This is a genomic window from Nonomuraea sp. NPDC050540, from assembly GCF_044457485.1.
Taxonomy (GTDB): Bacteria; Actinomycetota; Actinomycetes; order Streptosporangiales; family Streptosporangiaceae; genus Nonomuraea.
The window spans coordinates 1-56,056 of the sequence record NZ_JBITHA010000034.1 but is presented as its reverse complement, the minus strand read 5'-3'; the positions used below and the strand labels follow the sequence as shown (position 1 = coordinate 56,056).

Here is a 56,056-nt window from a genome sequence, read left to right as displayed (position 1 = left end):
GATCGCCGCGTTCTGTGAACTGCACGAACTTCAGCTCGCGGGCATGTTCCCCGAGCGTGATGCCGCAGAGCATTCCCCCGCCTTCGTCGGACTGCTCGATGTGCTCGCCCTCCCCGCCACCTATGGCTTGGTGGTGCCGACGCTGAGCCATCTAGGACCTCGCGCGGCATTGGTGGCCGCGCGCGCGAGGGAGGTCCAGGCGATCGGCGTGCGACTCCTCACCATCCGGGCCACGCCGGTACGGCGTTGCCCGCCGTGCACCACGGCGACGGCCTACTCGACATGACCGAGGTATCCAGGGGCGCCCCTGATGGCCATGAGGTGCCAGAGTCACCATCATCGGTGATCTGCCATCCGGTGCGCGCTCATGATTGCCTTTTGACCCAGGAGACTCGCTCAGCGCGTAGCACCATCTGGCCAGAAGATGCGGACCGGGAGTCCTCGGCGGTGGGCGGCGGCGACGACGTCGGCGGTGCCGCCGAAGCCGCGGGCGGGCAGTCCGTCCCAGACGGCCCACAGTTCTTCGGCGAGTTCAAGCATGCGCTCGGAAGCGGCCTGGTGGGCCTCGCTGGTGGACTCGACGAAGTCCACCGCGTGGACCAGGGTGGCAGCGTTGAACAGCGTGTCGTAGCCGGGCCAGTGCTCGACGGGCAGCCCTGCCCGGTACTCCTGGGCGGGGACCACAACTTCCAGGTTTCCGCCCGTGTCGAGGACGGCTCGGGCGAACAGGGTGTCGGCGCCGTCGGCGATGCACGACAGGCCGGTGACGTCCTGGTCGTCGAGGTCGGCAAGCGCGTCCCGGATGAGGCGATCAACCTGCTGCTCGACAGCGGTCGGGAGGCCGCGGTGTCCGCTGACGGCGATGCGCATGTTCAGAGCGCCCGTTCAGACTGCGCCCAGCGGGATGGATGCGAACGGCTCCCATTCGTACATCTGCCGGTCCCGGCCGAGCACGATGAGTTCCGCGTTGTCGATGCGGGCCACGGCAGGGGCTGCGTCGACCGCCTGGAGGGCTTCGTTAATGGGGGTGGCCTCGCCGGTGGAGTTGCTGTAGGCGATGGACACGTGGGCGGCGAACCTCTCCTCCTGCTCGGGGACGGTCGTCCATACCTCAGCGATGGCCTGGCGGATGGCCAGCCGTACCGCCGCCGCTGGCCCTGGGGGTTCGGCTTCCCAGCGGATGGCCTCCGGCGTGATGCCGGGCCGGTCGAGCTTGAGCTCGAAGGCGGGGATCTCCGCAAGACGGCGGGTGGCCGCATCGACGATCGCCCGCACGTCCTGCTCGCTCACTTCGTCGATGAAGCCGAGCCCTTGCATGGTCAGGTGCAGCCACTGGTCGGGTATCAGGTCCAGGCCGTCGATGCCAGCGAGTCCTTGCCGGTAGGCCGCGGCAAGGCGGTGGACATCGGTGGCGTTCTGGAAGGTCAGGTGCCAGGTGTAGAAGCGGCGTCCGACCCGCCAGCCGGGCCGCCACCACCAGTGATCTGCCATCCGCTGCTCGCTCATGGTCACCTTTCGTCAGGCTGTGTCTGGACCGGGTCCGAGGGCCAAAGTACGTGGCAGGGCATGGGCATGCCACGCCTCGATGTCGGTTTGGAGGGCGCGGCCGGGACCGCTGCCACCCAGTGGGGAACGGGCCACAGAGCGCCCGAGTTCGCTCAGACGGCGGTTCACCGTGTCCAGGCGCCGCTCGGGCAGCAGGGCCAGGACGGGCCGCAAGGCGTCCAGAGTGCCGTCAGGCTGGCCGAGGGCGAGGTGGGCGAAGCCTTGCGAGATGTGGACTTGGGCGATGGTGCCGTACGGCTGGCCATGGCAGTCGGCGAGGGCTGTCTCGGATTCTCGCAGCGCAGCGGCAGCGTCACCAATGCGGGCCAGCACCGCGGCGTTGTAGTTGGCGCGGCGGAAGTCGAGGCAGCTGAACAGGCCACCGATCTCGTCGCCCCCCGTGTGCTGGCCGCGGGCGTCGGCGGCGCGTTCGAGGGCGGCGCGGGCTTCGGTCCCGGCGCCGAGGGTGGACCAGGCGTCGGCTTCCTGGCAGGCCAGCAGGATCGTGGCAGTGCCTTGGGGATGGTAATCGGCGCCGCGGCGGGCGTAGCCGATGGCGTCGCGCAATCGTCCGTCCCAGAAGGCGATCTTGCTGCGGGTGGACAGCACCCAGGCCCGCAGGTCGTTGTGTCCGGACAGCTCCGCGCACAGCCAGGCGGTGCGGGCTTGGGTGTCGGCTTCGCGGATCTGGCCCAGGTCAGAGCTGATCCAGGCCAGCAGCGCGCACAGGTAGCCGGCGGCGGCGTACAGGTCGGCGCTCTGACGCGGGTATTGGCGGCCTTCCAGCAGGGCGAAGACCCGGTCGCGCAGCGAGCGCGTCTTGGTGAACACGGTGAAGGGGTTGTCGGCCAGATAGCTGAGGGCCAGTTTGCGGATGTCGGCCAGGAGCTGTTCCAGCGCGAGGTCGCCGATGTTGGAGGTCTCGGCCCACAAAGCCCAGGTGGCCGACTCGGCTGCGGCATGTTCGACCAGTTCGGCCACGTTCAGGCTGGGCGGGGGAGTCTCGACCGGCGGCGCAGGGACGGTCTTGGGCTCAGCGGGCTGAGGCCCGCTGAGCAGCAGCAATTCGTCCTCGCGCAGCTCTTGCCGGTCGTCGAAGTCGAGCAGCTCGTCGATCTGGCAGCCGAACACCTCGGCGAGCAGGGCCAGGACCCGGATGGTGGGACGCCTGCCGCCGTGGGGCCACTTCTCGTACTTGCCCATCAGCGATGCGTCGGTGGCCAGCGCCACGCCCGGATGGGCGGCCGCCGCGGCGTCGACTCGGGCCGCGAGCTGTTGCAGGGTCCAGCCATGCGCGTGCCGCCACGCCTCGCGCGGCCGGTATCTCCAGCGGGACCGCATTTCGGCGACGAGGTCGGCCGGGCGGCCACCGACCGCGCGCAGCTGTTCGCGAAGCGCTTCGCGCTCGGCCCGTGAGCCCGTCTTGGGCGTTACGGCCATGTGTGCTCCCGGCGGGGATGGGACTTCCCTCCTCACAGTAGCTTCGCGGCTCCCGGATTGGCCTTGCCCGGCTCCGCTCTCCTGTCCATAAACCCGCGACGTTCCAGCCGTTTCCGCAGCTCAGCGCATCGGCTCACGGTCCGGAAAACATGGTCACCACGGACCGTGACCCGCCTGCTCCGGATTGGGATGGTGGACCTACACCCTTCCAACCGCCCGAACCTTCTCGGCGAAGGACCCCGATGACGAGTGAACGCGAAGCCAGCACGCCAGCGCCCGCAGTCGGCGCGCAACCCACCATCGCGCGCGTCTACGACTTCGTTTTGGGCGGCAAGGACAACTTCGGCACCGACCGGGCTGTATTGGCTGACCTCCTCGGCATTCTCCCCGAGCTTCAGGGGGCTGCCTTGGCCAACGCTGCCTTCGTCCCCCGCGCGGTCCAGGCTGTCGCCGAGCAGGGCGTCCGTCAGTTCCTCGACCTCGGGTGCGGCCTGCCTAAGGCGACCTCGGCCACGGTCCTGGCGGCAGCGCAGCAGTTCCAGCCACAGTCGCGCGTGGTCTATGTCGACTCCGACCCGCAGGTCGCCGTTCACGGGCGAGCGCTGCTGGGGATCGAGGGCCAAGCGATCATGGTGGAGGCGGACGCGCGCGAGGCGGAAGTCGTCATGCGCGAGGCGGTCGGCCTTCTGGACTTTCGCCAGCCGGTGGCGGTCATCGCCGCCGCCGTCGCGCACTTCTGGCCAGACGACGACGAACCCGCCGCTGTGCTACGCCGCTACACCGAGGCCCTGCCCGCCGGCGGGTTCATCATCTTCACCCACGCCCGCGGGGATCTGCTGCCCCCCAACGTCCTGGAGAAGGCAGTAGCCGCCTACGGGGAGGCCGCGCCCATCTTCCCCCGCACGGCCAGCCAGATCGCCGACTTCCTCAACGGCTTCGACCTGCTTGAGCCCGGCTTGGTCGAAGCGTCCCAGTGGCGTCCACCGCTTGGGCCTCAAGACGACGTCCTCAAGGCACAGTTTCTCGCCGCGGTGGCCGCCTTCGGCCAGCCGCCAGGAAGAGCGGATGCCTCATGACGGCGCCGTGGGAAGTCGGCGACGAACCTTCGGCAGAGGGCACGTGGGGAGCCCTTGTGCCATCCGCGCGACCGGGGAGCATCCGCCCCCCGCCCGATCGCTGGGCGGCGGGCAGCGCGCCGACGAGGCGGCGCGCGGCCCGTCGCCCCAAGCCCCTGCTCCTGACCACTCGCCATCGGAGGACCAGCACCCATGACACAGCCTGCGCTCGTACCAGCCGTACCCACTCCGGGTCTGTGGCTGGAGATGGAGCTGGTATGGAGCAGGAAGCTCTGTGCCTTCTACCTCGGCCCGCACGCCGTCGCGCCGTTGATGGCCGGCGATCTCGGCACGCTGCGCGCGGCGGAGGTTCTGGTGGAGTGGGTGGTACACGAAGACGTCCGGCCGGAGCCGGTGCACCTCAACGACCGCTCGGCGCCCGAAGCCAGCCGCCCCGCCCAGGGTGAAACGGTCCGCTTCAGCGGCCACGACCACGATGATCAGCTTCTCCGTCTCTGCCAGGTCTGGTACGCGCAATCTGGCGAGGGGGGCGGTGAGGGTTCTGTGGGGACCGCAGGTGCGATAGGCCGTGGTCGTGGCGGCTTCGTCCCGCGCCAGCGGACGGAGGCGGCATAGTGACCGGCCCCGCTCGGCCTTCGTGGCGCGTCTATGACCACATCGTGCGTGTGGAGTTCTCCGTCGCGGCTGGCCAGGACGCCCGGATAGTCGCATCGGAAAGGCTTGGCCAGGTTAGTCGTCAGCTCGCCGATCACGTCCGAGCGGACGAGCTAGAGCTGTGTGACCAGGACTTCGAGATCGCCTATGTCGGCCAATCGGGCAAGCCCAGTTCGCGGGAGGAGGCTTGTGGAGGCACCGCCTGGCTCAAGTCGCAGACCAGGCGCCAGAGGGTCAAGCGCAGTGGTGTGGTGCCCGCCCCGGTCCCTTCCGATCCGGGCGGCCTGCTGGAGGAGTTGGCCGCCGCGCGGACCGATGCGGCGTTCGGGGACACCGTGTCGGCCGTCGACGTGGCGAAGGAGTAGCGCATGCTTCCTGAGCTCTCCCAGCTCTCCAGCTATCTGCCCGTTGCCCCGGTGTCGCGGCACGAGTTGCTTGTCCAGCTCATTTTCGAGGTCGTTCCGGATCGAGGACCAGCGGAGTCGGCGAGGGTGGCGCTCACCGAGCTGGGCGAGCGCGTGGCTCGCGAGCTGGAGTCGCGGGGGCGGGAGATGGCGGAGCCCAGACGCATGGAGATCCGCTACTTCGGCGGGCAGGCCGACCAGTGGATGGCCTGTCTACCTGGTGAGGCCGCTTGGGGTGCCGTCTTGATCCGGGTGAGGACCAGGCCAGTCGCTGAGCCGGTTCAGCCCGCCTTGGATGCGGCTGACCTTCCCCTGAGGTATCAGCTCCGGCAGCTCGTCCTTCCTGCTCTGGAGGCCCCATGATCCGTTGGCGCTCACACCACACCCAAGACCTTGTCCCGGCCGCTGGTCGCACATCGTTCTTCCCGCCTGTCTGGCGGGAGATGTGGGTCGTGGCCGGTCGAGGAGGAAGACGGAGGCGGGCAGCAGGTGCCCACACTTCGCGAACCCCCATCGCAGGACAGGAGCAGACGTCATGAGCACTCTGACCATCGAACCGACTACGGAAGAGGCGGACGGGGTTGCCCGCGTGGACGAGAGCGTCAGCGCGGAAGCGGCGTTCGACCCGTTCAACCTCGACATCAGGCTCGTGGAGCACACGCCGGCGGCCAATACCTCGCTGCGGTGCGGCACTGGTGACACGTGCGGCAGCTCCTGCCCGAGCGCCTGCACGACGTCGTAACCCCCACCGGCCCAGGTCCCCTCTCGATGGGACCTGGGCTTGCAGCCCAGCCCGGATGGTGACCAGGACGGAGTGATGGAGATGACGCGGACGCGAATTAGACGGTATCGGTGCACCGGCGCCGGGATGCTGCGTGCCTCGGCGCATCTGGCTCCTCCTGTCCTTCCGGGCTGGCCGAAGCCAGGCTCGTCGATCGAGCACTGGCGGTCATGGCTGACCACGGCATGGGCGGATGAGCCCTTCCGACAGGCGGTCAGCAACGCCAGCCCTGACCTAACCCGCCAGGTCCAGGCAATCCTCGGCGGGCAGGTGGGCAACACCCGCCGGGCACGCCGCGCAGCGCTGTCCATCGCCCGATACGCCCTTCGCTACGCGCACCGTTCCACGCCGTTCGGCCTGTTCGCCGGTGTCGCCCTGGTCGCGTTCGGTGATACGGCGCTTGTGCGTGTCGGGGATGCGCACGAGGCCGTGGATCGGCCCGAGCCCACCGAGTTGGATGCGGCGATCACCACGTGGGAGAGCGGCGACGATGCGATGGCCGACGTCGAGGTGTGTGTGAACACCCTTGCCCGCGTGCGCGACGGCCGTGTCCACGTTCCGGCCGAGGGCGCGGATGAGTTCTCTGTGGCCGCGACGGCTGCGGTGGAGCTGGTGCTGCAGGCGGCCAGTTCCCCGATCTCGCACGCGGTCTTGCTGGGAAAGCTCGCCGCCGAGTTCCCACAGGTCGCCCCCAAGCGCCGCGCGGAGCTGATCGCTGAGCTACTGCGGACGCGGTTGCTGCGCTCGCGACTGCGTGCGCCAGCGACCGTCACCGACCCCGCCGCCGTCGTGCCGTCCAGGCTCTTGGCCGGCTGTGGGCGCACAGCGGTGGATCTGCGGCTGGATGCCGAGGTGCGGCTACCGGCGACGGTCGCGGTCGAGTTGGAGACCGCCGCGACCGTTTTGGCCCGGGTCGCGACCCATCCCGCTGGTACTCCGGCCTGGCGACGTTACGCCGAGCGGTTCGTCGGCCAGTTCGGCGAGGGGACCGAGGTTCCCGTAGAACAACTCACTGACCCCGACCGTGGTTTGGGCCTGCCAGATGGGTTCGGCCTGGTGTCAGAGCCGCCCAGGCCGATGTCGCGCCGCGACCGGCTCCTGCTCGGTCTCGCTGGGACAGCCGCCCTCGAGGGCCACCGGGCGGTGACCTTGTCCGATGCGATGGTGGAGGAGTTGGAGGTCGCCGCGGCCGAGCCCTTTGCCGGCTTCGCGCCCGCGCCGCACTTCGAGGTGTGCGCGCAGGTTCAGGCCCGCTCCGTCGCAGCGTTGGACGCGGGTGATTTCCGGCTGCGCGTCCACACCGTTTCCCGGGCGGCCGGTTCCATGACCGGACGGTTCTGGCATCTGCTGCCCGGCCTGGCCGCCAGATACGCCGCTCTGCCCACCGTCGCGCCCGGCGCGATCTCGGCGCAGTTGTCGTTCCACCCCACACGAGCCGAGGCCGACCTGCTCACCCGAGCGCCGCACGTCCTACCGACGTTGGTCAGCATCGGCGAACACCGAGGCGGCGGCGAAGGTGTCCTGTTCCCGCGCGATCTGGTCGTCGGCTCCCGCGACGGCCACCTGTATCTGGCCGCGGCCGCGACCGGCCAGCGCCTGGAGTTGCTCGCCCCCACGGCGATCAACTTCCTGTGGAACAACTTCACGCCGCCGTTGGTGCGGTTCCTGGCTGAGATCAGCCGCGCTGCCACCGCGCAGGTGACGTGGTTCGACTGGGGTGCGGCGTGGACGCTGCCGTTCACCCCGGCCCTGCACTATCGGCGTACCGTGCTGGTCGCCGCCCGCTGGCAGCTTCAGGCCCGGAAGTTGCCCGGCCGTACGGCGCACCTACAGGAGTGGGCCGAGCATCTGCACGCCTGGCGCGCCCGTACCAGGATGCCCGAGCGGGTACTACTGGCCCTCGACGATCAGCATCTACCGCTGGACCTCACGCGGGAGATGGACACCGATCTGCTGCGCGCGCACCTTGGCGCGCATCCGGTTGCGGTGCTGTTCGAGGCGCCGCCACCGGATGCCGATGGGTGGCTCGGCGGCCGGGCACACAGCATCGTCGTTTCCGTGGAGTCGCAGCCATGAGTGCCCAGGCGACGCAAGCGCTTGCCGAGGGCGCGCTTGGGCAGGCGCTGCTGCACATCGAACGCGCCGACTTGGCCGGCGCGCGCGCCCTGCTGGAGGAGGCGGTCTGCGGCGGAGTCAGTACCGGCTCCAACGCGAGCTTGTATCACGGCGCCCCGGCACTGGAGTTCGTCTTCAGCCGTGCCGGGCGCATCGACCGCGAGGTGCAGGCGGGCGTCGACCGGGTCGTGGCCGCCCGCCTGACCGCCGCCCGCCAACGGCGGCTCGCGCGGCGCCTGCCGCCTCTGGCAGAGTTCGATCTGATCAGTGGCCTGACCGGGCTGGGAGCGCTGCTCTTGGCCCGGCCCGGCTCCTCACGCCTGCTGGATGAGGTCCTGACTCACCTGGTGTCGTTGGCGTGCCCCGTCGAGGTCGGCGGTGGGATGGTGCCGGGGTGGTGGTCGCCGGACAGCCCCACGCCCGACGCCGTAGTGCTCGGCGGCCACGGCAACAACGGCATGGCCCACGGCATCGCCGGGCCGCTGGCGCTGCTGGCGCTGGCCGCCCGCCGCGGCATCCACGTCGACGGCCAGCGCGAGGCCATCACCACCTTCGTGACCTGGCTGGAGCAGTTCGGCAGCTTCTACTGGATCACCTTCGACCAGCTCACCGCCGACGAGCCTGCGCTGGCATCGCCGCTTCGGCCGTCGTGGTGCTACGGCGACCTGGGGATCGCCCGCGCCCTGCAACTGGCCGCGCTCGCGTACTGCTCCCATGCCCGCAGGGAGAAAGCCGAAGAGATCGCCTTGGCAGCCCTCGCCGACGCGAAGCGTCTCGACCGAGTGACCGACGCCTCGCTGTGCCACGGCTGGGCCGGACTCTTGGCCGCTACCACCGCCATCGCCGCCGACAGCGCCGCCCCCGACCGGTTCACCGCGAGTATCCAGCACCTCCGCCAACGTCTGGCCGAAGGCATCGGCGAGTTGCCCAAGCTGGGGTTTCTGGAAGGGCGTGCCGGGGCGCAACTGGCGTTGGAGGGCTCCAACGCCAGCGGCTGGACCTGCGCCCTGCTCCTTGACTGACCCCCATGGCCGTACCAGCCGACCCGGACCTCGACCGAGCAGGAGCACCGACGACATGGACAGCTACGAGGACAATCTGGCCCCACCGGCCGAGCTGGAATGGTGGCATGCCACGGTCAGTTTCTCCGGCGGCGCCGGTGTGAGTGCGGAGGCAGCGTTTGCGTTGTCGGTCGCGCTGACTGGTCGGCGCTTTCACTTCCTGCGTAAGGAGGGCGGGCTGCGGCTGCGCACCGACCAGCGCGTGGGCGTTCTGCTCGACCTGCTCGTGGCCGATGAGGTGGTGGCCGGATGGGTGGGCGGCATCTACGAGCCCGAAACGGACGCGTTCGGCGGCCCGCAGGGCATGGCCGTCGCCCACACGCTGTTCTGCGCCGACAGTCCGGCCGCGCTGGCCCAGACCGGCAACCCCGACAGCCGCGGACGGTGCATCCTGCTGCTGTCGGCGATGTTCCGGGCGGCCGGGCTTGATGCGTTTGAGGTCGGCGACGTGTGGGCGAAGTTCGGCGCTCTTCGCCCATCGATTGACCCTGCTGCCGAAGCGCGCCGGGCGGCGGCGATCACCGCGATGCGCCGCCTGATGAACGCCGACGCGGCCCAGCGCCCCCACCCCGAACCGGGGTGGGCCGAGCGCGTGGCCGCGTTCGAGGACGCCGGTCGCGCCCTGGCCCGGCTCGCCAAGTGCGGGCATCTGGAGCGGGGGCTGCGCGCCGTTCTCGCCCACCACGCCATCTTCGCGTTCAACCGCGCAGGCACGTCCGTGGCCGAGCAAGCCGCGGCGGCCTGGCTCGGCTGGCAGGTCGCCTTTGGACAAGACGACTTCGCAGCCGTGTCCGCCAGCCCCTCCTCGCCAGTAACACCTACCTTCACCAGGATGGAGACCACCATCACTACCACCGACGACCCCAGCAAGCTGCGCGAGGCCATGGTGGCCAAGTACGCCGACTCCGGCCACCTGCGCACCCCAGAGATCATCAAGGCGTTCAGCGAGGTCGAGCGCCACGCCTTCATCCCCGACGCCACCGTCGAGGCCGCCTACGTGGATGACGCTGTGCCGATCAAGCACGACGCGAGCGGCGAGATGATCTCCTGCATCTCCGCGCCGTCCATCGTTGCCACCCAACTGGAGCAGGTCGGCGCCCTCCCCGGTCACAAGGTCCTGGAGGCGGGGGCGGCCACCGGCTACAACGCCGCCCTGCTCGGCCACCTGGTCGGCCCCACCGGGCACGTGTGGACCATCGACGTCGACCAAGACCTCGTCGACAACGCCCACCGGCATGTGGACGCAGCCGGGATCGGCAACGTGACCGTCGTGCTCGGCGACGGCGCGGCCGGACTGCCCGAGCACGCCCCCTACGACCGCATCCAGTTCACCGTGGGCGCCGGCGACATCCCCACCACGGTGCTCGACCAGCTCGCCCCCGGCGGGCGTCTGGTCATCCCGATGCGCATCCGCGGCAGCATCAGCCGATCCTTCGCCTTCGAGCGCGACGGCGACGACGGCCTCTGGAAGGTCGTCTCGTGCGAGATGGCGACGTTCGTGCCGCTACGCAAGGGCATCGGTGACGACATCTACACCCGCGTGCAGCTTGACGGCGAAGGCGATGTTCACCTGGAGACCTTCAGCGAACAGCTCGTCGACCGCGAGGCGATGCGCACCATCCTGGACACCCCCACCCACCGGCTCCACACCAGCGTGAAGTTCCGCCAAGGCGACCCCTGGCAGTGGGTGTATCTGTGGCTGGCCTGCGTCCTGCCCAACGGGCTATCGCGGATGCCCGGCAACAGGCCGGGATTCACCCCGCACTTCGCGTGGGGGTCCATGGCCGCCCTCGACGGCGACACCCTGGCCTACCTCACCATCCGCGAGGACGAGGACGCCGCAGGACGCTTCTGGCAGATCGGCGTCATCGGCCACGGCCCGCACGCCGCCGCCCTGGCTGAGCAGGTCGCCACCGCGATCGAGGAATGGGAGCGCGACTACGGCAACCACGCCCCCGCCCCCGGCTTCCGCATGGCCACCGGCGACAGCCGCGACCTGCTCAAGGCCGCCGACTCGCGCTTCATCATCGACAAACCCGCCAGCCGCCTCGTCATCGACTGGCCGTAGAGAGGGATCAGCGTCGTGATGAACCCGGCGATCGCCGCCCGTATCCCGCTGGTCTGCCGCACCAAACCGCCCGGCAAACCCCTGGCGGAGCGCATCGCCGATCTCACCGCGCTGAGCATCGACCCCGCGGGCGCCGACCACCATGAACGGGTGGCCCGCGCCTGCGGGGTCCTTAACATCTCCGCGCTCGTCGCCTCCGACGCCGCCCTGCCCGGCATGGCCGCCGACCTGTGCTGGCGGCAGCACCAGGTCTTCGCCGAGGCCGGGAGCCTTGACCGGGAGATCGCCGTCATGTCGCTGATGCCTTTGATCAACCTCGCCCGGCTCCTGATCCGCGAAGGCGACGGCCAAGCCGCCTACGAGCTGCTCGACCAGCTCTACCGCGCCGCCCAGCAGCGCGGCGCCACCGTGATCCACGGCCACGACATCGACCTGGCGCCTCTGACCCACACCCGGGACGACCACAGCGCGGTCTGCACGGAGCTGTGGGTCGCGCTGCTCATCGACGGAGCCCGCGCCCTGGCCCAGCAGGGCCGCTGGAGCGATGCCGCCGACGCTATGGCCACCCACCGCGGTATCGGTGACCGGCTGCTCGACGGCCGCCAGCTCAAGGTCATGGCGCTGCTGGAGCAGGACCGCCCCGTCGAAGCGACCGCGGTGATCGACTCCACGATGCCCGCCGAACCCTGGGAAACCGCCGTGGCCGCGCTCCTGCGCATCGCCATCCGCCCCGCCACCACACTCACCCCGCAGGACGAGGTCGAGCACGTGCTCGTGCAAACGTACGGCCTGGTCACCGCCCAGGAGCCGACCACAGCCGCGTTCCGGACCCACCTCGCCTTGACCGCCCTCGACGTGACCGCCAGCCACGACCAGCCGAGTGGCACCCACCTGGCCGCCGCCGTCATCGACGTCGCCGCCACCGACGCCTACGCCGCCCGCGACGTCCTCGCCCACCCGGCGATGCGCTCCGGCATGACCGGCCAGCAGCACCAGGACCTGGCCGCCGTGATCGCCGCCGCGGCGCTCGGCACCGGAAGCATCCCGGACATCCATCTCAAAGTCCTCAACGAGGCGGTGGAGCACGCCGAGGAGCGCCTGCGGAGCCTGCTCGCCACCACCGAGTATCCCCGCCCAACCTTCTTGGAGAAGACGTGACGCGTCAGCCTTGGACCACCGCGCCGCTGGTAGCGCTCGACCTGGAAGGCACCGGCGGCCAAGATCGCGACCACGAGCAGATCCTGGAGATCGCGATCGTCCCCCTGACCGGCGGCTCCCCGGACGTGACCGCCGCCTGGGACAGCACGGTCAACCCCGGCCGCATGGTCGCGCCCCGCCCGTGGATCGCCCGGGAACTCACCGGCGACATCCTGTTCACCGCGCCCACCTTGGACGACATCCGTGCCCACATCGTTGACCGCCTGGAGCGGCGGATCATCGTCGGGCACAACATCGGCGTGGACTGGCGACTGCTGCACCGTCTCGTGCCCGAAGCCCAACCCGCGGCCTTGATCGACACCACCCGGCTCTACCGCCACTTTCACCCCACGAGCCAGCGCTGGAACCTGGTCCGGCTGCTGGAGAAGTACGCGCTCAACGCGCAGGTCGCCGAGCTCGTCCCCACGGGCAGCCCGCATCGCGCCCTGTGGGACGCGGTCGGGGCAGCCCTGTTGCTGCCCTCACTGATCGATGACCTGCCCGGCACGACTTCCCTCACGCTGGAGGAGCTGACCGCCGTCGCCGGCGTCCCCCTGCAGCGCAAGGTATCTCGTGGAGCGGACAGCGAGCAGGTCGCGCTCGATGTCTGACGGACAGTCCACATCAGTCAGGGGAGGCCCGCATGAACACTTCGCTCCGCGACGAGTTGCTGCAGCGCATGGAACGCGATCAAGCCGTCCGTACGGCCATCCCGTATGGCCAGCCGATGACCGAGCAGGCCCAGCAGGAATGGGAGCAGGTCGACCTCGACAACACCCGCTTCCTGAAGGAGGTCATCGCGGAGCACGGCTGACCCGGTCGTGACCTGGTCGGCGATGACGGCGGCTCGGCCGCCTGGCTCTTTGCGCAGCACGCCGACCACGACGTCGCCTTCCAACGCCGCTGCCTGGACCTGCTGCGAAAGGCCGTCGCCGCAGGTCAGGCTGAGCTGTCGCAGGTCGCGTATCTGACCGACCGGGTCCGCGTCGCCGATGGGCGCCCGCAGCTGTATGGCACGCAGTACCACGAACCTGACGGGCGCCTGCAGCCGCGCCCCATTGAGGACCTCGACCGTCTGGACGAGCGCCGCGCCGAGATGGGTCTCGGTCCGCACGCCGCCTACGACCTCCACATGCACGAGCAGTACGACCCGCCTCAAGAACAGCCCCGCGAACTGCCATGACCGCCTGCCGTACTCGCCGGTCGCCTGACGCCGTCGACGAGCGAAAGTAGCGTTGCCCGATGACCACCGACGCCGTCTCCCTGCAATCTCCGGATCATCTGCGAGCTGCCATGGTCGCCGCCCTGGTGGAGCGAGGCTCGATCCAATCGCCGCAGGTGGAAGCAGCCTTCACGAAGGTCCCGCGCCACCGGTTCGCGCCCGAGGCGCCCCTGGCCGACGCCTACTCGGCGAGGGACACCGTGATCACCAAGCGCGACTCCTCAGGCGTGTCGACCAGCTCGATCAGCGCGCCCTGGCTCCAGGCCGAGATGCTGCAGGCTGCCCAGCTCTTCCGCGGGGCGAAAGTCGCCGAGATCGGAAGCGGCGGCTACAACGCGGCGTTGATCGCCGAGATCGTCGGGCCCGAAGGGCTGGTGGTCACGTTCGACATCGACCCCTGGGTCACCGAGCGGGCGACCCGCTTTCTGACCGACACCGGCTATCCGCAGGTGAAGGTCGTCCTCGGGGATGCCGAGCACACCGTCGAACAACACACACCGAAGGGCGGCTTCGACGCCGTCATCGTCACGGTCGGCGTCTACGACATCCCCTGGGGGCACCTGCTCGCCCCGACCGGCCGCATGGTGGTGCCCCTGCGGTTCTCCACGGTAAGCCGGTCGCTCACCTTCATCCGCGACGGTGACCACTTCGTCGGGCTGGACCCGGCCGTATGCGGGTTCGTCGCCTGCCAAGGACAAGGCGCGCTACCAGACCAGGTCGTAGCGCTGGCGGGCGGGGCGGTCAAGCTCACGCTGGAAAGTGGACCCCCGCTCGACGTCACGGCGCTTGAGAACGCGCTGCGCGGCGAGCCCAGCGAGCTGTGGACCGGCGTCACCTTCGACTGGGCCGAGCCGTTCGACTCGCTGAACCTGTGGGGCGCCACCGCCGACGACGCCTTCGGCATGATCTGGCGAGACGAGGCCCGCGAGGAAGGCCACCTCATCAAGCCCGTCATGCGCTGGTACTGCCCCGTCCTCATCACTCCCGGCAGCTTCGCCTACCTCTCCTACCGGGAGCTCTCGCCGGACAACAGCGCACGGCGCCGCTGGGAGTTCGGCGTCTACGGCCACGGCCGTGACGGCGCCCACCTCGCCCAAAGGCTGCGCGACCACGTGGTCACCTGGGACCAGCGCTGGCGCGACCACCCCGGACCGGCCTTCACCCTCCACCCCACCGCTGCCGAAGTTCCCCCGCCAGCGGTCGGGCGGATCTTCCGCAAGCGCCATACCCAGCTCATCCTCAACTGGGAGTGATCATCGCAGTGTGTACACGCCCGCCACCGGCCCACCATTCCTTCGATCCATAGGCGACCACCACGGCGCCGACATCCTGGTGCTGCCCGCGCCCAGCAGCCCTGCAGCGCTCCAATCTGGGCATATTCACGCAAGCTGAGGCAGGGCACGTCCCGGACTAAGCGACTCCTTCAGGCCGTGGCTGTGAACCCCAGACACGCAGCCACGGCCAAGACCTTGGAGCCAGGCAGGACAGGACATCACGTCATGGACCTTCCCCCAAGCCCTGACGGCGGCTTCTACGGCTTCGCTCCGGCCAGCGGGACACCGCGCTGGCCCTGGGTCGCGCGGCTCCTTGCCTGCTTCGGCGAGCCGCCTCCACCACCTGGGCACCCCGAGCTTGACCTGGACGATCCCGGCCCTTCTTCACTCTGGTGAGGCGCTACCGAACCGATGGTGCTGTCTACCACCTGGCCCTCGCGCGTAACCCCTATCGTCACGAGGATGGAGACCACCGTCAGCTACACCGCGGACCCGACACTGCTGCACGAGGCCCGGTTGGCCGAACTCATCGAGCAGTAGCGATGCCTGCGACGCAGACCACCCTCGTTGTCATCCGCGGCAACTCTGGCTCCGGGAAGACCACTCTGGCCAAAGCCGTCCGCGAGGCGTACGGTCAGCGCGGGCTCGCCATCGTCAGCCAAGACGTCGTCCGCCGTGAGATGCTCCGCGAGCTGGACGTGACCGGCGGCGTCAACATCGGGCTGATCAAGACGATTTGCCTCCATGCTCTCACCCACGGTCACCATGTGGTTCTGGAAGGGATCTTGACCGGCAGCCGCTACGGCGAGATGCTCGACGGCCTCAGGCGAGACCACCAGGGGCCGGCCACCTTCTTCTACATGGATGTGCCCTGGGAGGAGACCCTCCTCCGGCACGAGACGCGCCCCCAGCGATCCCAGTTCACTCCCCAGCAGATGGCCGAGTGGTTCACCGAACGCGATCTCCTGCCCGGCGGATACGAGCACCTCCTGGACCACGCCCTGTCGGTCGAGAGCGCCACCCAGCACATTCTCCAGACGGCGGGCCTGGTTTCGACGCCAAGCGGGTCTGCCCAACCGGGGCCGCATGAGCGCGCCGAGAAGGGGGATGCCCGCACGAGGCAGGCTGGAACATCCGAGCGAGGCTCGCCCTAGTGCGATATGCCGCCGGTGCGGCGCTCCCACCCGCTGCCGCGCCGCGCTGCGCCCGCTCGGCGGAAGTCGTCCCGGGTGCGCGGTGCCCAGCCGCCCGTGTCGCCCGGGCGTCCACGGCCTGGTCCGGCTTGGTGGTGCTCAGCCCGCAGTCTCCTCATGTGATCTTGGTTCTGCTGAACATGCCGAAAATGGCCAAGGCAGGCCAGACTTCGTGACGGCACAGAAGCGAAATCAGCGACGATCTCTGCGCTCGTGAGGTCAAGTTGCTCTGCGTTGCTCGCGTATCTCGACACGGTTCATGAGGGTGGCGACGCGGGATGTGCTGGGTTGGTCTTTCTGGTGGCTGACCGCTGTGATCGGCGTGAGGTTGATGGGTAATAGACGTGGGGATATTGGCGCGTGAGTCCCGGTGGGCGCGGCTTTGTAGTTTGTGTTCTCTTTTCGGAGTCTAACTAGGACGCGATAGTGGTAGTTCGGAGGTGTATTTGTCGACCCCTCCGGAGGTTTCCTGATGATTCAGGAGGAATATTCACAAGCCGGAATACTGAGCGGAATCGGGCGATCGGTTCCGTTCGCGCGTCCAGCAGTCGCTGTCGCGTTCTTCCTCACGGCCTGCCCTGCGACCGAGGCCGTGGCTGAGGTGGAACCGTACTGCCCGCCGATCTCCCGGCAAGCGCACGAGATATACGACATCGGCCAGTGGTGCGCGTCGGTGAACGGCGATCTGGGCGATGGGCGAGTGCCGAATTTGGGCGAACGGCTAGAGCAGTCTCGCCGCAAACCCGTGGAAGCGTCGCCCGTACCTCAGCCGCGCAAGACATCGGAGTCAGGCGATGCCGTCTCAGAGGCCAGGCAGCCTGAGGCCGAGCCCGGAACGCGGACGCCGAGGACCGGCGAATCGGGCGAGCCGGGTGCTGGCACGAAGATGGGCCGGGCACCGGATCTGACGACGGGTCCACAACACCGTGAAGCGGATGATCCGCGGGGGCAGCGGGAGGGGGATGTGGTCCCGGTGGTGACGGGGGCGCCGTCGCCCGGTCCGTCAGCGTCGTCCTCGTCCGCCACTCCTTCGGTGTCGCCGTCTGCTTCGGCCTCTTCCCCTGCGGGTTCACCCGGCGCTGGGGCCGGGCGGCCTGGCGGCGGGCCTGGCTCGGAGGTGACGGGGCCGTTGGGGGCCGCGCTGATGTTCGGCCTGCTGGTGATGGTGCTGGCTGCCGCGTTGATCACCCGGCTACGGCCCCGGCTCAGTCTGGCGGGCGCGGGCCTTGCTCGCGGAGGGCACCGTGCGGGCGGCGGCGGCGACATACTTCACGATGACCACGGCCACGGGGAGGCTATGCCGGTCGCGACGGCTGCGGGTACGCAGGCTCCTGCTGTCGAGCCCGCCGAGGTGGGACTGGCCGGCGCCCCCGAGAACCCGATGACGGACGTGCCTGCGTCTGCTGGGCAAGGTGATGCGCAGCCGGTGTCCCCCGTTCCTGCGGCGGACGCAGCGATGGAGGGTGCTCCGCTTGGGCCGGTGGGGTCGGGCTTCGTGGTAGCGGCGGGCAAGACCAAGGTCGAGGTGTTCGGGGTGCCGCGGGTGACCTGGGCCGGGGCGGAGGTGTCGTTTGGGCGGGCGGAGGCGCGGGATCTGTTCGCGCTGTTGTCGGTCTCCCCGGACGGTGTGTCGATGGAGGCCATCGTGGAGGCGTTGTGGCCGGGTGATGGTGAGCGTGGCGGGCGCCGGTTGGAGTCGGCGGTGCGGGAGATCAACCAGGCGATGCGACACGCGACTCAGCGGCCTGCGGGGGTGCGGTTCGTGGTGAAGTCCGGGGAGCGGCGGCTGCTTCCTGCCGCGTCGTTCGATGTGGATTTCTGGCGGTTCGGCGATGCCTGCCAGCGCGCCTCCACCACAACCGATGACGTGACCCGGACGGCGGCCTTGCAGGAGGCGGTGTCGTTGTATCGGGGGTCGCTGCTGGCCGGGCGTGATGATCTGTGGATTCTTCCGGTACGGCAGGCCGCTCAGCGCCAAGGGGTGAATGCCGCTGTACGGCTGGCGGAACTGCTGCGCGCCGATGATCCGGAGCGGGCGGTAGACGTCCTGCAACTGGCGGTGGAGCGCATCGATCCGTACAACGAGACGTTGTGGTGTCAGCTCATGGCAGTGCAGAACGAGCTCAGGCGCCCGACCGCAGTACGGCGCTCGTTTGAGCTGCTGAAAGAGCGGCTGGCGGAGATCGACGCGGCACCGAGTGCGCAGGCACGGCAGGTGTATGAGCAGCTCCTTCGCTGATCGGGCTGCGGAGGAGGAACGACGAAGGGTGGGGTCTGGCGGCGTCCTTGGCCTCACCCTTCGTCGCGCAGGGCGCGCTGGTCGCGTGCCGGATAGCTGGCCACCGCGTCAGAAGTGATCAGGTGGATCGGCTGGGTGTCGTAGATGCGGGCCAGCAGGCGCAAGGTGGCGGCGGAGGGGCGCCGGCCTGTCTGGGGCCAGTTCTCGTAGTCGTAGAGGCGGGATTCGCGTAGTCCGGCTCCGGTGGTGCCGGCGAGCCGGTGGAAAGCTTCGATCGTCTGGGCCGCGGTGAGCCCTGCGGCGTAGCGGTGCAGGCGTAGGGGGGTGGCGGGGTGGTCGAGGGCGAGGATGACGGCGATCTGGTCGGTGGTGAAGCCGTGCTGGCGGAGGTAGCGGCTGCGGCGTCGGCAGTCGAGCAGGGTCTGGTATCCGGTGCCGGACATGGCCTGGTGTCCCTTCCGTTGGCGCGCGGGGGGCGCGCGGCGGGGCCCCGTGCGTCGGGGTTGGGGGACGGTAGTCGGCCTTTGGGGAGGGGCTCCAGTCTGGGTGTGGGGTGGTCGACGTGCCGGTCGTGGTGGGGGCGGCGGGCGTGGTGGTGGTGTTGCCGCAGGCCGGGGCGGTGTGGGTGTGGGGTGGTGGTTTGGGGGTGTGATTCGGGCGGGGAGGTGGGTGATGGTGCTGGCCGCTCCCGGCGTCGGGCCGGGACGCGGGACCGGAAGGGACACCTGTCATGAACACCCGCACACAGCACACGAGCCTGGCCGAGCCGAGCAACCTCGTCGCCCAGCCGGCCTTCCCCCTTCGCCGACAGGAGCCGTTCGGAGAGGAGTTCCCGGATCTGGCGCCGGGATTGACGATGTCCACCCTCCGCGCTGCGCGTTTGTGGCGGGGGATGGCGTGGCGGCGGGCTTTCCCCGGACGCGGCGACCAGTCGGCCCCGGCCCGCCGCATGGTCGGGCAACTGCTGGCTGACACCGCTCGGGCGGAGGACGCGGTGTGGGTGACGGCCGAGCTGGTCAGCAACGCACTACGGCACTCCGACTCGGGCCGGGAGCGGGGGTTCTTCGTGGTCGAGGTGCTGCTCGGGTCGGCGTCGGTGCGGATTGTGGTTTACGACTTGGGCGGCGGCCCGGTCCCGGACTTCTCACGGACACCCGGCACGCTCCCCGAGGCCGAGGAGGGGCGAGGATTGGCCGGGGTGGCCAAGCTCGCGGCCCGGACCGGAGCGGCGGGTGACGAGGTGACCGGGCACGCGGTCTGGGCCGAACTGGCCCTCGACGAGCAAGCGACCGGACCGGCCTCGGACGTCACGGCGGTCGGTGGTACGGCCGGGCACACGGATGGCGCGCAAGAGCCGGGCGGCATCCGGGAACTGCTCTCAGCCGAAAGACCGGGCTCCGACCGCAGGGAGGAGGGTGTCCGCCTGGACCCTTCCGCGGTTCTGCGGGAGGCGAGCTGAGGAAGAGCGCGGACCAGGCGTCCGCGTTCGGGCAGGAACCGTGGGCGCAGCAGGCGCTCGCCGAACTACGCCATGACTGGCCCGACTGGGCCTTTCTGGTGGTGCGTCACCGGTGGCTGGCGCTGCGCGGTAAGCAGCAGGTGATCAGCGCGAGCGGGCCACGCGAGCTACAGCACGCGCTGCCACCCCGCCCACCCAAGCGGCCCAAACCACCGAAACCGCCCAAGCCGGGCAAGATGCCCGAGCCGCTCGAGCCGCCTCCGGCTGAGTCGGCCCCGGTGCCCGTCTCGGCTTCGCCTGGTCCGCCCGGGCACGATGCGCCGGGGCACCGTCGGGTGCTGCCGACGTTGGCCGAGCTGCTGTACAGGGCTCCGGGCGTGAGCTGGACCAGGACGAGCGCGCCGCCGTCGACCTCGGCATCAATGCCGGACACACACGCGGGTGGGGCGGGTGGGGACGGTGGTGCCGGTGCGGGGCTGTGCGGCCCGCTGGTGGCCGATGCGCTGCCGCTGGGGGTGATGGCGGCGGAACGGTCGGTGACGGGCACGTGGGCCGTTACGGGCGCGGCCGGGGCACGGGTGGCGTGGTGGCAGGCCGGGTGGTGGCCATGGGGCCAGGGTCGTGACCGGCCGCGACCAGGCTCACCAGCAGGGGAAGAGGCTGCTTCGGCGTGCCGGGCCGGGCCTGCGGATCGTGGTCGGCGTCGTCATGGCCGTGCCCGGCCGAGGCCCGCAGCAGCCGCTCGACCGATCGCGGCCTGAAGACCGTGTAGGGGGCCGGGACTGGGGTCGGGTCGCGTCCCGGTGCGGGGGCCGGGACGGGGCTTGACATGTGGGGTGCAGGTGGGCGTTGATACCGGTCCGCCGGTCCACCGTGCGCTGCGGGACGGATGGGCGGGCGCGTTCGGCTGGTGGGTTCGCCTCGTGTTGGGGACGAGGCGAACCCACCTTCCGCATGAGGGTGAGACGACGTATTCGGCGAGCGGGCGGTTGTTGGCAAGGGGTGTCGCGTTCGGGTGTTGCGGGCTTGGCAGGTGGGGGGTTGATCGGTGTCGCGGCCGGTGTCGCGTTTTGTTGTCGCGTTCGGTGTTGCCGCTGAGATCGCGACACCCCCTGTCGTGTCATATGCGCAGGTCACGCGGGTTTCGTCTGTTGCGCTGGCCGCCCCGAATCGCCTATAGGCGACTCCTTTGAATATGTGTGCGCGCGTGTTCGTGCGGATACCTGCATCTACTGCCTCTCCGCTCGTCTACCCCTACACCTTCCCCCTTCTTTCTCCCCCATCAGCAGTTGCCGGCCCGCGGCCAGCCGCGGGCCGGCCCTCGCCGTGGCCTCGCCGTGAACGACGAGCCGAACCTCCGAGCGAGCAGGTCAAACGGGTTCCGAACGTATGGCCCCGGCCGGGCGGCGTGCCGGTGGCCGGGCACCCGGCCGTGATGGTCCGGCGGCTGTGAATTCCGCCGGAAAACTTTACCTTTTGGCCGCGAGATAAAGTCCCGCACCCCTTTTTCGTCGGCGTTATCGAGATAAAATAGAAACGTCAGCAAGAAAAGTAGAAAGGCGGAAGAAATGGCGTGTAACGCGAACGAATTCGACGGCGAGTTTATGGCGGATGTACGGCGCACGGATGTGGTGCTGAACCCGGCCCGCTACGTCACGCGGGCGGCGGATCTACCCGGCGGCCCGGTCGGCATCTTCCGTCCGGCTGCCCCGTCGCGGGCGTGTGAGGCGTGCGATGCCGGGGCGGGTGAGCCGTGCCGGGTGGGGTGTTTGGGGTTGGCGGCGTTGGATGACGCGACCGGGTGGGGGTTCGCCGACGACGCCGCCTGACCGGCCGGGCACATGTCTACGGCCCCGGTCCGCCGCGTGGGGCGGTGCCGGGGCCGTAGACATGCCGGAGGCGGGGGCTATGCGGTGGCGGGCCTGGCGGCGCTGTCAGGCGCGTCCGTGCCGTCCGTGGTGTCGGGGGTGGTGGGGGTGGGCGGGTGGATGGCGAGGTGTGCGGCGATCAAGTCGGCCACTTCGGTGGGCGGGGTGTCGTTGGGGAGGTCGGTGGTGGGGTAGGTGTCGCCGGGGGCGGTGTGGCCGAGGTAGGTCCATCGGATGGTCATGGGCGGCGCGCCGGTGTCGGCGGGGCTGGGGGTGGGGTTGATCGGGATGATCACCTCGACCAGGTGGCCTTCAGGCGAACGGTAGTCCAGACCGTAGGCGTCATGGCGCACGGCGCGGGTGTGGTCGGGGTCGTAGGAGTGGCCCTGTGTGTGGCGTTGGTAGCCGTGGGCGCGCAGGGCGCGGGTGTAGGGCAGAGTGCCGGGCAGGTAGGTGGCGATGACGTCGATGCCGAGGTGGTAGTCGCCGAGGATGTCACTCATGTCGGCGGCAATGGCCTCGAAGTCGGGCTGCCCGATGCATACGTCACAGGTGCGGGCGTCGTCGCAGGTGGCGCACAGACTGAGGGTGAACATCTCCTCGTAGAGGCAGATTTCCAGCAGGGTGCCGTCGTCGCCGCGTTCGGGGCGGGCGATGACGGGGTGGCCATGCTCGTCGTTCCACATAATCGCCCAGCCTGGCCCGTGGGCGGCGAGGGCGCGGGCGTATTCGGGTGCGATCGTGAGGTGGTCGATGGTGTCGGGGAAGCCGGTGTCGTTGAGGTGGCGGTAGAGGTCGGCGCGCTGGGGGGTGAGTCCGGCGGCGGTGGCGGTCAGGGTGGCGACGGCGGCGGGCGGGGTGCGGCGCGGCACGGTCGCGGTGTAGGCGGGTGCCGGGGCGGCCCCGGTGTCGGCCCCGGCCCCGGCAATGGTGATGGTGATCGGGGCCCGGGTGTCGCGGAGGTAGGGCGTGGCGAGGGTGGCGGTGGCCCCGTCGGGCGTCCGGTAACGGGTGATGATGTCGCCGGTGGCGGGGTCGAGGTGGCTGAGCTGGTCGCGGTGGATGCCGTACGGGCGTAGCGCGGCGCTGTAGGGACCGCTGACACCCATGACCGACCTGATGTGCCGCCGACCTTCCAGCAGGAGGCGGGCGGCTTCGGTGACGCTGTCGGCGATGCCCAGGGGGCGCGGCACGCCGGGCCGGGCGTCGCTGGCCAGGGTGGCGGCGATCTCTTCCTGCGTGGTGATCTCCAGCAGGGTGCCGTCGTCGGCCATCGCGGCGGGCCCGATGAGCACATCCTGTCCGTCCCACATCAGGACGTGGCCGGGGCCGGTGTCGACCAACCCGCGTAGGTGGGCGGGTTCCACGGTGATGCTGTCGGCGCTTTCGGTGCCGGTGTCGGCGGCGGCGTTGGTGTTCGGCGTCATGCGGGTGTGCCCTTTCGTCGTGGCCCCGGAATGGCGCGGCGTATTTATTCCGGTGCGGTGTTCCGGCGGCGTTTCCCGCCTAATTCCATGGACGCTCGACCCCGGCATTGATGTCAACCCGAATGCGCATTCACCTCGAAGATTCTTCAAGAATACATTCGGACAATTATGCATCGTCCGCCGTCGTCTTCTCATGGGGTGAAGAGCCGGGCCGGCCCGGGATGTCAAGTCGAAACCGCCATCTTCTCGCGAGATGTTTCCGCAGGTCGGAGGTTGTTTAGTTAGGTTAGCCTCTCCAGCCGTTGGGGTGACATTATTTGTGGCCGGGTCGGCTTGCCAGCCGGGTTATGGGCGAGGGATGGTCGTGACACAAACAAAAAACACCGGCCCGGACGGGGCCGGGAATTCGATCGGAAAGGGCGTCACACAATGGCTATTCACACCCCAGAAATGACCGCTACCGAAACCGTCCGGGCCGATGCGGAAATCGCCGTTACCGGGATGGCCGACGCCGCGCCCCTGATGGCCCCTGACAGCCCCGACACCGCCGCCCCGGCCGCCGACCCAGCGGCGGACGCGGATGGGCGTGTGGGGGCGGTGTGGGCGGCGCTGAACGCCGAGCCCGGCGGGTCGGCCACGATGATCGGGGCGGCGTCCGACCTGAACCGCACGGTCGCGGGGAAGATCCTCGGCCAGCTCGAAGCCGACGGGCACGCCCGCCGTGAGCCGGGCGTCAACGACGGCGGACGCGGCCGGGCGGCTGACCGGTGGTACCCGGTCACCACGAACCCCGCCGCCACGGCGGACACCGCCATGCCGACCGCGCCGACCGACACCGCCGACGCGCCCGCACCGCCCCCCGGAACGCCGGACGCCGCACCCGACGCGACCCCCACGCCCGATGTGGACGCCCCAGACACGGACGCCCCGGACGCGGACGCGGTGCCCGCTTCGGAGGTGGAAGTTGTCCCGTCCGGCATTGGTTCGGCCCACCCTGACCCGGCGGACGGGCCGACCGACGCCGAGGCCGACCCGACCGACGAGACAGCCGGTCAGGTGCCGGACGGGACGGACAATGAGCTCGACACGGTCCCTGACCCCGACCCGGCCGAGCCGGTGGCCGACGATCCGGCGTGGGTGCGGGCCTGTGCCGACCTGTCGGAGCTGGCGGATCTGTTCAACGGGGTGCTCACGGCGAAGGAGGCGGGGAACGCGGTGATGGCGTTGGGGTGCCTGGAAATGGCGATGACGAAGGTCGCCTCGGCGCACCGCACGGCGCGGGCGGCGCTGACCGGCACCGCCACCCCGGCCCGCGCCGTACCGGGTGCCGGTGGTGGCGCGGGCATCGGCGGCAGCACGCGGCCGGGCGGGTTGCGGGACCTGGTTCGCGCGCACCTGATCGAGTTCCCCGGTCAGGAGTTCAGCCCGCATGACATGGCAAAGGCGTTGGGCGGCCGTTCGTCCGGCGCGGTGGCCAACGCCCTGGACCGGCTGGTTCAGCTCGGGGACGCGGTGCTGACCACGGAACGGCCCCGCCGGTTCGCCCTCGCCCCCACCGTCAACCACGCCCCGGCCCACCCTGCCCCGGTCAACGCCCCCGCCGTGCCCCCGGCCAGCCTCGCCCCGGTCAGCGCGGCTGACTCCGCCGACAACGGGGACGGTGCGGCAACCGACATCAACGGCGACTGATCGGGCCTGAGCGGGTGGGCCGCCCTGACCGGCCCGCCCACCCCCGGCCCGGTAGCGGGCGGGACACCCCTACAGCCCCGCCCGCGCCCCGTAGCCCGGACACACCACCCCGCCGCCCCGCAACACGAACCAACCCGGCCACGCGCCGGACGGGTATCCGTAGCCCGCGCTGACCACCGACCCACCGGCCACCGGCCCGCACCGGGCCGGGGTCCGATCCACTACCCACACCGCTCGCGGCATCGCGTCTGTTCCGCATGCCCGCACACCACACCACACCACACCACGCCACATCGCCGCACGTCGGCACCTCAGGAAGGAACAACGTCATGGCTCACGAGATCGAGATCTTCGCCAACGGTTCGGCCGGGTTCGCCGCCGCCGGTAAGCCCGGCTGGCATGGGCTCGGCTATACCGCGCCCGGCCCGATGACCGCCGAGGAACTGCTGGCCAACGCCCAGCTCGCCGGGTGGAACGTGCGCAAGGTGCTGGTGGGTCAGGTGATCGACCCGGTGACCGGCGAGCCGGTCGTCACGGACGAGGACTTCCTGACGGTGCGCACCAACCCGGTCACCCGCAAGCCCGAACGGCTCGGCCGGGTCGGACGGGAGTACCAGCCCCTGCAAAACGAGCAGGTGTGCGACTTCCTGCAAACCCTGGTGGATGAGTCGGGGGCGGTCTTCGACACCGGCGGGTCGCTGAACAACGGGCGGCGGGTGTTCATCACCATGCGCCTGCCCGAACCCCTCATGGTCGGCGGATTCGATCAGATCGACCTCTACCTGGCCGCGTTCAACCGGCACGACGGGTGGGGTTCGTTCGTGACGGTGGCTACCCCGGTCCGGGTGGTGTGCGCGAACACGGAACGCGCGGCATTGGCCAACCACACCTCCCGGTACACCGTCCGGCACACCGGCAACCTCGCCGGGCGCATCGCCGAAGCCCGCGAGGCGCTCAAACTCACCTGGAAGCACGGTCAGGCGTTCGCCGCCGAAGCCGAGAAGCTCCTCGCCGTCCCGATGGACCGCAAGGAATTCCGCCTGTTCGCCACCCGCCTGCACCCGCTACCGGCGGACGCGAAGGACCTGACCAAGCGCAACCACGACCTGACCATGCGGGAGCTGGAGTACCTGTTCAACGACGCGCCCACTCAGGAGCCGATTCGTAACACCCGGTGGGCGGCTTATAACGCGGTGACCGAGCGGCTGGACCACAAGTCCCCGGTGTTCGGCAGCCGCGACATCGCCACCGTGCGCGCCGAGCGCGCCCTGCTGGATGACCACGACAACGCCAAGCTCAAGGCCCGCGCCTTCCGGATGCTGGCCACCGCCTAACAACGTCCGGCGTCCGGTACGGCCCCGGCACGCGGGCCGTACCGGAACGCCGCCGGACGGAACAGCACCACGCGGGCGTACGGCCCGCCACACGCCCCGGCGCGGCCCGACCGGACCCCGGGACCTACCCCGGCCCGGTGCCCGCGCCGCTACGGCGCGGGCCCGCCCCGGATGCCGCGCCCCGCGCCCCGGCCCCCGTGCCGGACACCCACGCACCACGCCCTATCAACCCCGACCGTGAAGGAGATCATCACCATGGGTCGACTCGAAGAGCGCGCCAGCCAGCACGCCAACGACGCCCGCCACGCGCTGGGCGAAGCCCTCGACCGTGTCTGCTCCCTCGATGACGAGGGAAACCTCGACGACGCCACCCTGGCCCGCATCGCCCACACCTACCACCGGATGAGCTGGTGGCAGCAGGTCACCGACCTCACCCACGGCATCGAGGACACCGTGGACGGCGGGACCGCGATTCTGACCGTGCGGCAACACGCCCGGGAGTTCCTGATCAGCGCCCGCCCATCTCACGGCGGCCTGTTCGCCCAGGCCATGGCCGAATCCCGCCGCAACGCCGCCCAAGGCTTCCTCGCCGCAACCCAGAGAATCGCCGACGCCCTCACGCCACCACACACGCCAACCACACCGCCCGCACCGCCCGCACCGGCCACCCGCCCGGACGACACCTACGGCGGACACGCCGGGCCCCTGCCCGACCCGTGGACCTCGCCTCCCGTCTTCTAACCCCGGTCGGGATGCGGCAGTGACCTCGAATCCCGTCCGCCCGGTGGCGCGGGGACCGCCCCGCGCCGCCGCCCGGACGGCCGCCCACGCCCCTCACCCCCGGCAAGCCCATGTCACCGACGAAAGGACCACCTCCATGGACAACCTTCACCAACCCGGCCCCCTTCCCCCGTACGGCACAACCGGCAACGCCGCACCCGCCTTGAACTCCACCGTCGCCGCCGAACCGGTCGAGCAGGTGCGGTGCTCGTTCGATGAGCTGGTTGCCGAGAAGATCGCCTCCGCCCGGCATGCCTGTTACGCGGCGGCGGCCGAAGCGGTCTGCATCTTGCAGAACGGGCGGAGGCTTGTCGGTGAGCAGGTGTTCGCCGCCGCCTACGCCCAGACTGTCCGCGCCTGGTGGGACCGGGTCGAGGTGGAGATCACCGGCAAACGGCTCGCCAGTGATCACGCCCTGCGGCGGGTGCGCTCCTGGGCCCGCCACTACCTCACCGGCGAACCCCCCGCCCCGCAACCGGGCACCCTGTTCGACCACGGGCTCGCCCACGCCTCACGCCTGGCCGCCCGCGACTTCCTCACCGCCAGCGGCCACCTCCTCACCCACCACCTCGCCACCGACCCCGGCGACGAAGCCGACCTTCCGGCTCCGGGCGGGCCGGTTAACCATCCCGAGCCCGGCCCCAGCTCTGGCCGTTCGGCCGCGTTTGCGGTGCCGCCCACGGCGATGCCGGACGCGCCGTGAACAACCAGCCGACCACGCCAGCGCACCCCGGCGCTGGCCTCCCCACCCACAGAAAGGTTCCGACCATGCCCGAGTGCAACCCGACCCCCGACGCAGTCCTGCCTGATGTCCCCGACGACCCCAACGTTCCCGCCGTGCCGAGCCCGGCGTTGTCAGTAGAGGAGATCATCGAACAGGCCCGCACGATGCGGCGGCGCAACGCCGACGATATCGCCCACCGGCTCGCCCGAGGGGAGCAACTGAGCGCCGAGCGGCTCTACGACGTCCTGCGCTCCCAGAAGGTCGGCGGGTGGTGGCTGATGATCGACCGGCACATCCGCTACAGCCCCATCGGCCGTGGGCTGACCCCGGCCAAGGCGGTCGCCAAGTACGCCTCCTGGATCAGCCCCTACCTGGAGGACAACGCATCGTGTGACCCGGTCTGCACCTTCGATGCCCTCGGGCTCAAGAGTGTGCAGGAGCTGGCATTGGCTCACCTGGACCGGGCGCTGGCCCTCATCCGCCAGGACGCGGCTCGAACTTTCCTGGAGCAGGCGGGCTCCCTCGCGCCGGCCTCCTCCGCGGAGCACAAGCAGTCTCCTTCCAGCTCGGCTGGGCAGGAGGCGACGGCATGAGCGGCCACCCGACCACCGGCGAACCCACCCCCGGCGATTCCGCCACCCCCGTCACACCAACCTCGCCCGCGCGGGAGGAGGCGCTGTCGGTGAAGGCGGTCATCGCGCAGGCCCGCGAGACGCAGCGGCGTAACATCGACGGCATCGCCAGAAAGCTCCACCGGGGGCAGCAGCCTTCAGCCGAGCAGCTCTACGAGATGCTGCATGCTCAGACGCTCGGGACCTGGTGGGCGCTGGTCGAACGGAAAATCCGGGACGCGGGAGGCAGCCAGGGGCAGGCACTGTCCACGTTCTTGCCCCTGATCAGCTTCTGTCTCGAAGAAGACGACACCACGCCGGATGTCTCCCTGTCCGTCGGCATCCTGGCACCGGACTTCGATCACGAGTTCACCTTCATTCACCTCTACCGGGCCATGGACCTGATCCGGCGACAGGCGGCTCGAACCTTCCTGGAGCAGGCGATGTCCCTCGCACCGACCTGCCCGGAGCCCGAGCAGACTCCCTCCCGCTCGGCCGGGCGGGGACGTCATGAATGACTGCACCGCCACCAGCGAACCCGCCCCCGCCACCCTCGAAGCGGCGACTACCTCCGAGGGGGCGACGACCACGAAGCCGGGCCCCGGACCGGTGGACAGCTCGGAGGTGGAATGGTTCCAGATCCTGGCCTGGCGATGGGACATCACCACCGCCAAACGACTCGCCCGAGGCCGTGAACCGCACGGCCGCCTCGACCCCGCAGCGTGGAAAGGCATGCTCGGCCTGATCACGATCAACACTGAGCACGCCGCGCGGGTGGATCTGTCCGAGCCGCTGATCGTGGCCCCGGTACCGAACGGCGGGCTGCTGATCATCGACGGCTGGCACCGCCTGCACAAGGCGCTGAACACCGGCGTCACCGAGCTGTTCGCGGTGGTGCTCACCGCCGAGGAAGAACGCGCCTGCCGCATCTTCGGCGGGGAACCCCACAACGACGAAGAGGAAGGCGCGTACGGAGAACACAACGAAGACGAGTACGAGCAGCACGGCCGCAGAGGCGTCTGATCCGGTGATGTAGGGGGCATGCCCCGCCCAGCACACTCAAACTATGCTGGCCGGGGCATACCTCCTTCACCACCGGATCAGGCGTCAGGTCGCAGGTCCGCCCTCATGATCCGGGGATGCTATCCCGCTTCGAGTAGCGCTGCTCGTGCTTTCGCGGCTTCCGGCGTCGGGTTTCGCAGCAGGGAGGGGCTGGGCGCAAGGCCGGGTGCGCTGACATGGCGTGCGGGTGCCTGCGGCGCTCGCCCCGGGCTGGGTGTCGTCGTGGTGATGAGGTTGCGGTGCAGGAGCGCGTGGCCGATCAGGCGCAGGAACGACTCGATGGGGATCATGTAGTCGCGCAGGCTGGCCTCATCGTCTATGGACAAGGTGCCGTCTTGGGGGCGGTTGCGGTTGTGCAGGTCGACGTTTTCGGCGCTGTCGAGGCAGTAGTAGATCTCCCCTTCGAGCCAGCCGGCCTCGGCGCTGTTGAGCGTTTCATCGTCATTGGACTCGTAGCGGATGACCAGCGCCCGATACCAGTGGTCACGCTCCTTGAGCTGCTGCAGGACGCGGTTTCGGAGACCGGGATTGGTGGCTTTGCCGACGTAGGCTCCCCACCGGCCCTCGGCGTCGGGGCGGTCGAGCAGGATGTAGGCGCCGGGCACGTTCCAGCCTTTGTCCAGGCTTCTAGCGTTGTGCCGCTCGATGAGGCGCATGTCGGCGACCTTGTGTTTGGCCCGGATCTTGATCGGCTCGTCGAGGTATTCGGAGAGGGTAACGATGAGCGGGAACGCGGCGAGGCGTACGGGGGGCATGGGGTCTCCTTCACGTGGAGCAGCTGGCGATGTCCCGGCCAGTATCGGTCACGTCGCTCTGTGTTACCTCATGTTTCGGGAAACAGGAAAAGGCCGTTCACCTGCGGATTTATGTCTGCACCTACGGACTTTCGTCGATGTGGCACCAGGCTCATGGCGTCACCCACCGCCGTTGCGGTGTCGGGTGGGTCGGCAATCATGGTTCGGGCGGCTGTGGCCCCGGTGCGGCCCTACGGGGCCGGTGCCGCTCTATGACGGCCGGTACGGCGTCCTCCGGCCCCGGATTGCGGTCCTGCCGCTACGGGGCGGGCATGTGGGCGGGTTAGCGCGGGTCGGTCCGGCCGGTGGGTGCGTGGGCGGCCGGGCGGGTGAAACTGATCAAATCCCGGCGTTGATAGGTGCCGGTTTGGACGACGGTGAGCTTGTTGGGGGCGTGGATCATCTGGCCGCCTCCGATGACGAGGCCGACGTGGCCGGGCCCGTCTGCTTCCATGCGGAAGAAGGCGAGGTCGCCGGGCTGCTCCTGCCCGCGTGGGATGGGCGGACCCCACCGCCACTGGTCGGCGGCGACGCGTGGAATCGAGATCCCGGCGGCCTGGTAGGCGCGCATGGTGAGGCCGGAGCAGTCGAAGGCGTTGGGTCCTTCGGCTCCCCACACGTAGGGTTTGCCGAGCTGGGCGTGGGCGTAGGCGATGACGGCGGCGACCTGCTCACCCGGAATGACGGTCACACACGTCCCCGCCAGCGCGTCAACGACGCGTTGCGCGAGTGCCTCCCACTGGGCGTAGGCGGTGGGGTATCCGGAAAGCTGGACGGCTTGCGCGGCTTGGGTGAGCGGGAGCCGCTCCCACCGCTTCACCTTGACCAGGTGGTCATAGAAGGTGCCGGTGGCGTAGCGCGGGTCGAGGATCTGCTCCCGTGTTCCCCAGCCCTGGGAGGGCCGCTGCTGGAAGAGTCCGAGGCTGTCGAGGTGTCCGTAGGTCAGATTCCGGAGCTTGGACTCCTGCAGCGCGGTGGCGATAGCGATCACGGCTGCTCGTGCGGGCAGGCCACGCTCCATCGCGACCTGGACGATCAGCGCCGCATGGGTCTGCTGCTCGCCATCCAGGGTCAGCGTGGAAGCGGCGACGCCGGTGGCTGCCGGGGATGCCGCGACCAGCCCGCCCGCCCTGCTGCTCGTCGTTGCGTCGGGTGTGATCGCGCAGGCCACCCCGCCGGGCGTGCCCGAGCCGGTCAGGATGCTGGTGGCGGCTGCGAGGAACGCCAAGACGATGAGCAGCAGGAGGGCGGCGCCGGCCGCGGCCACCTTCACCTCCCCGACTTCTCTTCGCCGAAGATGCGGTCGAGGAAGGCGTTCTCATCCTGGCCGGTGTCAGGTTGGTCGGGGATTGTGCCGAGGGTCAGGTGGGGCCAGCCGCCCGCGAGGTTGACCAGCCGCATGCGCCGATCGCCTGCGGGGGCGGGGATGGGCAGCCAGCAGGGCCCGGCGGGGCCGTCGTCGAGTTCGGTGTGGACGGCGGTGGCGATCGGTAGGTCGGTGGTGGTGATGAGTTTGCGGAGGTTGGCTTCGCGGGTGCGGCTGGGCAGCCAGAACAGGATCGGGCTGCTGACCCTGGTGGTGTCGGCGAGGTCGGCGTAGGCGGCGAGCTTGTCGGCGACCTTGGCCAGCGTCATGCTGCCGGTGTCGTGTTCGAGGAAGAAGTCGATCTGGCGGCCGTCTTCTATCCAGCAGCCGTAGGCGTCGGGTTTGGGCCGGTTGCCCCACATTTTGATGCACTGTCGTTCTGACTGCCATGCGCGGAGCTGGGTGCCGGGGCGATGGCGGGCCAGGTGGGCGAGGGTGACGAAGAAGTCGTTGACGCCGATGTGGTGGCCGCGCAGGGAGGAGGTGGCGGGGTGCATGGCCCGGTCTGGGTCGTAGCCCAGTTCTTTGACGGTGGTCTGCAGGTGCAGGGCGAGGATTTCGGCTCCGGCGGGGCCGAGGACCCAGTGGTGGGGGTGGGAGCCGGTGGGGGTCCAGGGCCGGGACGGGGTGATCATGCCGAGGTTGCGCAGGATGCCCAGGCGGCGGCGGGTGGGTTGCGGTGTGGTGAAGAACAGTTTCTGCAGCTGGTGGGTGGTCAGGACTCGGTGGTGGTAGAGGTGTTCCAGGATGTGGTAGTCGCGTGGGGTGAGGCGGGCGGCGGCGTAGGCCATCGCGGCAGCGTTGAGACGGGGCAGGCGGAGCGGGATACGGGTGACGGGCATGACGGTTCTCCTACTGGTGAGGGTGCGGATCGTGAGGTGTCGCCGGGTGATGACTGCGGATGTGCTGTAGGCGTGTCAGCCGAGTGGCTCGTCGCTCGGGGTAGGCATGTTGTGGAGGCTGGGGCGCACGTCCGGCTCGACGTGGACCGTGCGAACACGGGGCCGGAGGGCACGGCCGGGCTGGGTGAACTGCTCGCGCGATGCCTGCCGGATCGCCTTCTGCCGTCCGGCGATCGGTTCGAGCAGGGGGCGGGTGCGCAGGGTGAAGGCGGAGGTTTGCTGACCGTCGATGATGAGGCGGGCGGCGGCTTGGTAGGCGCCCAGGTGGGTGAGGTCGTGCGGGGTGAGCAGCGGCGCGGTGTGGTGTTTGAGCTCGTTCGCGTCCTTGGGTGAGGCGTTGAAGTACACCTTGTTACGCGCGTCGGCCGACAGAGCTTCGCGTAGGTCGGCGGGGAGCTGGTCCAGGTGCTGGTGCGCCAGCACCAGCGACAGCCGGTAGCCCCGCGCCTCGGCCAGCACATCGTTGATGTGACCGGGCAAGTTCAAGAAGTTATGACACTCATCGATCACCAGGGAGGCGTCGGGCCGATCGGTTTCGGCCAGGTTGGAGCGGCGGGTGGTGGCCTGCCATGTGTGGGCGAGCAGGATGGAGCCGAACAGGCGGGCGGCGTCGTCGCCGAGGATGCCCTTCGGGAGCCGGGCCAGGACCAGGCCGCCCTGGTCGAGGAGCTGGCCGATGGGGACGGTGGTGTCGGGACTTGCGAGGGCCTGGCGGACGAACGGGCGTAGGAGTACGGCGCGGAGCTTGTTCATGACCGGGCCGATGACGGTCGCTTGCCCGGCTGGGGTGAGGGCTTCGTAGGAGTCCCAGAACCCGCCCAGCAGGCTGTCATCCAGCTTGGCGGTGATCTGCGCGCGGAACACCTGGTCGGTCAGCAGCCGGGGCACCTCGGCCAGGGTCGCCTTACGCCCCATGACGCTGGTCAAGGTCAGGCAGGTGGAACGCAGCAGGTCATCGACGCGTGGCCCCCAGGCTGTGGAGAAGCAGCGGTGGAAGATGGTGACGACGGAGTCGACGGCGAAGGCGGGGTCGTGTCCGGCGAGGATGTTGATCGAGGGTGGCGGGGCCGGGTCCTGCGGGTCGAACACCACCGTCTTGCCGACCGCTCGCTCGGGGAGGCGATTGAGGATGTCGGTGATCAAGTCGCCCTTCGGGTCGATGACCAGCGCTCCCCGCCCGGCGGCTGCGTCGGCCAGGACCATGTTCGCGAGCAGGGTGGATTTGCCGACGCCGGTGCCGCCGAGCACGTGGGTGTGGTGCCGCCCATCGGTCACGGGTAGCGCTACGGGCCGTCGTGGGCCGCTGTCGGCGTCCCCCAGGACGCGGACAGCCCCGCCCGCCGCGTTGCGCGGTACGGCGGGCGACGGGGCGACGGGGCGGGCCCCGGCGCGGGTGACGCCGGGGGCGTCGATGTCCCACGGCAGATGCGCGAGCATGGCCAGCTCGCTGACGGACAGCAGATAGCCGCGGTCGAGACGCCGCGAGCCGATCGTGCGGGCGGGCCGGAAGAGGCGGGCTCGGCGCAGGTACTGGTGACTTCCGGTGAACAAGGCGAAGACGCCGGCCAGGGTGTGGGCTTGACCTCGCAGCCACCCACGCACCAGGTCACCAGAGCCCGAGCCTGAGTCCGCGTGGTCTGGGCGGAGGCTCAGGGCCGTTGTGGTGGAGGTGGGCTGGCGGCTGGCGGAGACGGCGTAGCGGATGGCTACTTCATAACGAGGCTGACCGGCCTTCGCCAAGATCACCCGCACCTGTTCCGCGCGTTCGGGGAAGTCGCGGGCCAGCTCGCCGGGCCGGTGGTGCTCGCGGGTGTCCGCAGGCATGGGGAGGATCGCGTCGAAGAAGCGGCCGACGTGGTTGCGGCTGCCTCCGCCGCGTAGGTGGGCGGCGGCTCGGTAGGCGTGCCGGAGGCGGCGTCCGGTGGTGGGGCGGGCGAGGATCTGCACGACCGCGTGCTCGCCTTCGCGCAGGCCGCCCATCGCTTCCAGCAGGGAACGGGCCGGGTCGTGGTCATGGGCGGTGGTGAGCGGGTAGTGCTCGGGACCGGCCAGCAGGAGCTTGCCGCCCGCGACCTGCGAACCTTCGGGCAGAGGTGAGGTGGCGGGAGAGGTGGTGGTGGTCGCGCCCGGCCAGGCGGCTTGGATGGCCTTCTCCACGATGCCGGGAGGCGTGGTGCCGGGTACCCAGAGGCGGATGCGGACTCCGGCGTCGCTGCCGTGGTACTCCCACACCAGGTGCGGCTGCCCGGTGAACAACCGCGCCCAGGTGGGCCGCAGCAGCCCGACGAGTTGCCGCCACAGCACCAGCGCTCCTTCGGGGTCGCTGCGTGGCGGTGAGGAGATCTCGATCAGCCGGGCCTGCGGGGTCATGTCGGCGTGGTGGGCCCAGCCGAGCAGGTAGCGCACCCCAAGGACCACCGCCCAGATGATGGCCCAGGCAGCGGCCAGGTAGGGGCCGTAGGCGAGGGCGAACTCGGGCAGCCGGGCGGGTAGCTCGGCCAGGAAGTCGAGTGCCTTCTGGACGTCGTGTTCGTCGATCCCGCACAGCAGGCACGGGCTCTCGGGGTCGGTGACGGTCAGGTGGTTCATAGCGGGTCGCCTTCCTCATCGTCGTGGTTGTTGTGGTCGGGGTTGGTGGTGGCGGTGAAGGTGGTCGACACAGGCGGTGGCGCAGGTGGTTGGCCGAACTCGGCGTGCTGATCGAGGTCGGCCAGGTGGGCGGGGTCGGTGGTGACCAATTCCGCTTCGGCGGGTGAGGCGATGATGTGGAAGGCTGCTCGGCTCGCGGGGCCGGCGACCAGGAGTGCCTCGCCTCTCTCTGCGGTGAGCAGGAACTGGCGTTCGCCGTCGGTTAGGTCGAAGGCGTCGCCGACCGCGCCGATGGCTTGCGGGGCTTGGCGGAGGAGGATCTGGTTGGCGGCGTTGGCGACGATCGCCTGCCCCAGCTCGCTGCCGAGCAGGTCGGCGGCGTCTTGAGTGATGACGGCGAGTCCGGCCCAGTGCTTGCGCGCGGCCTTGGCCATCCGGAACAGGAACCTGGCTCCCTCGGGCTCCTTCATCAGGAGCCAGGCTTCGTCCACGACGACCAGCCGCTTCCTGCGGTCACGCGGGTTGGCCACCCGCCGCCAGATCGCGTCCAAGGCGAGCAGCGTGCCGACCGCTTTCATCTCCTCCGGCAGGTCCCGCAGGGAGAAGACGGTCAGGTGCCCGGACGGCTGGGTGGTGGTCGGGCCGTCGAACAACTCGCGGTAGGAGCCGGAGACGTAGGGGGCGAGCTGCGCAGCCAGTTCCGCGCCCGCCGCGTTGGCGCTGTCTCCTCCGCCTCCGCCCCCGGTTTCGGTAAGGGTAGTGACCAGATCGGCGAGCAGTGGCGCGGGCCGGGTCCAGGTGGCCGGGTCGCGGGTGATCCCGGCAGCTTGATAGGTGGCCAGGATCGCCGAGTCCAATGTGGCCCTGGTCTGGGCGGTGAGCTGGGCACCGAGCATGGTGGCGATCAGGGTCTGCAGGAACATCGCCCGCCGCGACAGCACGTCATCACGCGGGCCGTGGCTGGCGGGCAGGTCGAACGGATTCCACCGGACCCCGGCCGCGCCGAGGTGTAGGCAGGTCCCGCCGACCGCTCGCGCGAGGCGGGCGTACTCGTCTTCGGGGTCGACGACCGCGACCTCAACGCCTTGGTAGAGGAGTCGGAGGGTTTCGAGTTTGGTGAAGTAGCTCTTGCCTGCACCGGAGCGGGCGAGGACGACGGAGTTGTGGTTGTCCTGGCCGTAGCGATCCCACAACACGACGCCGGAGCCGGTGGCGCTCAGCCCGTACAAGACGCTCGTCTCCCCGACCTCGGTGGTCAGGTCGGGCGATGTGAAGGGGAATGCCGCCGCCAGGGCGGTGGTGTCGAAGGTGCGCGTCATGCCCAGGGAGTCGACGCCGAGCGGCAACGTCGTTGTCCAGCCCTGCAAGGCCCGGAACGTGGCCGGTTGCGCATCCAGGAGGAGCGACGATGTGAGCGCGCGCACGCGTTCGACCTCGGCGGCCAGCTCCGCCGTGGTGCAGGCGTGGATAGTGAGATATAGGCCGACTTTGAACAGGCGGCCGTGCCCTCGGGCGAGGCTGTCGGCCAAGTCGGTGGCATCATCAGCGGCGGCCTCGGCGGCAAAATCCTGGAGTCGGCCGTGCTGGGCGTCGGCGCGGCTGGCCGATTCCAGGCGGGCCAGCTGGCGGCGGAGCCGCATTGCCGCGACCTGCTGCGGGATGGGTTCGATGTGCAGGGACACGTCGAGGTGGCCGGGGTAGGTGAGCAGGGGTTCGAGCCAGCCCGCGCCGACCTCGCGCGGGTAGCCGGTCACCGCGAACGACGAAGAGACGACGCCGGGCAGGGTGAGGGTCCGCACGCCCATGCCCACGGCGGCGGGGTGGGCCAAGACGCTCGGCTCTAGGTTGCGAGTATGGCGGCGCAGCTTCATCGCGTGCTTCCCTTCGTGGCGGTGATGAGCTCATCCGGCAGGGCCTGGCCGCCCGGATGCACGGCTCCCGGGTCGAGGCACTCGGTGAGCGCCTGGGCGGCCTCATCGGCGTCCAGAACGCGGGTGGTGATGCCGAGAGCGGCCAGTGAGCGTTCGGCTTCGGCTGCTCGGCGCAAGACGACCGCGGCCGAGGCGTCACGCCGTATCGCGCGGCGGCTCCGGCTGCTAGAGGGGTGGCCGCGGAGCACGATGAGGACCTGGCGGGTCAGCAGCTCGCGCGAGGTGTTCAGGTCAGCCAGGTAGGCGGCGTGCTCGCGCGCCGCCTGGGCCAGCGCCGCATGCGGCAGAGCCTCCGCCTGACACTCGATGGCCTGGACTAGGTCGGTCAGGTCCGCAGGGCGGGCCCGCGCAAGGAGTTGGACGGGTGCTTCCAGCGAGTTCAGCCACCGCCCGAACCCGCCGACCAGGGCGGCCTGCTCGCTCGTGGTGCGCAGGTGGAAGGACAGCGTGCCGGTCTCCACGAGCACGGCGACGCCGCCGTCGGCGAGTTCGAGCGCGCCGTCCGTACGGATCGCCCGCACCGGCAGGCACAGCGGGGCGGGCAGCTTGCCGCGCAGGCGGCACCACCGAGGCGGCCCGGCGATCCCGTCCGGCGCGGCCACCAGCCGCTTGCTGGCCCGGCCGTGCAGCAGCGCGGCCCACGCGAACCGGTCCAGGCTCAGCCCGTCCCGCTTCCCGAGGGCGATGGCGATGCCGAGGGCGATGAGCGGGAGCAGGATCGCCGCGAGGATGACGACGGGCAGGAGCTGGTGGAGCAGGTAGTAGATGGCGGCGGCGATACCGCCGGTCAGGGTGACGATGAGGAGTTGGTGGATGGTGAGCCCGTAGGCGATCTTGTCGGGCTGGTTGATGTCGGCCGGGATACGAGCCAGCAGCGGCGGCGGCTCGGCGTCGTGCTTCATCGGTTCCCCCCTTTGGGCTGGCGCGGGGTGCGGCGGGGTGGCGGGTCGAGCCGCAGGCGGAGCTGGCCGGGGCGCGGTTGGCGGGTGGGCATGCCGGGGAGCCGGTCTTGCACCCACGGCGGCCGGGGGCGAATCCACGGCCCCGAAGCCGAGGGCATGGCCCTGGACGCGCCGGGTGGTGTGGGTGGGCGCGGGACGCGGGTGACGGGGAACGGCAGCGCGAGCTGGGTGCCCTGCCGGGCACGCCTGGCCGAGGCGGCGGCGGCTTCCGGCGTCGGCGCGGCCGGGGCGGGTGCTGGCAGGTTGAGCGGGAGTTCAAGCTGCTGCCAGGCCGGTGAACGGTTGGGCACGGCGGCTCCCGTCGATGAGTGGGGTCCAGGGCGCTGAGGTTTGTTTGGGTCGCCCGGCTTCGGGCCAGCGCCGCCACGGCCCGGTCCGCCGTGCCGGTGCGCGGCTGCCTTGGCACCTTTGCCGGCGGCGGCTGCGCGACGGCCTTGGCCGAGGGCGCGGGCGGCGCCGAGCGTCTTGTAGATGATCACGGCCTTGATCAGCCGTTTCAGCATGTTCGGCTGGCCTTGTTGCCAGATGGTGCGGGCCACCCAGCCGGGGATCTTGATCAGCACGAACAAGACGCCGATCAAGATCAGAATGTCTAGCGCCCGGTTGGCGGTCGGCCGCATCATCGCCTCGATCGCATCCCCGGTACTCGGGTTGGCGGGGGCAAGCGGATAAGCAGCGGCCGAGTCGGTGAGCAGCAGCTTGAACGCCAAGATCAGACCGATGGCTTGCAGGACCTGGATGGCCAGCAGCCCGAAGACGCACCGCCACCACAACTTCGCGACGCCCTCGGTCTGCGGCAGCGCATGACACAGCAGGGCCAGGGGCGCGGCGATGATGAGGAACAGCAGCAGGGTGATGCGGATGATGCCGATGAAGGCGAGCAGGAACCCCATCACCACCGCGACCGCGATCAGCAGCACCAGGAAAAGCACGATGCCTTTCGGGTCTTTGATCAGGCCGTCGACCTTGGCGGCGATGAGGTTCCCGGTCCGGGTGGCGTCGACGCCGTCGCCGAGCAGCGCGGCGACCATCGCGTTGGCCAACTCGATGGCGTACTGGCAGATCGTCAACGAGGCGTTCAAGGCGATGACCGCGATCACCAGGCGAGGGAGGACCTCGCCGGGCGTGGTCGACAGGCCCGAGGTGCTGCCGTAGGCCATCACGATCACCCCGGCCGCCAGCACCATCAACACCAGCAGCGCGTTCGCGATCAACCGCACGTGGCTGTTCAGCTCCCGGACGCGCTCCAGCATCAGCGGCGGCGGGGCGGCGAGCAGGGCGCTGCCGACCAGGACGAAGGCGGGCTTGATGGCGTCGGTGACCAGGCCGGTGAACCAGCCGTTCATCGCTTGGTTGAGCTTGCAGCCGACATCCATCCACCCGCACTCGGCCACCCCGCCCGGTGTTGACGGCGAGGTGGTGGATGGTGCGGCGGGTGGAATCCAGGTCACCTGTGGCGACGGCTTCGGGCTGGCGCTCGTTGTGGGTGACGGCGTGGGTGCGGGGTCGGCGCTGGCCGGTGCAGGCGTCGCAACGGAACTCGCGATGGCCGTCATCGTGAGCAGCGCCCAGACGAGAAACGCGCGGTGCAGCCAGCCTGCCCGTCTGCGCGGTCGTCGCCTCTGATGGAGGCGGTTCACTCTGCCCCCACGATGCCTTTGAGGATGGTCACCAGCAGCGGGGCCAGAGCGGCGACGCCATAGCCGAGCCCGGCATAGCGCAGGCCCTTCTTCGCGGCCTCGACCTCGCCAGGGTCGCCACCGGCCAAGATGTAGCGGACCCCTGCGACGGTCAGAAAGAGGGTGGCCAGGGCCACGAGGAGGCCGACGATGACGTTGCGCAGGTTGTCGATCACCGTGTTCAGCGAGTCCGGCGGCGCGGCCAGCACCTGGCCGGAGACGGTGACCGTTGTGGTGGTGGCGTGGGCGAGGGCGTAGCTGAGCAGCATGCCCAGGGCGATTGTGACGAGGACGAACAGCGCGGCGAGCGCGATCTTGAGGCTGTGGGCTTGCGAGGTGGTGGTGCGGCGTGGGCGGGTCATGGGCTGTCCCCCGGAAGTTCTGGTGCGGGTGGTGCGGTGGTGGAGGCGGCGCGGAGGGGGCCGGGCCCGGCGGCGGGGCCGGGTGGGCGTCCTCCTTCGAGGGCGGAGTGGGTGGGCTGGGCCGGGTGACAGGGACCGGTGACCAGGCACGGTCCCGCTGCCGGGCTCGGCGCCCCTAAATCCGCGCTGCCTTCACTTGTCTAAAGACCGGGTCGAAGGGCCGAGATCGGACAGGGAGGCCAGCGGACTTTGCGCGCTCTTTGCTGGCGGGTCCCCGCTGACACTCGGTCCGATCGCTACAGGCGGCGCTGAAGAATCGCCTGGTAGAGGGCGTTCTCGGCGCGCTGACGGCGCTTGAGGACGGTGCAGTAGAGCAGGCCGCGGCGGCGGCAGTAGGCCGACAGCGGGATGCCCTCCAGCCGGGTCAGCCCGATCAGCTCCGCCGACGCCGCAGTGATGACCCCCTCGGCGACCGCCTGGGCGAGCAGCAGGTCGGGGTGGCCGGCCGGATAGGCGAGCGCCTGCTGGCCACCCTCGACACGGTCGAGCAGGTCAGATTCGGGCAGCAGACGCGGCGGCTCGACCGCGAGTGCCCGCAAGACGGTGAACTGGGTCAGCCGGGACAGCCGCAGCAGCGGATGCGACCAGGCCACGTTCACCCGGATCAGGGCCTCCATGAAGGCGGCCAGCACCTCGGCTTGCAGGTCTTCCTGGTCAGCGCGGCTGGCGCGGTCGAGCTCGGCCTGATCGCTGGTCGCGGCCTTGTCGGCCAGCGTGGCGGCCAGGCGGCCCAGCATCGGGATGGCCAGCGCAACGGCGGCCACCATCCACGCGCCCCGATGGGTGCGCGCCTGCTCGATGAGGTGGCGCCAGACGTGGTCGCGGGTGGTGCGCGAGCAAGACCGGCGCACCAGCAACCGGCGCAGCTCATCCATCGGGATCAACCGGGCCGGAAGCCCCTCACCGATGGCGACCCCATCGACCGACAGCGGGTCCGGGCCGCGCATGAGCAGGCCGAAGGCGTGCTCGGCCACATCCAGCGGCAGCGAACTGGCTGAAGCTACGGCGGTTGAGGTCGAGGTGGTGGTGTTCGTGGAGAGGTGGACCGGAGTGTGGAACATGGGCGACGCTCCCGACGTGGAGAGGTGGCTGGGACGTCGCCATCCGGTCAGAGCGCCCGTACAAGAAACCCACAGAAAATGATCAGACATCGGGCACGGCAAAGATCACGCCAGCGTTGGCTCACACTCCGGAACCACGTTTGACCTGCGGAAACATCGAATCCGGCAGCCTCGGGCCTGCCCGGCCGCAGGAGGCGGCCCACTGCGGCCTGGACGTGGAAAGCAGCGCTGACCTGCGAGAACAGGCACCGGCCGAGATTCTCGGGTCAAGCTTGCGTCAAAGCGGTAGACGTCCTGCCCTGGGGTGGGCTCGCTCCGCGCTCGGTCGACGAGCACAGGCGGCAACGCCATCGTGATCGATGGCCGCCGTTCAGAGGTTCTGGCCGGGGTGGTCGTCCGGCTGGCGGAGGAGGTTGGGCTGGCTGGTGCGGCGCATGCGGGCTTCGTTCTGGGCGCGGGTGATGACGGCGGCGGTGACCTCGGCCGCGCGGTGGGCGGCCAGCATCCGGATCTCCTTGGGAGCGTCGCGGTCATCCATCACCAGCAGCGTCCCGTCCTCGCTGACGTGGGTGCGGACCTTCCAGCCGAGCTGACGACCGGCGGCACGGGCGGCTTTGCGGACCTCGGCCAGCTCACCCAGCTCCGCGACCGCACCGGGGGTGAGCAGAAGCTGACCGTAGAAGCCGCGGTACTCCGGCTTCAGGCCGACGGCCATCATCGCCTTCACCTGATCAACCAGCTTGGCCAAGCGGCGTTCGGCCAGCTCATCCTTGCCGTCCGGCATCCCGTCCACCTCCTTGGCCTCATCCGTGCAGGCTTGTTCTGAGCGTGTGCCGCCCGGCCGGGCGTTGCCCGGAACTTGTACGAAAACGCTGTGACCTGCGAAAACATCGATTATGGGAGGGTGCTGGCGGCCGGAGTCGTGATGGATGAGGCGCTGGCCCGGCGTGGAAGGCAGCCGAGGCCAGGGCGCCGGAACGGGCCGGACCCCCCTCCAGCGTCCGGCCCGTTTGCCGCACCAGTATGGGCGTGATCGAGCGAACACGTTGGGTGAATCGCGTAGGTGAGGTGCGGTCATGCGCTCGACCGGATGCCGGGATGGCCTCGATGATCTGACACGAGGGCGGTCGCCGCAGGTTGTCCACAGCCTGTAAACAACCGAAGAAGAGGCCCCTCAACGGGGGGCCGGGTGGAGCAGCACACGGACCGGTATGACGCGATCTTTGCTTGACGACCTGTCCCAACTCGGCCCTGGCGGCAGGTATTTAGATAGGTGACAGGGATCAGTGACCCGGTGCTCGGGCCACACCCACATGACCAAGCCCACCACCCACCACATCACCCTCGACCACGACCACGACCTCCACAACGTCGGCAACGTCGGCTCACCCGCCAACGTGACCGTTGATCCTCGCGGCGAACTCACCGTGAACCGCGAGGTTTCGGACCCGGCGCGGGGGCATCTGCCGCTGACGGTGTGGCTGGCCGCCGCCGACACCGAAACCATCGCCACCTGCAGGGCGGGCTGCTGTCACCCGGTCAGCGGCCCGCTGGCCCGCCACCTGATCGCCGCCTGTACCCGCATGGGCGAGACGGTGATCCACCTCGGCGCCGCGGACCACCAGGTCGTTTCGGCCGCGCTGACGGCGGGCTGCCTGCCGGTCGCCGTCTTCACAGACCCGGGCCGCGCGGGCGTGACCTGGACCCGGCTCGCGCGCACCCACCCGGCCTACGACCTGGAGGTCACCGACCTACGCGTCGCCAACCCAGGTGTGACCGGCTCGGGCGTACCCAACCCGCACGAGCAGGAGGCGCCGCTGCTGTCCGACCTCGCTACGAGCGCTGGGCTGGTCGTGTCCGAGCAGGTCTGTGACCAGCCGAGCCACTGCCCGGCCCGCCCAGGCTCGGAAGATGAAGCCCAGGTGTACGACATCGCCTCGGCGGCGGGACTGGTCAAGCCGGGCGGGCACCTGGCCGTGGTCACCGGCCTGCACTATGGTGACGGTCCGGGCGATCGGCTGCCGGAGATCATCGCCCAGGCCTGTGCGGCGGGGCTGGTGTATCTGCAGCACATCATCGCCCTGCGCCACCCCGCCCGCACCGACCACATCCAGCCCCGTCACTCCTTTCGCGGCCGAACCGCCCGGAAGGAACTGCCGGAGTGCGCCGGGCTGCCGGCGAGCGCAAGGGCACACAGCGACGTACTGCTGTTCGCCCGGCCAAGAACCTCGCCGCTATCACCGGAACCCCCGGTTCCGACTGCAGACGCTCTCGACGAGCCGACCGGCTCGACCTCCACGACGCAGATCGGCGGGGAGCGTTGATGACCAACATAACGTCGGAGGAGACGGCAGTCGAGGTGACGACGTCGGTGTGGGCGACCGGCCAGCAACCCTCACGGGTGCAACGTCGAGGCCGGTACGTGCCGGAGTCGACCAGCCATCCGGGCAAGATGCTGCCCTCCATCGCCGCCCGCGTGATCGGCACCTACACCCGTACGGGTGAGCTGGTGGTCGATCCGATGTGCGGGATCGGCACCACCCTGGTCGAAGCCGCACACCTCGGCAGGCACGCCGCAGGCGTGGAGTACGAAGAGAAATGGGCGCGCCTGGCGGTCGCCAACCTGACCCACGCACGCAAGCAGGGAGCGGAAGGGTTCGGCCGGGTGGTGGCCGGGGACTCCCGCAACATCGCCCACCTGCTGCCGGACCTGGCCGGGCGGGCAGCCTTGGTGCTGACCTCGCCGCCATACGGCGCCTACACCCACGGCCACATCCGCTCCACCCGCGACACCGGCCAACCCGGCGTCCGCAAGTGGAACCAGCACTACTCCGCCGACCGAAGCAACCTCGCCCACCAGCAACTCCCGGCGCTACTCGACGGGTTCGGCCGCATCCTCGCCGGATGCGTGCAACTCCTGCGGCCGGGCGGGGTCATCGCGATCACGGTCCGGCCGTATCGGGTGCGCGGGGAGCTGGTCGACCTGCCCGGCCATGTCCACCAGGTCGCGAAGGAGGCGGGGCTGGTGTTCGCCGACCGGATCGCGTGCCTGCTGTGCGGGCTCGGCGACGGCGTCCTGCTGAACCGAGCGAGCTTCTTTCAGCTCCACGAAGCCCGCAAAGCATGGGCGCGCGGCGTGCCCATCCACGCAGTCGCGCACGAAGACCTCCTGGTGTTCGTACTCCCACCGAGGCAGCTTCCAGGGCCGGCCACGCCTGGTCCCCACCTCCGCGATGGCCACGACCGGGAGTAGCGCCCCACGGCCCACCGTTCCTGGCCCGGACGCGGGCCGCGAACAGGGGTTCGAGCCCTGACCTGCGGACTTCGCTTGACACGGGCCAACAAGGTGGGCGTCGATACCGCCGCCACCAACCCCAACCCCAACCCCGCATCGAACCCCGGCATGCCGGGGCTGTGACCGGCCCGCCGCCAACAGGTCGGCCACGCCCAGGCCGGGTGACCGGGCGGGGCCGGGGTTGGGGGCCTAGCGCCCCACCACAGCCCGCCCGGACGAACCGGGCCGCGCATCCCGCGCGGCCCCACCGGCCCCTATTCATCAACACGCATGGAGGTGACGCATGACCAGAACAACCCCGACCGGCACCTCGGCAACCGAGACCGGCGAGGTGCCAGGGGTGCCGGAGGTGGTCGGCCTGCTGACAGCCGGACGGCTGCTCGGCATCGGCCGCACCAAGGCATACCAGCTCGCCAAAGCGGGCGCGTTCCCCTGCCGGGTGCTGCGCATCGGCGGCCGATACGCCGTACCGATACGCGGGCTCCGGGCGCTGCTCGACCACCCCGAACAACACAACGACGCGATCACACCCAGCCCGGACAGCAGCAGTCGTCCGGCAGCACCCAGAAAGGCTGACCACGATGGCGAATGACCCGAACACCACGACGGCAGCGGGCAAGGACCCGGCCGTCGCCAAGGGCACGACCTATAAGACGTGCGCGTGCAAGGACCCGGCCACCGGCAGTCGGCTCGACAAGAGCTGCCCCCGACTGCGGATCACCCACGCCGACGGCGGCCAGCGGTGGAGCTCCACCCACGGCACCTGGGCCTACCAGCTCGAACTCCCCGCCCACGCTGACGGCAAGCGCCGCACCCCGCTACGACGTCGCGGGTTCACCACCCTGGAGGACGCCGAGGCGGAACTGGATCACGCCCGCGGCCTGCTCACCCTCGACCCCGACCCCGCCGTGCGCAGGCAGATCACCGCGCTCATGCTGTCGGTGATCAAAACCACCAAGCAGCTGCCCGACACCGAAGAAGTCCGGCGCAAGGTCCGTACCCACCAAGACCTCAACCGGCATATCACCGTCGGCGAATGGCTGGAGGAGTTCCTGGGGCGCAAGCGCGCCATCGAAGCGACCACCAAACGCTCGTATGAGACCCACATCCGGCTCTATCTCAACCCCTACCTGGGCGACATCCGGCTGGACCGGCTACGGGTCTCCGACATCGCGGGCATGTTCGACGCGATCGAGGAGTTCAACGACATCATCGCCACCGAACGCGCCAGCGGAGACCCCGCCCGCATCCTGTCCGTGCGCTATCGGCGGCCCGTCGGCCCGACCACGATGCACCGCATCCGCGCCACCCTGCGGCACGCGCTCAACGTCGCGATCCGGCAGGATCGGCTGCTGGACTTCAACCCCGCCGCCGTCGTCGAACTCGCCGCGGCCTCCAAGCCCAAACCGGTCGTCTGGACCGAAGAGCGGGTCGCCCAGTGGGGCATCGACCACGCCAACCACCTGGACCTGCTCAAACGAGCCCGCAAAGGCAAGCGGGTCGATCCGGTCGTCGCCTACATCAGCGCTCCACGTCCCTCGCCGGTGATGGTGTGGACCCCGCAACAGATTCAGCAGTTCCTCGCCCACGCCCGCAAAGACCGGCTGTTCGCCCTGTACCGGCTGTATGCCATGTGCGGGCTGCGACGCGGCGAAGGCGTCGGGCTGCGCAAGCCCGACGTCAACCACAGGACCCGCAGGATCGGCATTCACTGGCAGATCACCCAACTCGGCTGGAACCCCATCCAGTCCACCCCGAAAACCGACTCCAGCGACCGCGAGATCAGCGTCGACACCGAGTCGATGACCTGCCTCAAAGAGCACGAACGGCGGCAGGCAAAGGAGCGGCTGGCCGCGGGACAGGACTGGGTGGAGTCGGGGTTCGTCTTCACCGATGAGATCGGCCGGCCTTTGCACCCGCAGCACGTCACCGACCGCTTCTACTGGATCTGCTACCAGGCCGGGCTGCCGCCGATCCGGTTGCATGATCTGCGCCACCTGGCCGCGACGGGGATGCTGGCGGCCGGGGTGGACATCAGGCTGGTGCAGGAGAGCCTCGGCCACAAGACCGCATCGTTCACCCGTGACACCTACACCAGCGTCTACCCGGAAGCGGCTGCTGCGGCGGCAGAGGCGACCGCCGCGTTCCTGACCGGAACAGCCCCGCCCCCACCCCGGCCGCTGCCGCCCGGTCGGCGCACCACCCGAGCCGTAGGCCGGGGCGCGGCATCCAGCGAGGCGGGCGGGACGGTGATCCACCTGCCGACCAACTAGATAGCGCGAGACACTTAGCAGAAGGGGAGGTAGGTCAGCGCACGCCGACCTATCTCCCCCTTTCCCCTTTCGTCCTTCCCCCGCAGCGGGAAGGACAGGGATTCGGGACGGGATGAGCCGCCCCCGGGAGGATGACTCCCCGTGGTGGGCGGCGTCCCGAGGCCCCGGGGTCCGGCAGCAGGAGCACGAGGGAGGCAGTGCCACCGCTGCCGGACGTTCAGGACGCTCCCCCTTATAGGGGTGGCGGCTCCAGTTGCCGTGTCGTGGACCCCGGATTCCACACACGTGTGACGCTGCTGGAGCCGCCCGCAACGGCCTGGTCAGCCAGCGGCTGCACCAGACCATCAGCGTCGGCCGACCGGTTTTCCACGCCGGTCAGCCAGGTGGCCGCACTCCGCCGGGCGAAAGCCCGAGCAGCCACCTCCCCTCCCCCGGCGAGCACGGCTGCCTGCGCGCAGCCGCCCCGCCAGAGGGGTTCGGGTCCGGTAGCGGCACCCGCGATCATGGGGAGCGTGCCGCCACCGGACGTCTAGGGGTGGGCGGCCCCTTCGCCTCGCGGCCCTGAAGCCGCGATCCGCTCCAGCGCAAAAGGAGCCGCCCACCAGATGACCGGGCGGAAGGGGAAACCGCCCGATCGCCATCGGAGGGTGGCTGACCGGACCTCCTCGGCTATCCGGCCAGCCACCCGAAGTGACCGCGCCCGCGGTTGCCTGCGAGGCCCGCGGTCACCCCATCTCGGGAACGGGATGGGCAGGTCTGCGCACCCGCCCAGCTGCTCCTATCCCGAGAAGCATTCGGAAATCTCGTTGGTTCACTTTCGGTTGGAGGGGGCGGCCCCTCCCATCGCGGCGTCGTCGTTCGCGATGGTCCCCTCGACAGACAAGGGACCGCCCCCACAGGCGACGACCGGCTCAGGCCGGGGGGACCCTCGCCACCGTCACCACGGCTGACCGCCGTTGACCGGCCAGCCGCTGGTGACCACGCGCTGCACACCACGCGGCCACCTCGGACTCAGACAGACACCGGTCACGGTCGCCCACCACCCGGCACCCATCCGAGAAGCCTTCCTTGTAGCTGCCCTCACCCGCCCCCGGCCCCCGAACCGGGACACCACCACCCGACACACACCCCGACCAGAACGGGGCACGGGTGAGGGCACCGCCACCCACGGCCCCGCCCAACACGGGCGGGTCACGGGGTGACACGTCCAGATCTGTGGCCGCCCGTCCCCGGTCGCTGACGGCCACCACAGCGCCATCACAGGGCACCACGGGCCACGACGGGGCCGTGTCACGGGACGGACAGCACGCGCCCCCGCCCGGTGTGGTCCCGTGCGGGCCGGGCGGCGTGCGGGGCCGCTACCGCCAGCACCCGGCCCACGCGATCAGCCGCCCGGTCCACGTGGGTGACCTCGACGATCGGCGCCGCCCAGGACCACCAGTAGAACCATTCGCCCTCCCGCGGCGAGGCCGACAGCACCTCGACCAGAGTGGTGGCCTCCGGGTTGATCACCCGCAGACGCGGCAACCGCCCCTCCTCGACCAGCACCCGCGCGAGCAGGCCCCGCTCGCGCAACACCCGCTGCAGATCGGTGAGAAAGACAGCGGCCTGGTCGGCGACAGCGAATGGGACGTAACCGGGCATGGTCAACTCCGAGGACGGTGAAGAGGAGAGAAGGAGGTACGTGACCGCAGACGACGGCATCCCGGGGCACCGGGGTGACGGGGTGCTAGGCGGAAGGCTGGTTCTGGCCCTGCTCCGCACGCCGCCGCCACACGACGAAGACCGCCCACACCACCACCCCAACCAGCCACGCCACGATCAGGGCGAGCACCACCAGCGCAACCGGCCGGACCACCTGCGCGGGAGCCAGCACGGAGAAGACCGCAAAGGCCGCGGTAAAGGCCAGCAGCAGAGCGTTGACCAGCTTGTATCGCGACACGACAACTCCATTCACGAACGAAAAGAGGGGGAGATACTCGGGCTGGGCGTGGCGGCCCAGAGGTCAGGGCCCGAACAACGAACGGTCGTTGGCAGCGCGGCGGCGGACCCGCCAGCAACGCCCGAGCACCAGCCCGAGGAAGAGACCCGGCCCGCCGATGAGCACCACGACCGTCACCGGCACCGGGATGCTGCCGGGAGTCGCGGTGACCCAGCCGACGTAGGCGGCTGTGACCAGCACCGGGGCAAGCATGAGCAGATGATGGCGGCGCATGACGGTTCTCCGCCTTTCTCGGTGGTCGGCTTGGGCGTGGAAGGTAGGGGCGAGGTCGGCCGGCTATGCCGGGGCGAGGAACAGCTCCTCGATCTGGGCCGGGGTGGGGTCGAGGTCGAGATGGCACCACACCACGCGCCCACCGGTGACCGGCAGCCGGAAGCTGCCCCACCGGTTACGCGACAGCGCCTGCACGATCGCCAGCCCACGCCCCCGCTCGGCGTTCAGGCTCGGCGCCTGCAGCGGAATGGCCGACGGCTGCGAACAGGACCAGCCGGGATCGGTGACACCCAGCCGCAGGTAGTCGCCGCCCTGAAACAGCTTGAGCGTGATCGAGCCTTGACGGCCCTCACCGTCAGTCACACCACCCCCGGTCTCACCGCTGGTATGGGCGGCGGCGTACCGGACGGCGTTCGTCACCAGCTCCGAAGCCGCCAGCAGCGCGATCTCCCGGGCGGGATGCGCCGCCCCCAGCCACCCGCTGACAGCCTCCCGAGCCAGGTAAGGGGCCCGGTCGCTGCGCGCCAGATGGAGGACGCCGACCTGCTGAAGTTGTGTGGTGGGGAAGGAGTGGATCACCATGGTCTCCTCGCTATCTCTCGATCATCAGCGGTGTCCTCCTTGGTTGATCGGCCAGCACCCCGAGCTGGCCGAGCTGTACCGGCTTCGCGCCGCGAATCGACTGAGGCTCGGCTTGCTCCCAGTCCCTCACGGGCGATGCGGTCCCCGAATCGCTGGCCCGGAAGCCAGGGGGATGTCCCGGCTTCCGGGCCGGATTGCTGCCACCCACCGTGCTTTGGTCACGGCGGGTGACGGTCACCATGCAACCCGGTACCCGACGTGCTGCGGAAGAGCGGTAGCAGGGCGTTGACCGCGCCCAGCTAACGCCCGGTAGGCGGACAGGGCGTTTGCAGGGCGTTTCCCGGTCGGACTGGAGTCGGGGGTTGGAGGCGGCGCATGCTGTGTGGTCCCCTAACGCTGAGGGAGCGTGGCGTGGTGACCCACCAACCAGAACAGCGGAACCCGCTCGATGAGGCCGGGCCGGTCAAGCAGTCCCGGCCTGGCCTGATCCGGGCACGGCTGCGGCGTGGTCTGACCCAGGAACAAGCGGCCGAGCAGATCGGCGTCTCCCTCTGTACCTGGGCGCGCTGGGAACGCGGCACCCAGAACGTGCGGCCCTACTACCGCAAGGCGCTGGCCGAGCGGTGGGACGCCGAGCCGAGCGAGGTGGATACCTGGCTCCAGGTCACCACGTGCCCCGCTCTCACGCCCTGCCTCGAAATAGCCGCAGCCGAGACGGGTTTGGCCGAGCAGATGCTTCACGCATCCAGCGTGGAGACGGCCCGGCAGTTGTGGAGGTTGGAAATGGACACATCACGCAGACACCTACTGGTTGCTCTGCCGTTCGTCCCAGCCGCGCTGGGAGAATGGCTACTGGCCTGGCAATTCGACGAAGCCCCGACCGCCGCCCGACACGTAGGAAAAAGCGTCACCGTCGGCATGGCCGACGTCCAACGCGTGCGTGAAGCGCACCACGCCTTCGTCCGGATGGATCACCAGTTCGGGGCCGGACTGGTCCGTCCCGCCGTCACCGACTTCATGAACACCACCCTCGCCCCGCTACTGCAGGGCTCAGCCTCCGACCATGTGCGTGCCGAACTGCTGAGCGCGGCAGCACAGATGACCCGGACGGCCGGATGGATGGCCTTCGACCTCGGCCACCAAGGCCAGGCCCAAGCACACTTCGGGCAAGCCCTGAACCTGGCCAAACACGCCGGCGACGACCTCACTGCGGCCTGGATCCTGGCCACCATGGCCCAGCAGGCATGCGACCTCGGCCACGGCCGGTGGGCTGTGCGGCTGGCCAGCGCAGCAGCCGACGCGGGGATACGGGCCGACGCGCCACCCAGAGCCAAAGCCCGGCTGAGCCTACGTCTGGCCTGTGCTCACTCCATCCGCCCCGCCGATGCAACCGCAGCGACCTCAGATGCCAAACGCATGGTCACCGCACACCTCAGCCAGACCGACAAACACTTCAGCAGGGGCACCACCGACCGGGACCCGGTCTGGGTCGCCCATTTCGGCGAAGCGGAACTAGCAGGAGAAGGGGGACTCTGCTGGCGCGGTGCAGATGAATTCCAGCGCGGTGCGATCCGACAGCAGGAAGCCATCGCCGCCTTCGGCACCCGATACCCACGCTCCATCCTGCTTACGCAGATCAGCGTCGCCGAAGGCTACCTCGGCATGGGCGAGATCGAGGCGGCCCTGGACCACGCCCGGGCCGCCGTCACCTCGGCCAAGGACCTCACCTCGACCCGCGCCACCACCCAGCTGCACGACTTCGCCACCCACCTGCGCCCTTACCACGACAACCGCCACGTCCAGGACTTCACCGACTACCTGCGCACCGAACTGGCCAACCAGCCCGCACCTACCGTCGTTTGATCCACACGGACTCGGCGCATCGGCGCACTCCTTTGTCCTGCAGAGTCGTACACAACTTGAAAACGTCTATCCGGGAGATGAACGTCCGGTCGGTCCCGCACCCGCCCCGGTGGTGGTTGTCATCGGGCACCGTGTAGATGCCGAGCATCGAGGTGGCGTACTCGGCCTCAACGCTGAAACCGTCATCGCGCAGATCACACACCGTAATGTGATTGCGGTCAGCGGAGACGCGGACACTCCCGGCCAAGTTCTCAAAATCCCAACCCGACACCGGGGCGGCAGCTGCTGGAGATGTCAGCAGGGCGAAGACGGCACTTCCCAGGAGAGCAAAACGAACGATCACAAGCAGACCCGTTCCACAGAGAGGGTTCAGAACGGCAGCCACTGTGATCCAAGAAGATCCGCGCGGCAGACGGCTTGATCAACACTTGGGCAGGCGAGCGACGCAACCTGGTCGGGGCCTCTCTCGGGTCGGCGTCACCAGGGGCAAAGTAGCTCTGCGTTATCAACATCCAGGTACATGGTGAGCGGATCGCCTTTCCAGAACCCGGGGAAAGGTAACGGAGCGTTGCGTTTCAAGTCCGCCACGCCGTGATCACGGCCGTGCGCGCCGAAGCCAGGAACGCGTCGGCGGCCGCGGCGAGCGTGACGTCCCCGCCGCGCAGTGCGGAGATCTTCGACGCCGTACTCATGCCTGTGGGGCTCAAGAACACGATCCATCGCCAGCGGAGGGGTTCATCGCCTGGTCGGGCTGGGCGTTCCTGGGACAGTGGGCAACTAGGGTTCGGGTTGGCTGGGATCATCGTTCGTGCTCCTGTCCACGGTGTACGCCGTCACTCGACGTTTGCTGTCACTGCCCGCGCTGTTGTTTCGCAGTGAGATCTCCAAAGAGGCGGAATTGCTGGTGCTCAGGCACGAGAACACGGTCCTGCGCCGTCAGATCCCACGGGTGCGCTACGAACCAGCCGACCGCCTGTGGCTGGCGGCGCTCTCGTCCCTGATACCCCGACACCGCTGGGCGGAGACCTTCTCGATATCCCAGGCCACCCTGCTGACCTAGCACCGCAAGCTTGTAGCGAGGAAGTGGGACTACAGCCGGCGTCGCCGCCCCGGGAGGCCACCCACTGCGGCTGCGGTCAGCGCCCTGGTGCTGCGCATGGCCGCTGACAATCCCGTTTGGGGCCACCGGCGGATCCATGGTGAGTTGACCCGCCTCGGTCACACGCTTCTACCGTATGGAACATCCTGAACCGGGCCGGGATCGACCCCCGCCCCGCGCCGCAGCGGACCAACACGGAAACAGTTCCTGACCGCCCAGGCCGAGCACATCGTCGCCGTCGACTCCCTCCACGTCGACACCATCAACCTCAAACGCATCTACGCCCTGGTCCTGCTCGAGCACCGCAGCCGCCGCGCCCACCTGCTCGGTGTCACCGCCAACCCCACGGGCGAATGGACCACCCCAGCCGCCCGGAACTTCCTCATGGACACCGACACAACACACATGAAGTTCCTGATCCGCGACCGTGCCGGCCAGTTCAGCGAAGCCTTCGACACGGTGTTCGCCGACGTGGGACTGCGCGTCCTCAAGAGCCCGCCACAAGCCCCGAAAGCCAACGCACACTGCGAAAGAATCATCGGCACCCTACGCCGCGAACTCCTCGACCGCACGCTCATCCTCAACGAGCAACACCTACGCCGAACCCTCACCCAATACCTGAAGCACTACAACACCGCCCGACCGCACCGCGGTATCGGACAGTTAAGCCTGTCTCAGGCTGAAGCCGAGCCGCCACTCCAAGTCGACCTGGCCAGCCATCGGGTCCACCGCAAAACCATCCTTGGTGGCCTCATCAATGAGTACCAGATCCCCAGCTGAAGCCATCCAGAACCCGCAGGTGGACACCGAATCCTATTTATGAGCCCCACAGGCTTGCGATAGTGGTCTGTTCGGATCGGATCGACTGGTTCACGATGCTGTCGTGGCGACTCGAAGCGTGACGTGGGTAGGGGTGGGCGTCGGAGGCTCAGTTGGGGCGCTGGGGGTGACATTCCTGTTGGGCGGCCTGGATAGACCCGATCAACTGGCCAGCGAAACCGGTGTGTTCATCGGGCTGGTCGGGCTTGCGGTGTCAGTCGCTGGGATGGTCCGGGCTCGGCACGGCGTCCACCCTGGATCTGAACGGCTGCCGAAAGTCTCCACGCCGTTGAGTGGGTCGGTCGTTGCCCGCGGGACGCGGTCGGTCGCGACGGGCGAGAACTCGGGAGTGATTCAGACCGGCGACGATTCCACTGCTCAACGATGACACACGGTCGTACCCCTAAGCAGGCGGTTGCGGCGCAGGGGGCGCGTTCTGTGTCGATGAGCACCAACCAAGGCATCGTGCAGACCGGCGATGGCGCGGCTGTCGTGTTTCATCCACCGCGACGACCACTGCCTCAGGTCGGACAGATTACGGTACCTACAGGACTGACCGGCCTGCCCAGGCACCCGGTGGCACACTTCGTCGGCCGGGCGGCTGCCCTGGAGACTGTGCACTGTCAATTGGCGGCCGGGGCACCGGCCAGGGTAATCAGCCAGGCGTTGGTCGGGCTGGGTGGTCTGGGCAAGAGTGAACTGGCGCTGCAGTACGCTTCCCAGCATCGGGCCGAGTATCGGCTGGTGTGGTGGATTGAAGCCTCCTCCGCCGAGCGCCTCCAGGCCGGGCTGGCGGCGCTGGCCCGCGCGCTCGCCGCGGGGGTGGATGCCACGGCAGCGGCGCAGGCGAACGTCGAGGAAGCCGCAGAGTGGGCTCTGGCCTGGCTGAGCACCTATGCCGATTGGCTGATGGTGCTCGACAATGTGGAAGAGCCAGCGGACGTGCAGTCGTTGCTGGGACGGTTGGGGCATGGCCACGTGTTGATCACGACCCGGCGAGATATCGGCTGGGATCGCTTCGGCATCGCCCCGCTCAGGCTTGGTGTGTTGTCTCGGCCGGCCTCTGTCGAGCTGTTGGCGGCTCTGGTCGGCGACGGCGTCTGCCCATCACGCGAAACGCTGGACGCGGTGGCGGAAGAATTGGGCGACCTACCGTTAGCACTCCAGCAGGCAGGGGCCTACATCGCCTGCACGCCACGGATGACTGTGGCCCGGTATTTCGGCTTGCTCCGCGCGCACCCTACTCGAATGCACACGGTGCCAGCGCTCGGTGGTGAAACCGAACGAGTCGTGGCTCAGGCCTGGACGATCAGCACCGCTCGTATCAGCGAGATCAATCCACTGGCTATGGATCTACTGAATCTGCTCGCATTCTTCGCTCCCGATAATCTGCCATGCACTGTTCTGGCCGGATTAGCCGATCCGCATGGTTCCGACGCCGTATCTGCCGTTGATGAGACGCAAGTGGATGAGGCCTTGGGCTTGCTCGCCTCCTACAGCATGATCACGATGAGTGGCGACCCGGAGGAATTCGGAGTTGATTTAGTGAGCGTGCACCGTCTCCTGCAGGCGGTCACCTTCCACCAGCTCACCGCCGAACAGCGCCGTCGAGCACGTAACTTGGCCACCACCCTGGTGGAGGCCGCATTGCCACAGGCCGCCACCAGGCTGGAGCACTGGGGGGCGTACAGGCGTCTGCTGCCGCACGCTCTCACAGTGCTATCCCCGGAGTCACCCGGCCTCTACCGGGTAATGAAGTATCTTGGAGCTAGCGGCAATTACCCGGCCGCCCTAGCGGTGGCTCGGCGGCTCTATGCTCATGCTCGGAATACCTTGGGGGTTGAGCATCCGAAGAGCTTGGACCTATTGCATGATGTCGGGTACTGGCAGGAGCGGTCAGGTGATGTAATTGCAGCCCGCGACGAATATGCTTTGCTGGTGCCCATCAAGGCACGCGTGTTAGGTGCGGATCACCCCGATACTTTGAGCGCCAGGCATAACCATGCGCGCTGCATCGGCGAGGCCGGAGACGTTGTTGCCGCGTGCGAGCAATATCGTGCATTACTGCCCATCGAAGAGAGCGTACTGGGCGCCGAACACTCCCTCACCCTGCTCTCGCGGCACAACCTTGCTGACTTCACAGGATTGGCAGGTGATGCCGTGGCCGCCCGTGATCAGTTCGCCGCGTTGCTCCCGCTTCGCGTGCGAGTTTCGGGTGTAGCTCATAACCACACTCTGGCCGTTCGGCACGGCCTTGCCCATTGGACCGGTATGGCAGGGGATGCTTCAGCGGCACGTGACCAGTTCACCGCTCTACTCCCCCTCCGTGAGCAGGTCTCGGGAAGCGAACATCCCCGCACTCTCGCTTCCCGATCTGGACTTGCGCGCTGGACAGGGGAAGCGGGTAATGCCGCGGCTGCTCGTGATCAGTTCTCGGAACTGCTCCAGGCTCGCGAGCGGGTCTCAGGCGGTGATCATCCTGCTACCTTGCTGGCGCGACACGATCTCGCTCACTGGACGGGAATCGCGGGGGACGCAGCACAGGCGCGCGATCAGCTTGTGGCTCTGCTTCCTGCTCAAGCAAAGGTGTCAGGTGCCCGGCATCCAGATACGTTGCTCGTCCGACACAGCCTGGCACGTTGGACAGGCGCGGCAGGTGATCTGGCGACGGCTCGCGATCAGTTCGCTGACCTGCTTCCCGTCGAAGAGGAGGCGTTGGGAGTCGCGCACCCTCAGACTGTGCGCACCAGAAACGCGCTTGGGCAGATGGGCTAAGAATCTCGCGATCATCAGCCCCAGCGTGAGCGCGCCAAGCAGCCCTGAAGATTCGACGCCTTCTACGGTTCGAAGTCACAGCCCTGATCGACCTATTTCAAGATCTACAAAAAACGATCTTGAGCTCAAGTGATCAGCGCATCGCATAATCGATCTTGTAGCGATGGGGGTCGCATGAGGGACTACGGGTTCTCGCCAGCTCAGCA

At 69.3% G+C, this 56,056-nt stretch carries 52 protein-coding genes (1 of these 52 cut by a window edge); 32 read left to right on the top strand and 20 right to left on the bottom strand.

Annotated features, from left to right (window positions below; all coding sequences use genetic code 11):
- Positions 1 to 286 carry the 3' portion of a hypothetical protein gene (locus ACIBI5_RS52855; RefSeq protein ID WP_397259199.1) on the top strand. Its footprint begins 107 nt before the window's first position, so only the last 286 of its 393 coding nucleotides appear in the window; its start codon lies off the left edge, out of view; the stop codon is at positions 284 to 286.
- A gap of 110 nt (positions 287 to 396) precedes the next feature.
- Here ACIBI5_RS52855 and ACIBI5_RS52850 read toward each other — a convergent pair whose 3' ends face one another.
- Genes ACIBI5_RS52850 through ACIBI5_RS52840 form a run of 3 tightly spaced genes read right to left on the bottom strand, consistent with a single transcriptional unit; the run spans position 397 to position 2,985 of the window.
- A complete protein-coding gene (locus ACIBI5_RS52850; protein ID WP_397259197.1) occupies positions 397 to 870 on the bottom strand; it encodes a hypothetical protein in 474 nt (157 codons plus the stop codon).
- Between the two features lie 15 nt (positions 871 to 885).
- On the bottom strand, positions 886 to 1,506 hold the full coding sequence (locus tag ACIBI5_RS52845; protein WP_397259195.1) for a 2'-5' RNA ligase family protein: 621 nt from the start codon (positions 1,504 to 1,506) through the stop codon (positions 886 to 888).
- 12 nt (positions 1,507 to 1,518) lie between these two features.
- Positions 1,519 to 2,985, bottom strand: a complete 1,467-nt coding sequence (locus ACIBI5_RS52840) for a helix-turn-helix domain-containing protein (protein WP_397259193.1) — start codon at positions 2,983 to 2,985, stop codon at positions 1,519 to 1,521.
- Positions 2,986 to 3,227: 242 nt separating this feature from the next.
- Here ACIBI5_RS52840 and ACIBI5_RS52835 point away from each other — a divergent pair, with 242 nt between their 5' ends.
- From ACIBI5_RS52835 to ACIBI5_RS52770, 14 genes are all read left to right on the top strand, one after another.
- Positions 3,228 to 4,061, top strand: a complete 834-nt coding sequence (locus ACIBI5_RS52835; RefSeq protein WP_397259191.1) for an SAM-dependent methyltransferase — start codon at positions 3,228 to 3,230, stop codon at positions 4,059 to 4,061.
- Positions 4,062 to 4,307: 246 nt separating this feature from the next.
- On the top strand, positions 4,308 to 4,676 hold the full coding sequence (locus tag ACIBI5_RS52830) for a hypothetical protein (RefSeq protein ID WP_397259189.1): 369 nt from the start codon (positions 4,308 to 4,310) through the stop codon (positions 4,674 to 4,676).
- A gap of 44 nt (positions 4,677 to 4,720) precedes the next feature.
- Positions 4,721 to 5,080 carry a hypothetical protein gene (locus tag ACIBI5_RS52825; protein WP_397259187.1) on the top strand — a complete coding sequence of 120 codons (360 nt, stop codon included), beginning with the start codon at positions 4,721 to 4,723 and terminating at the stop codon, positions 5,078 to 5,080.
- Positions 5,081 to 5,083: 3 nt separating this feature from the next.
- Complete coding sequence (locus tag ACIBI5_RS52820; protein ID WP_397259185.1) at positions 5,084 to 5,482, top strand: hypothetical protein; 399 nt, start codon at positions 5,084 to 5,086, stop codon at positions 5,480 to 5,482.
- Between the two features lie 172 nt (positions 5,483 to 5,654).
- Entirely contained in the window at positions 5,655 to 5,861 is a 207-nt protein-coding gene (locus tag ACIBI5_RS52815; RefSeq protein ID WP_397259183.1) for an FxLD family lanthipeptide, read from the top strand.
- Between the two features lie 75 nt (positions 5,862 to 5,936).
- Complete coding sequence (locus ACIBI5_RS52810) at positions 5,937 to 7,976, top strand: lantibiotic dehydratase family protein (RefSeq protein ID WP_397259181.1); 2,040 nt, start codon at positions 5,937 to 5,939, stop codon at positions 7,974 to 7,976.
- Positions 7,973 to 9,037 carry a lanthionine synthetase LanC family protein gene (locus ACIBI5_RS52805; RefSeq protein WP_397259179.1) on the top strand — a complete coding sequence of 355 codons (1,065 nt, stop codon included), beginning with the start codon at positions 7,973 to 7,975 and terminating at the stop codon, positions 9,035 to 9,037. The genes ACIBI5_RS52810 and ACIBI5_RS52805 overlap by 4 nt, the downstream gene beginning before the upstream one ends.
- 55 nt (positions 9,038 to 9,092) lie before the next feature.
- Complete coding sequence (gene fxlM / locus ACIBI5_RS52800; RefSeq protein ID WP_397259177.1) at positions 9,093 to 11,144, top strand: methyltransferase, FxLD system; 2,052 nt, start codon at positions 9,093 to 9,095, stop codon at positions 11,142 to 11,144.
- A gap of 18 nt (positions 11,145 to 11,162) precedes the next feature.
- On the top strand, positions 11,163 to 12,302 hold the full coding sequence (locus ACIBI5_RS52795; RefSeq protein ID WP_397259203.1) for a hypothetical protein: 1,140 nt from the start codon (positions 11,163 to 11,165) through the stop codon (positions 12,300 to 12,302).
- Positions 12,299 to 12,952, top strand: coding sequence for a 3'-5' exonuclease (locus tag ACIBI5_RS52790; RefSeq protein WP_397259175.1), 654 nt, complete (start codon positions 12,299 to 12,301; stop codon positions 12,950 to 12,952). The genes ACIBI5_RS52795 and ACIBI5_RS52790 overlap by 4 nt, the downstream gene beginning before the upstream one ends.
- 215 nt (positions 12,953 to 13,167) lie before the next feature.
- Positions 13,168 to 13,524, top strand: coding sequence for a DUF6624 domain-containing protein (locus tag ACIBI5_RS52785; protein ID WP_397259201.1), 357 nt, complete (start codon positions 13,168 to 13,170; stop codon positions 13,522 to 13,524).
- Positions 13,525 to 13,583: 59 nt separating this feature from the next.
- Entirely contained in the window at positions 13,584 to 14,816 is a 1,233-nt protein-coding gene (gene fxlM / locus ACIBI5_RS52780; RefSeq protein WP_397259173.1) for a methyltransferase, FxLD system, read from the top strand.
- Between the two features lie 563 nt (positions 14,817 to 15,379).
- The gene (locus tag ACIBI5_RS52775) at positions 15,380 to 15,991 is read left to right on the top strand and encodes an AAA family ATPase (RefSeq protein ID WP_397259171.1); all 612 of its coding nucleotides are present in this window, start codon (positions 15,380 to 15,382) and stop codon (positions 15,989 to 15,991) included.
- A gap of 1,183 nt (positions 15,992 to 17,174) precedes the next feature.
- The gene (locus ACIBI5_RS52770) at positions 17,175 to 18,269 is read left to right on the top strand and encodes a BTAD domain-containing putative transcriptional regulator (protein ID WP_397259169.1); all 1,095 of its coding nucleotides are present in this window, start codon (positions 17,175 to 17,177) and stop codon (positions 18,267 to 18,269) included.
- A 53-nt stretch (positions 18,270 to 18,322) separates the two neighbouring features.
- On the opposite strand, the gene ACIBI5_RS52765 is transcribed toward ACIBI5_RS52770, so the two are convergent.
- Complete coding sequence (locus ACIBI5_RS52765) at positions 18,323 to 18,712, bottom strand: hypothetical protein (protein ID WP_397259167.1); 390 nt, start codon at positions 18,710 to 18,712, stop codon at positions 18,323 to 18,325.
- 287 nt (positions 18,713 to 18,999) lie between these two features.
- On the opposite strand from ACIBI5_RS52765, the gene ACIBI5_RS52760 reads away from it, so the two are divergent.
- Positions 19,000 to 19,728 (top strand): ATP-binding protein, encoded by a 729-nt coding sequence (locus ACIBI5_RS52760; protein WP_397259165.1) that lies wholly within the window; start codon positions 19,000 to 19,002, stop codon positions 19,726 to 19,728.
- 555 nt (positions 19,729 to 20,283) lie between these two features.
- On the opposite strand, the gene ACIBI5_RS52755 is transcribed toward ACIBI5_RS52760, so the two are convergent.
- A complete protein-coding gene (locus ACIBI5_RS52755; protein WP_397259164.1) occupies positions 20,284 to 20,559 on the bottom strand; it encodes a hypothetical protein in 276 nt (91 codons plus the stop codon).
- Positions 20,560 to 21,634: 1,075 nt separating this feature from the next.
- Positions 21,635 to 23,023 (bottom strand): hypothetical protein, encoded by a 1,389-nt coding sequence (locus tag ACIBI5_RS52750; RefSeq protein ID WP_397259162.1) that lies wholly within the window; start codon positions 23,021 to 23,023, stop codon positions 21,635 to 21,637.
- 450 nt (positions 23,024 to 23,473) lie between these two features.
- Here ACIBI5_RS52750 and ACIBI5_RS52745 point away from each other — a divergent pair, with 450 nt between their 5' ends.
- From ACIBI5_RS52745 to ACIBI5_RS52715, 7 genes are all read left to right on the top strand, one after another.
- A complete protein-coding gene (locus ACIBI5_RS52745) occupies positions 23,474 to 24,712 on the top strand; it encodes a hypothetical protein (protein ID WP_397259160.1) in 1,239 nt (412 codons plus the stop codon).
- Positions 24,713 to 25,041: 329 nt separating this feature from the next.
- Positions 25,042 to 26,046 (top strand): DUF932 domain-containing protein, encoded by a 1,005-nt coding sequence (locus ACIBI5_RS52740; protein ID WP_397259158.1) that lies wholly within the window; start codon positions 25,042 to 25,044, stop codon positions 26,044 to 26,046.
- A gap of 255 nt (positions 26,047 to 26,301) precedes the next feature.
- Positions 26,302 to 26,787: a hypothetical protein gene (locus ACIBI5_RS52735; RefSeq protein WP_397259156.1), complete on the top strand. Its 486-nt coding sequence runs from the start codon at positions 26,302 to 26,304 to the stop codon at positions 26,785 to 26,787.
- A 136-nt stretch (positions 26,788 to 26,923) separates the two neighbouring features.
- Positions 26,924 to 27,529 (top strand): hypothetical protein, encoded by a 606-nt coding sequence (locus tag ACIBI5_RS52730; protein WP_397259155.1) that lies wholly within the window; start codon positions 26,924 to 26,926, stop codon positions 27,527 to 27,529.
- A 65-nt stretch (positions 27,530 to 27,594) separates the two neighbouring features.
- Positions 27,595 to 28,143, top strand: a complete 549-nt coding sequence (locus tag ACIBI5_RS52725; protein ID WP_397259153.1) for a hypothetical protein — start codon at positions 27,595 to 27,597, stop codon at positions 28,141 to 28,143.
- Positions 28,140 to 28,679, top strand: a complete 540-nt coding sequence (locus ACIBI5_RS52720) for a hypothetical protein (RefSeq protein ID WP_397259151.1) — start codon at positions 28,140 to 28,142, stop codon at positions 28,677 to 28,679. The genes ACIBI5_RS52725 and ACIBI5_RS52720 overlap by 4 nt, the downstream gene beginning before the upstream one ends.
- Positions 28,672 to 29,184, top strand: a complete 513-nt coding sequence (locus ACIBI5_RS52715) for a hypothetical protein (protein ID WP_397259149.1) — start codon at positions 28,672 to 28,674, stop codon at positions 29,182 to 29,184. The genes ACIBI5_RS52720 and ACIBI5_RS52715 overlap by 8 nt, the downstream gene beginning before the upstream one ends.
- Positions 29,185 to 29,303: 119 nt before the next feature.
- On the opposite strand, the gene ACIBI5_RS52710 is transcribed toward ACIBI5_RS52715, so the two are convergent.
- The 7 genes from ACIBI5_RS52710 to ACIBI5_RS52680 form a co-directional block, all read right to left on the bottom strand.
- Entirely contained in the window at positions 29,304 to 29,978 is a 675-nt protein-coding gene (locus ACIBI5_RS52710) for a hypothetical protein (protein WP_397259147.1), read from the bottom strand.
- Positions 29,979 to 30,300: 322 nt separating this feature from the next.
- Positions 30,301 to 31,290, bottom strand: a complete 990-nt coding sequence (locus ACIBI5_RS52705; protein WP_397259145.1) for a C40 family peptidase — start codon at positions 31,288 to 31,290, stop codon at positions 30,301 to 30,303.
- Entirely contained in the window at positions 31,287 to 32,225 is a 939-nt protein-coding gene (locus ACIBI5_RS52700) for a replication-relaxation family protein (protein WP_397259143.1), read from the bottom strand. The genes ACIBI5_RS52705 and ACIBI5_RS52700 overlap by 4 nt, the downstream gene beginning before the upstream one ends.
- 75 nt (positions 32,226 to 32,300) lie before the next feature.
- Positions 32,301 to 34,874, bottom strand: a complete 2,574-nt coding sequence (locus ACIBI5_RS52695; RefSeq protein WP_397259141.1) for a type IV secretory system conjugative DNA transfer family protein — start codon at positions 34,872 to 34,874, stop codon at positions 32,301 to 32,303.
- A complete protein-coding gene (locus tag ACIBI5_RS52690; protein ID WP_397259139.1) occupies positions 34,871 to 36,745 on the bottom strand; it encodes a VirB4 family type IV secretion system protein in 1,875 nt (624 codons plus the stop codon). The genes ACIBI5_RS52695 and ACIBI5_RS52690 overlap by 4 nt, the downstream gene beginning before the upstream one ends.
- Complete coding sequence (locus ACIBI5_RS52685; protein WP_397259137.1) at positions 36,742 to 37,707, bottom strand: PrgI family protein; 966 nt, start codon at positions 37,705 to 37,707, stop codon at positions 36,742 to 36,744. The genes ACIBI5_RS52690 and ACIBI5_RS52685 overlap by 4 nt, the downstream gene beginning before the upstream one ends.
- Positions 37,704 to 39,113, bottom strand: a complete 1,410-nt coding sequence (locus ACIBI5_RS52680; protein ID WP_397259135.1) for a hypothetical protein — start codon at positions 39,111 to 39,113, stop codon at positions 37,704 to 37,706. The genes ACIBI5_RS52685 and ACIBI5_RS52680 overlap by 4 nt, the downstream gene beginning before the upstream one ends.
- Between ACIBI5_RS52680 and ACIBI5_RS52675 the strand changes: the two genes are divergently transcribed.
- Entirely contained in the window at positions 39,097 to 39,393 is a 297-nt protein-coding gene (locus tag ACIBI5_RS52675; protein WP_397259133.1) for a hypothetical protein, read from the top strand. The genes ACIBI5_RS52680 and ACIBI5_RS52675 overlap by 17 nt on opposite strands.
- Before the next feature lie 10 nt (positions 39,394 to 39,403).
- Here ACIBI5_RS52675 and ACIBI5_RS52670 read toward each other — a convergent pair whose 3' ends face one another.
- The 3 genes from ACIBI5_RS52670 to ACIBI5_RS52660 all read right to left on the bottom strand — a co-directional run bounded on the left by ACIBI5_RS52670 (position 39,404) and on the right by ACIBI5_RS52660 (position 41,713).
- Complete coding sequence (locus tag ACIBI5_RS52670) at positions 39,404 to 39,808, bottom strand: pilin (RefSeq protein ID WP_397252579.1); 405 nt, start codon at positions 39,806 to 39,808, stop codon at positions 39,404 to 39,406.
- 296 nt (positions 39,809 to 40,104) lie between these two features.
- A complete protein-coding gene (locus ACIBI5_RS52665; RefSeq protein ID WP_397259131.1) occupies positions 40,105 to 40,929 on the bottom strand; it encodes a hypothetical protein in 825 nt (274 codons plus the stop codon).
- Between the two features lie 370 nt (positions 40,930 to 41,299).
- Positions 41,300 to 41,713 carry a hypothetical protein gene (locus tag ACIBI5_RS52660; protein WP_397259129.1) on the bottom strand — a complete coding sequence of 138 codons (414 nt, stop codon included), beginning with the start codon at positions 41,711 to 41,713 and terminating at the stop codon, positions 41,300 to 41,302.
- 529 nt (positions 41,714 to 42,242) lie between these two features.
- On the opposite strand from ACIBI5_RS52660, the gene ACIBI5_RS52655 reads away from it, so the two are divergent.
- From ACIBI5_RS52655 to ACIBI5_RS52640, 4 genes are all read left to right on the top strand, one after another.
- Positions 42,243 to 43,253 carry a hypothetical protein gene (locus ACIBI5_RS52655; RefSeq protein WP_397259127.1) on the top strand — a complete coding sequence of 337 codons (1,011 nt, stop codon included), beginning with the start codon at positions 42,243 to 42,245 and terminating at the stop codon, positions 43,251 to 43,253.
- Complete coding sequence (locus ACIBI5_RS52650) at positions 43,253 to 44,182, top strand: TRM11 family SAM-dependent methyltransferase (RefSeq protein WP_397259125.1); 930 nt, start codon at positions 43,253 to 43,255, stop codon at positions 44,180 to 44,182. Before ACIBI5_RS52655 ends, ACIBI5_RS52650 begins: the two co-directional genes overlap by 1 nt.
- Before the next feature lie 325 nt (positions 44,183 to 44,507).
- Entirely contained in the window at positions 44,508 to 44,816 is a 309-nt protein-coding gene (locus tag ACIBI5_RS52645; protein WP_397259124.1) for a DNA-binding protein, read from the top strand.
- Positions 44,806 to 46,497, top strand: coding sequence for a tyrosine-type recombinase/integrase (locus tag ACIBI5_RS52640; protein WP_397259122.1), 1,692 nt, complete (start codon positions 44,806 to 44,808; stop codon positions 46,495 to 46,497). Before ACIBI5_RS52645 ends, ACIBI5_RS52640 begins: the two co-directional genes overlap by 11 nt.
- Before the next feature lie 1,290 nt (positions 46,498 to 47,787).
- Here the strand turns inward: ACIBI5_RS52640 and ACIBI5_RS52635 are convergent.
- The 4 genes from ACIBI5_RS52635 to ACIBI5_RS52620 form a co-directional block, all read right to left on the bottom strand.
- On the bottom strand, positions 47,788 to 48,141 hold the full coding sequence (locus tag ACIBI5_RS52635) for a hypothetical protein (RefSeq protein ID WP_397259120.1): 354 nt from the start codon (positions 48,139 to 48,141) through the stop codon (positions 47,788 to 47,790).
- An 85-nt stretch (positions 48,142 to 48,226) separates the two neighbouring features.
- Positions 48,227 to 48,439, bottom strand: coding sequence for a hypothetical protein (locus ACIBI5_RS52630; RefSeq protein WP_397259118.1), 213 nt, complete (start codon positions 48,437 to 48,439; stop codon positions 48,227 to 48,229).
- Between the two features lie 63 nt (positions 48,440 to 48,502).
- The gene (locus ACIBI5_RS52625; protein WP_397259117.1) at positions 48,503 to 48,691 is read right to left on the bottom strand and encodes a hypothetical protein; all 189 of its coding nucleotides are present in this window, start codon (positions 48,689 to 48,691) and stop codon (positions 48,503 to 48,505) included.
- A gap of 84 nt (positions 48,692 to 48,775) precedes the next feature.
- Positions 48,776 to 49,294 carry an ATP-binding protein gene (locus ACIBI5_RS52620; RefSeq protein ID WP_397259115.1) on the bottom strand — a complete coding sequence of 173 codons (519 nt, stop codon included), beginning with the start codon at positions 49,292 to 49,294 and terminating at the stop codon, positions 48,776 to 48,778.
- A 411-nt stretch (positions 49,295 to 49,705) separates the two neighbouring features.
- Between ACIBI5_RS52620 and ACIBI5_RS52615 the strand changes: the two genes are divergently transcribed.
- From ACIBI5_RS52615 to ACIBI5_RS52600, 4 genes are all read left to right on the top strand, one after another.
- The gene (locus tag ACIBI5_RS52615; protein WP_397259113.1) at positions 49,706 to 51,157 is read left to right on the top strand and encodes a multiprotein-bridging factor 1 family protein; all 1,452 of its coding nucleotides are present in this window, start codon (positions 49,706 to 49,708) and stop codon (positions 51,155 to 51,157) included.
- A gap of 808 nt (positions 51,158 to 51,965) precedes the next feature.
- Positions 51,966 to 52,217 carry a hypothetical protein gene (locus ACIBI5_RS52610; protein ID WP_397259111.1) on the top strand — a complete coding sequence of 84 codons (252 nt, stop codon included), beginning with the start codon at positions 51,966 to 51,968 and terminating at the stop codon, positions 52,215 to 52,217.
- Positions 52,218 to 52,661: 444 nt separating this feature from the next.
- Complete coding sequence (locus ACIBI5_RS52605) at positions 52,662 to 53,036, top strand: integrase core domain-containing protein (protein WP_397259109.1); 375 nt, start codon at positions 52,662 to 52,664, stop codon at positions 53,034 to 53,036.
- A gap of 483 nt (positions 53,037 to 53,519) precedes the next feature.
- Positions 53,520 to 55,850: a tetratricopeptide repeat protein gene (locus tag ACIBI5_RS52600; RefSeq protein WP_397259107.1), complete on the top strand. Its 2,331-nt coding sequence runs from the start codon at positions 53,520 to 53,522 to the stop codon at positions 55,848 to 55,850.
- Positions 55,851 to 56,056: the final 206 nt, after the last annotated feature.

What these genes read in the sequence shown, in the direction of transcription:
- ACIBI5_RS52775 (WP_397259171.1), top strand. Translation starts at nt 15,380, where the DNA reads ATGCCTGCGACGCAGACCACCCTCGTTGTCATCCGCGGCAACTCTGGC.
- ACIBI5_RS52665 (WP_397259131.1), bottom strand. Translation starts at nt 40,929, where the DNA reads ATGTTCCACACTCCGGTCCACCTCTCCACGAACACCACCACCTCGACC.
- ACIBI5_RS52625 (WP_397259117.1), bottom strand. Translation starts at nt 48,691, where the DNA reads ATGCTTGCCCCGGTGCTGGTCACAGCCGCCTACGTCGGCTGGGTCACC.
- ACIBI5_RS52770 (WP_397259169.1), top strand. Translation starts at nt 17,175, where the DNA reads ATGTTCGGCCTGCTGGTGATGGTGCTGGCTGCCGCGTTGATCACCCGG.
- ACIBI5_RS52765 (WP_397259167.1), bottom strand. Translation starts at nt 18,712, where the DNA reads ATGTCCGGCACCGGATACCAGACCCTGCTCGACTGCCGACGCCGCAGC.
- ACIBI5_RS52810 (WP_397259181.1), top strand. Translation starts at nt 5,937, where the DNA reads ATGGAGATGACGCGGACGCGAATTAGACGGTATCGGTGCACCGGCGCC.
- fxlM (WP_397259177.1), top strand. Translation starts at nt 9,093, where the DNA reads ATGGACAGCTACGAGGACAATCTGGCCCCACCGGCCGAGCTGGAATGG.
- ACIBI5_RS52725 (WP_397259153.1), top strand. Translation starts at nt 27,595, where the DNA reads ATGCCCGAGTGCAACCCGACCCCCGACGCAGTCCTGCCTGATGTCCCC.
- ACIBI5_RS52655 (WP_397259127.1), top strand. Translation starts at nt 42,243, where the DNA reads ATGACCAAGCCCACCACCCACCACATCACCCTCGACCACGACCACGAC.
- ACIBI5_RS52660 (WP_397259129.1), bottom strand. Translation starts at nt 41,713, where the DNA reads ATGCCGGACGGCAAGGATGAGCTGGCCGAACGCCGCTTGGCCAAGCTG.
- ACIBI5_RS52850 (WP_397259197.1), bottom strand. Translation starts at nt 870, where the DNA reads ATGCGCATCGCCGTCAGCGGACACCGCGGCCTCCCGACCGCTGTCGAG.
- ACIBI5_RS52695 (WP_397259141.1), bottom strand. Translation starts at nt 34,874, where the DNA reads ATGAACCACCTGACCGTCACCGACCCCGAGAGCCCGTGCCTGCTGTGC.
- ACIBI5_RS52635 (WP_397259120.1), bottom strand. Translation starts at nt 48,141, where the DNA reads ATGCCCGGTTACGTCCCATTCGCTGTCGCCGACCAGGCCGCTGTCTTT.
- ACIBI5_RS52830 (WP_397259189.1), top strand. Translation starts at nt 4,308, where the DNA reads ATGGAGCTGGTATGGAGCAGGAAGCTCTGTGCCTTCTACCTCGGCCCG.
- ACIBI5_RS52845 (WP_397259195.1), bottom strand. Translation starts at nt 1,506, where the DNA reads ATGAGCGAGCAGCGGATGGCAGATCACTGGTGGTGGCGGCCCGGCTGG.
- ACIBI5_RS52710 (WP_397259147.1), bottom strand. Translation starts at nt 29,978, where the DNA reads ATGCCCCCCGTACGCCTCGCCGCGTTCCCGCTCATCGTTACCCTCTCC.
- ACIBI5_RS52645 (WP_397259124.1), top strand. Translation starts at nt 44,508, where the DNA reads ATGACCAGAACAACCCCGACCGGCACCTCGGCAACCGAGACCGGCGAG.
- ACIBI5_RS52685 (WP_397259137.1), bottom strand. Translation starts at nt 37,707, where the DNA reads ATGAAGCACGACGCCGAGCCGCCGCCGCTGCTGGCTCGTATCCCGGCC.
- ACIBI5_RS52670 (WP_397252579.1), bottom strand. Translation starts at nt 39,808, where the DNA reads ATGACCCGCCCACGCCGCACCACCACCTCGCAAGCCCACAGCCTCAAG.
- ACIBI5_RS52840 (WP_397259193.1), bottom strand. Translation starts at nt 2,985, where the DNA reads ATGGCCGTAACGCCCAAGACGGGCTCACGGGCCGAGCGCGAAGCGCTT.
- ACIBI5_RS52740 (WP_397259158.1), top strand. Translation starts at nt 25,042, where the DNA reads ATGGCTCACGAGATCGAGATCTTCGCCAACGGTTCGGCCGGGTTCGCC.
- ACIBI5_RS52640 (WP_397259122.1), top strand. Translation starts at nt 44,806, where the DNA reads ATGGCGAATGACCCGAACACCACGACGGCAGCGGGCAAGGACCCGGCC.
- ACIBI5_RS52730 (WP_397259155.1), top strand. Translation starts at nt 26,924, where the DNA reads ATGGACAACCTTCACCAACCCGGCCCCCTTCCCCCGTACGGCACAACC.
- fxlM (WP_397259173.1), top strand. Translation starts at nt 13,584, where the DNA reads ATGACCACCGACGCCGTCTCCCTGCAATCTCCGGATCATCTGCGAGCT.
- ACIBI5_RS52735 (WP_397259156.1), top strand. Translation starts at nt 26,302, where the DNA reads ATGGGTCGACTCGAAGAGCGCGCCAGCCAGCACGCCAACGACGCCCGC.
- ACIBI5_RS52690 (WP_397259139.1), bottom strand. Translation starts at nt 36,745, where the DNA reads ATGAAGCTGCGCCGCCATACTCGCAACCTAGAGCCGAGCGTCTTGGCC.
- ACIBI5_RS52680 (WP_397259135.1), bottom strand. Translation starts at nt 39,113, where the DNA reads ATGAACGGCTGGTTCACCGGCCTGGTCACCGACGCCATCAAGCCCGCC.
- ACIBI5_RS52805 (WP_397259179.1), top strand. Translation starts at nt 7,973, where the DNA reads ATGAGTGCCCAGGCGACGCAAGCGCTTGCCGAGGGCGCGCTTGGGCAG.
- ACIBI5_RS52720 (WP_397259151.1), top strand. Translation starts at nt 28,140, where the DNA reads ATGAGCGGCCACCCGACCACCGGCGAACCCACCCCCGGCGATTCCGCC.
- ACIBI5_RS52795 (WP_397259203.1), top strand. Translation starts at nt 11,163, where the DNA reads ATGAACCCGGCGATCGCCGCCCGTATCCCGCTGGTCTGCCGCACCAAA.
- ACIBI5_RS52715 (WP_397259149.1), top strand. Translation starts at nt 28,672, where the DNA reads ATGAATGACTGCACCGCCACCAGCGAACCCGCCCCCGCCACCCTCGAA.
- ACIBI5_RS52760 (WP_397259165.1), top strand. Translation starts at nt 19,000, where the DNA reads ATGAACACCCGCACACAGCACACGAGCCTGGCCGAGCCGAGCAACCTC.
- ACIBI5_RS52745 (WP_397259160.1), top strand. Translation starts at nt 23,474, where the DNA reads ATGACCGCTACCGAAACCGTCCGGGCCGATGCGGAAATCGCCGTTACC.
- ACIBI5_RS52700 (WP_397259143.1), bottom strand. Translation starts at nt 32,225, where the DNA reads ATGCCCGTCACCCGTATCCCGCTCCGCCTGCCCCGTCTCAACGCTGCC.
- ACIBI5_RS52750 (WP_397259162.1), bottom strand. Translation starts at nt 23,023, where the DNA reads ATGACGCCGAACACCAACGCCGCCGCCGACACCGGCACCGAAAGCGCC.
- ACIBI5_RS52815 (WP_397259183.1), top strand. Translation starts at nt 5,655, where the DNA reads ATGAGCACTCTGACCATCGAACCGACTACGGAAGAGGCGGACGGGGTT.
- ACIBI5_RS52835 (WP_397259191.1), top strand. Translation starts at nt 3,228, where the DNA reads ATGACGAGTGAACGCGAAGCCAGCACGCCAGCGCCCGCAGTCGGCGCG.
- ACIBI5_RS52650 (WP_397259125.1), top strand. Translation starts at nt 43,253, where the DNA reads ATGACCAACATAACGTCGGAGGAGACGGCAGTCGAGGTGACGACGTCG.
- ACIBI5_RS52820 (WP_397259185.1), top strand. Translation starts at nt 5,084, where the DNA reads ATGCTTCCTGAGCTCTCCCAGCTCTCCAGCTATCTGCCCGTTGCCCCG.
- ACIBI5_RS52755 (WP_397259164.1), bottom strand. Translation starts at nt 20,559, where the DNA reads ATGTCAAGCCCCGTCCCGGCCCCCGCACCGGGACGCGACCCGACCCCA.
- ACIBI5_RS52605 (WP_397259109.1), top strand. Translation starts at nt 52,662, where the DNA reads ATGAAGTTCCTGATCCGCGACCGTGCCGGCCAGTTCAGCGAAGCCTTC.
- ACIBI5_RS52620 (WP_397259115.1), bottom strand. Translation starts at nt 49,294, where the DNA reads ATGGTGATCCACTCCTTCCCCACCACACAACTTCAGCAGGTCGGCGTC.
- ACIBI5_RS52600 (WP_397259107.1), top strand. Translation starts at nt 53,520, where the DNA reads ATGAGCACCAACCAAGGCATCGTGCAGACCGGCGATGGCGCGGCTGTC.